A 56201-nucleotide genomic window follows, 5' to 3' on the forward strand; every position below is an offset into this window, starting at 1 on the left:
CCGATGGCCACAAAATCGATCGCACGCGGGTCTATGTCGCTCCTTCCGTGCGCTGGCAGCCCAACGCCGGGACGTCGTTCACCTTGTATGCCGAGTATCTGAAGCACAAGTCCGGCGAGGATCCCTACTACCTCAATGCGTACGGCCGCTATACCGATGTGAAAATGGGGGACTACAGTTTCAGCAGTTTCAAGCAGACGCAAAGCTCGGTGGGGTACCACTTCGAGACGGCGCTCAATGACAACTGGAAAGTCGCTCAGAATCTGCGCTATGCGCAGATCAGCCTGGACCGGCGCGTCGTGTGGGTGGATTCCGTCGACGTGGATGGGCGCACGCTCAAGCGCGTGGCCCGCACCTGGGACGACCCCTTGCATCAAACGGGGGTCGATACGCAGTTGCAGGGCAAGTTCCGCACTGGCCTGGCCGAGCACACTTTCCTGGCGGGCATGGACTGGAATGAACAGATCGCCACGGCCAACCGCTATATCGGCCTGGCGCCGGATCTGGATCTGTACAACCCGGTTTACGGCATGCACGTCGACATGCCCGCCGATCCTTTGGCGCATTACCGCCAGACGGTCCAGGTGCTAGGGCTGTATGCGCAGGACCAGATCAAACTGGATTCGCGCTGGATGCTGACCCTGGGCGGGCGGCAGGACTATGTGAAGTCCACGACGCATGATTATCTGGCCGGCGACACGACGCGGCAGAAAGACCATGCGTTCAGCAGCAGGGCTGCCCTGTCGTATCTGTTCGATGCGGGCTGGGCTCCCTATCTGAGTTATGCCGAATCCTTCTTACCCAATAGCGGCACGGATGCCGCGGGCAGCCCTTTCCTGCCCAGCCGCGGCAAGCAGGTGGAGCTGGGTTTGAAGTACCAGCCCGCCGGTCGGAAGCTGTTGGCCACGCTCGCTTTGTTTGACCTGCGCAAGACCAATGTCGTGACTTACGATCCGGTCACCTTCGATGCGCGTCAGATCGGCAAGCAAAAGTCGCAGGGCGTGGAGCTGGAGGTCAAGGGCGAGGTCGTGCCCCGTTTGAATATGACGGCGTCTTATACCTATCAGGACATCAAGGTAAAACGCAGCGCCGACCCGCAGGAGGTGGGCAAGACGCTGGTGGGTATCCCGGCGCACAGCGCGGCGGTATGGATGGATTACTTGTGGGGCGGCGGGGTGGGCAGCGGCCTGGGCGCGCGCTATATCGGCAAGCGCGCCAATGACGAGTACAACACGTCTTTCGTGGGCGGGGTGACCTTGCTCGATGGTTCCGTTTATGTTGAGCGCAACGCCTGGCGCGTGGCGCTCAATGTCTCCAATCTGCTGAACCGCAAATACTTTTCCATCTGCTATCACGATGAGTGCTACCGGGGTACGGAGCGCAACATCACGCTGACCGCCCGCTACCGCTACTGATCACGCACGAAAAAAAACCCGCCAGATCAACTGGCGGGTTTCTGGCGGGGCGCAGGCTTTACTGCACCTTGGCCTTTTCACGCAGATCTTTCTGGAAGGCGTTGAGCTTTTGCTGACGCATCATTTCTTCCAGTTGAGGACGGACCTGCTCGAGCGGCGGGAATTCCACCGGACGGGTGTCCTGAACCTGGATGATGTGCCAGCCGAACTGGGTCTGGACCGGCTTGTCGGCCAGCTCGCCCTTCTTCAGCTTGCTGACGGCCTCGGCAAACGGAGGCACGTAGTTGGTGGGCGGAGCCCAACCCAGGTCGCCGCCGCGCTCGGCGCTGCCGGGATCCTTGGAGTTCTTCTTGGCCGCATCTTCGAACTTCAGCTTGCCGCTCTTGATCTGAGCCAGCAGGTCGTTGGCCGTCTTTTCATCTTCGACCAGAATGTGGCGGACTTCGTATTCCTGCTTGCCAGCCTGCTCTTTCTTGATCTTTTCGTACTCAGCCTTGACGGTGGCTTCGGTGATCGGGTTCTTTTGCAGGTAGTCGGCCATCAGGGCGCGCACCAGGATGCCTTGGCGGGCCAGTTCGACTTCGGTCTGGATGTCAGCCTGCTTGCCGATGCCTTGCTTTTCGGCAGCCTGCACGAACACCTGGCGGTTGATCATTTCCTGCTTGACCTGCTCGCGCAGCTGCGGGGAGTCCGTGGCGCCTTGCGAGACCAGCAGCTTGACGAAATCGTCCAGGCTCTTTTGAGGGATGGCCTTGCCGTTGACCGTGGCGACGTTTTGCGCGTAGACCGGCACGGCGATGGCGCAAGCGGCAGCCAGCATGAGGATGCGTTTCATGGATGTCCTTCCTGGGGAGAGTATGAGTAAATTTGGCAGGAATGTACTACGAGGCTCGCGTATCCAGTGCAAGCGCATGTATAGGGAAAGGAATCAGATCTTGCAAATGATGATACACCAGCCGATGGCGGGCAACAGCGGTTAGTTCAGCAAAGGATTTCGAGACAATTAGGACTCGATAATGCCCGGCGCCGCCTTGCGCACCGGCGTGTCCCGCGTGCAAATGGGACTCATCCGAAATCTCGAGTTGGGAGGGGGCCAGCGGGGCCAGGCGCTCGCGGATGAGCGCGATGCGGTCTTGGTCGGAAGCTTGATTCATATTAGTCAGGACGGCTGTTTTTGTCGGCGCCGGGTTCTTGCATATGGCGGCCCAGCCACAAGGATTGCAGGATGACGAACGCGATCAGCAGGCCCATCAGGCCGAATACTTTGAAATTGACCCACTGCGATTCGCTGAAGTGGCCCGAGAACGCGACATACAGATTGACGCCCCCGGCCAGCAGAAAGAACAGCGCCCAGGTCAGATTGAGTTTGTTCCAGAGCGTTTCGGTCAGGCTGATTTGTTTCTCGAGCAGCCGGCGGATCAGGTTGCGGCCGAACAGATAGCGGCTGGCCAGCAGCGCACCGCCAAATAGCCAGTACAGCACCGTGGGCTTCCATTTGATGAAGACATCGCTGTGCAGCCAGAGCGTGGCGCCGCCGAAAATGACGATGACCGACAGATTGATCCAGTGCATGCCCTCGATGGCCTTGCCCGTGAGCTTGAGCCAGATGATCTGCGCGATCGCAGCGGTGATCGCCACCGCAGTCGCGGCATAGATGTCGGCAAAGCGATAGGCGACGAAAAAGAGGATGAGCGGGAAAAGGTCAAACAGAAACTTCTTCATGCAGCGTCCAGCGGCTCGAATTTCAATGACAGCGAGTTGATGCAATAGCGCAGGCCGGTCGGCGGCGGGCCGTCGGGAAAGACATGGCCCAGGTGCGCGTCGCAGATGTTGCACAGGACTTCCGTACGCACCATGCCGTGGCTGGTGTCGGTCTCTTCGCGCACGCGGGCGGCATCGATGGGCTCGAAATAGCTGGGCCAGCCGCAGCCGGCGTCGAACTTGGTGTCGGAGGCGAACAAGGCGGTGCCGCAACCCACGCAGCGGTAGATGCCGTAGGTGAAGGTATCCCAATAGCGGCCGGTGAATGCACGTTCAGTCCCTTTTTCGCGGGTGACGTGGAATTCCTGGGGGCTGAGCTGGGCACGCCATTCGGCGTCTGACTTGCGGACTTTTTCCATAGGTGTTTGGAGCGGCGCGGAGCGAAATGGTTCGGGCATAATCCCGCTCCATGTTAATCGAGTTTGATCAGGCGGTCGTGATCATGGAGGGCAGGCCGCTTTTGCAGGTGCCCGGCCTGACCCTGTCCGAACGCCGTATCGGTATCGTCGGCCCCAACGGGGCGGGCAAAAGCACGTTCTCGCGGTTGATCAATGGCTTGTTGCTGCCCGACCAGGGTCAAGTGAGAGTCAATGGTCTGGATACGCGCCATGAGGCGCGCAGCATCCGGCGCCAGGTCGGTTTCGTTTTTCAGAACCCGGACAACCAGATCGTTTTCCCTATCGTGCGGGAAGACCTGGACTTTGGTCTCAAGCCGCTGGGCCTGTCCGCGGCCCAGCGCGCCGAGCGTATCGCCGCCGGTCTGGCGCAACTGGGCATCGCCCATCTGGCCGAGCGCAGCAGCTTCAGTCTGTCTGGCGGCGAGCGCCAGTTGGTGGCGCTGGCCGCGGTGCTGGTGCGCGAGCCCTCGCTGGTCGTGTTCGACGAACCCACGACCCAGCTTGATCTGCGCAACCGCAACCGGGTGCGTCAGGCCATCGCCGATCTGGCGCCGGCGGCTTACGTCGTCAGCCATGATCTGGAGTTGCTGGCCGATTTCGACCGCGTGCTGGTGATCAACGCCGGCGGCATCGCCGCGGACGATCAGCCCGGGCCCGCCTTGCGTTGGTACCGGGAGCATTGCGCATGATGGAGCCGCTCTACACGCCGGGCGTCACGGTGTTGCACCGGCTGCCGGCCAGCCTGAAGCTGATCGTGCTGATGGGCGCCGGCGTGGGCCTGTTCGCGCTGGACGACGCGCGCTATCTGGGGCTGGCCTGGCTGGTGTCGGTGTTGCTGGTGGCGGTCTGCCGGCCGGGGTGGGTAAAACTATGGCGCCAGTTGCGCGGGCTGGTACTGATCGTGCTGGCCGTGGCGCTGTTTACCGCCTGGACGCAGAACTGGGCGGCGGCCCTGGCGGTGCTGGCCCGCTCGGCCGCCCTCATCGGGCTGGCCATGGTGGTGACGCTGACCACGCCGGTGCCGGCGCTATTGCATGTCATCGAGCAGGGGCTGCGGCCTTTTTCGCGCTGGATCGACCCCTGCCGCGTCAGCCTGGCCTTCGCGCTGTGTCTGCGCTTCGTGCCCGAAATAGGGCGCAATTATCAAGACATCCGCGAGGCCCAGGCCGCCCGCGGCCTGAGCCATCATCCCCTGGCCCTGTTGGTGCCCCTCATCGTGCGCACGCTCAAGCGCGCCGAGGAAGTGGCGCAGGCTATCGATGCCCGATCCTGAGTCCCGCAAGGGATTGCACGACTGACTCCTTCAAGGAAAAGACCGCATGACAAGCAAGAACCTGGTGTTGGCCGCGCTGTTTGCCGCGCTGATCGTCGTCCTGAGCCTGATGCCTCCCATCCCCTTGCCGGGCATACCGGTGCCCGTGACGCTGCAGACCTTGGGCGTGATGCTGGCCGGCGTGATGCTGGGCCCCTGGCGCGGCGCGGCCGCCTGCCTCTTGTACCTGGCGCTGGCCGCCGTTGGCTTGCCGGTACTGCCGGGCGGGCGGGGCGGGCTGGGCGTGTTCGCCGGGCCCACGGGGGGATTTCTGGTCGGCATGCTGCTGGGTGTCGTGGTGGCCGGGCTGGTGGCGCGCGCCCTGGCGCGCGGCGGGATGTGGCGCAGCCTGGGCGGCTATGTGCTGGCCTGCTTGCTGGGCGGCATCGTGGCCGTGTATGCCATTGGGGTGCCTTGGCTGGCCACGGTCACGCAGATGGGATTGTCCAAAGCCGCCATGGCGGTCGTGGTGTTTCTGCCGGGCGACCTGGCCAAGGTGGCGGTGGCATCCTGGGTCGCCTGGCGCGTCGAGCGCGTCTGGCCCTTGTTGCGGCGCTGACTTCACAGGGATTTCCCGGAAAGACGTTGACGGGTCTTCCGGAGACAATTCGCCATTATCAAATGCATTTGTCTGAATGAAAGCCGGGCAATCCTAGGGTAGATACCGGGCTGTGCAAACGCGCATCCTGATACTCTTTTAACCCTATAATATTTTTTTCTGTATAACTTTAAACAGGCCCTACGCCCGCTCCCTGGGCACAATGGGTCACCACAGGAGACAAAAATCATGCGCAAGCACTTTGGCTTGTCGGCGGTTGCCGCCGCCCTCGCTCTGGGTCTGCCGCTTCTCGCGAGCGCCCAGGTCAAGGTCGGTGTCACCGTTTCCTCGACCGGTCCGGCCGCCTCGCTGGGCATCCCCGAGCGCAATACCGTGGCCCTGCTGCCCAAGGAAGTCGCCGGCCAGAAGATCGAATGGATCGTGCTGGACGACGCCACCGACACCACGCAGGCCGTCAAGAACTCGCGCAAGCTGGCTTCCGAGGACAAGGTCGACGTGCTGGTCGGCACCTCGGTTACGCCTGGCTCCCTGGCCATGGTCGATGTGGCCGCCGAAACCAAGGTCCCGATGATCAGCGTGGCCGCCAGCGCCAAGATCGTCGAGCCGGTCGACGAGAAGCGCCGCTGGGTGTTCAAGACGCCCCAGAATGACGCCTTGATGGCCAGCGCGCTGGCCGACGCCATGGTCAAGTCCGGGGTCAAGACGCTGGGCTTCATCGGCTTTGCCGACGCCTACGGCGATGGCTGGCTGGCCGTGATGGAAGCCGCGGCCAAGGCCAAGGGCATCAAGATCACCAGCGTCGAAAAATACGGCCGCACCGACACCAGCGTCACGGGCCAGGTGCTCAAGCTGGTGGGCGCCAAGCCCGATGCCATCCTGATCGCCGGCGCTGGCACGCCCTCGGCCCTGCCGCAAAAGGAACTGAAGGCGCGCAACTATGGCGGCCTGATTTTCCAGACCCACGGCTCGGCCAACAATGACGTGCTGCGCGTCTGCGGCAAGGATTGCGAAGGCATGTTGTTGCCGGCCGGCCCGCTGCTGGTCGCCGCCCAACTGCCCGACAGCAATCCCGTCAAGAAGTCGGCGCTGGATTACGTCAACAGCTACGAAAAAGCGCATGGCGAAGGCTCGGTCAATACCTTCGGCGGCCATATGTGGGATGCCGGCCAATTGATCGTGGCGGCCATTCCCGAAGCCATCAAGAGCGGCGCCAAGCCCGGCACGCCCGAGTTCCGCGCCGCCATGCGCGATGCGCTGGAAAACGTCAAGAATCTGCCGGCCTCGCAGGGCGTGTTCAACATGAGCCCGACCGATCACGCCGGTTTTGACGAGCGCTCGCGCGTCATGGTCAAGGTCAAAGACGGCAAGTGGACCTATCAGCCGGATCTTTGATCCATCCGGGGGCGCTGTTCGCGGCAGCGCCCGCCATGCTGACGTACTATCGCGGCTGCTTCACCACGCACCGGCCTTACGGGCCGGTGTGTTGTATTCGCAGTGTCCCAGTCGGGGCCGGGGCACGCAGAACCACAAGTCGTACATAAGGTCGTAGTTCGATGGATTCCTCAATTGCGCTCATCTTGCTGCAAGACGGTATCGTCAACGGCTCCATCTATGCTCTGCTGGGCATGGCGCTGGTGCTGGTGTTCGCCGTCACGCGCGTGATCTTCATTCCTCAAGGCGAGTTTGTCGCGTTCGGCGCCTTGACCTTGGCCATGCTGGTCGACGGCCGTGTGCCCGGCACCGTCTATCTGCTGGTGCTGCTGGGCTGTCTGGCCTTTCTGCTCGAGGTGCTGCGCGCCGCGCGCACGCGCGTCTGGTCGTCGCTGCCCAAAAGCCTGGCCGGTTTCGTGGTCCTGCCCCTGGTGCTGCTGTGGATTGCGACCTCTTACGCGGCGCCCGGAAACTCGCTGTGGCTGAATATGCTGCTGACCCTGGTCCTGGTCATTCCCATGGGGCCCATGGTCTATCGCATTGTCTATCAACCGTTGGCCGAGGCCAGCGTGCTGGTGCTGCTCATCACGTCGGTGGCGGTGCATTTCGCTTTGATGGGGTTGGCACTGGTGTTTTTCGGTGCCGAAGGCTGGCGCACCCCGGCGTTCGTCAGCGGCCAGATCGACCTGGGCTTTACGACCTGGTCGGCCCAGAGCCTGTTCGTGGTCGCGACCTGCGCCGTGCTCATCGTGGCCCTGTGGCTGTTTTTCGGTAAAACCCTCTACGGGCGCGCCTTGCGGGCCACGGCGGTCAATCGCCGCGGCGCGCGGCTCATGGGTATCAGCACCACCATGTCGGGCAGCTTGACCTTCACGCTGGCCGTGGCCATAGGCGCCATGTCGGGCATGCTGATCGCCCCGATCACCACGGTCTACTACGACACCGGTTTTCTCATCGGCCTGAAGGGGTTTGTCGGCGCCATCATCGGTGGGCTGGCCAGCTATCCGGTGGCTGCCGCCGGCTCCCTGCTGGTCGGCGTGCTGGAGTCCTTCTCATCGTTCTGGGCCAGCTCCTACAAGGAAGTCATCGTCTTTACCCTGATCATTCCGGTTTTGGTCTGGCGTTCGTTCAGCAGCCGTCATGTGGACGAAGAGGAATAAGCCATGAACCGCATTCTGCTTGCTTTGTTTATCGTGGTGCTGGCCGCGCTGCCGGCGCTGTCGGCCACGCCGGAATTCTGGATCACCCAACTCAATTACATCGGGCTGGCCAGCCTGGTGGCGCTGGGCCTGGTATTGCTGACCGGCGTGGGCGGCTTGACCAGTTTCGGGCAGGCCGCTTTTGTCGGCCTGGGCGCCTACACCACCGCTTATCTGACCACCCAATACGGCACGTCGCCCTGGCTTGCCCTGGTGGCCGGGCTGCTCATCACGGCAGCGGTCGCCTTCTTTCTGGGCCTCATCACGCTGCGCCTGTCGGGGCATTACCTGCCGCTGGGCACGATTGCCTGGGGGCTGTCGCTGTTTTATCTGTTCGGCAACCTCGACTTTCTCGGCAAGCATGACGGCATCGCCGGCATCGAACCGGTGTCGATCTTCGGTGTTTCGCTGGCCAGCGGGCGGCATATCTATTACCTGATATGGGTGCTGGTGCTGCTGGCGCTGTGGGCGACGCGCAATCTGCTGGATTCGCGGCCTGGCCGTGCCATCCGTGCCCTGAAAAGCGGTGCTGGCATGGCCGAGTCCATGGGGGTCAACACGGGCAGCTACAAGATCATCATCTTCGTCTGGGCGGCCTTGCTGGCCTGCCTGTCGGGGTGGTTGTATGCGCACATGCAGCGAGCCGTCAGTCCGAGTCCGTTCGGTTTGAACTACGGCATCGAGTACCTGTTCATGGCGGTGATCGGCGGCGCCTCCCATGTCTGGGGGGCGGTGCTGGGTTCGGCCGTGATCCTCGGTCTGAAGGACCAGTTGCAGAACTGGTTGCCCAAGCTGCTGAACACCGATGCCAATTTCGAACTCATTGCCTTTGGCGTGCTGATGATCCTGGTGCTGCAATACGCCAGCCAGGGGTTGTGGCCGATTTTCGCTGGCTGGTGGGCGCGCCTGACTTCCAGCGCCGATTCGCGCCGCAATCTGGCTCCGCCTCCCGAGGCGGCCGCTTTGCCGCAGCGCCAGCGTCCCGCCGCAGGCGAACTGGTGCTCGAAGTCGACGCCATCCGCAAAGAGTTCGGCGGCCTGGTCGCGGTCAACGACATCAGCTTCAAAGTGCGCGCCGGCGAGATCATGGGCCTGATCGGGCCGAACGGCGCTGGCAAAAGCACCACCTTCAACCTTATCAGCGGTGTGTTGCCGGTCACGCGCGGCCAAGTCCGTTTCCTGGGCGAGCGCATCGACGGTTCGTCCGCGCGCGCGATTGCCCAGCGCGGGGTCGGTCGCACCTTCCAGCACGTGCAGTTGCTGCCGACGATGACGGTGCTCGAGAACGTCGCCCTGGGTGCGCATATGCGTACCGATGTCGGCGTGCTGGCGGGCGCGCTGCATGCCGAACGCGGCCGCGAGGCGCAGCTGCTGCATGAGGCCGCCGTGCAATTGCGCCGTGTGGGGCTGGGAGATTATCTCTACGAGCAGGCGGGCAATCTGGCTCTGGGGCAGCAGCGCATCCTGGAAATCGCGCGCGCCCTGGCCTGCGATCCCGTGCTGTTGTTGCTCGACGAGCCGGCAGCCGGCCTGCGCTACAAGGAAAAACAGGAGCTGGCCCAGGTGCTGGAGCAATTGCGCGCCGAAGGCTTGAGCATCCTGCTGGTTGAACACGATATGGATTTTGTGATGCGCCTGACCAATCATCTGGTCGTCATGGATTTCGGCACCAAGCTGGCCGAAGGCGTGCCGGCCGACGTACAGCAGAACCCCGCGGTGCTGGAAGCCTATCTCGGCGGGATAGACGATGATCTGCCCGAGTCCGATCGTGCGCCTACCGCTGCCGGAGGTGTGCAATGAGCGCCGTGCTCGATGTGCGTGGCCTGTCGGCGCGCTATGGCAAAGTGGGCGCGCTCAACGAGGCCGCGTTGCAGGTGCAGGCCGGCAGCATCGTGACGGTGATCGGCGCCAACGGGGCAGGTAAGTCCACCATGCTCAACGCCATCATGGGGTCCTTGCCGCAGACCGGGCATGCCGCCGGCACCGTGCAGTATGCGGGTCAGGATGTGTCGGGCTGGCAGGTCGAGCGGCGGGTGTCCGTCGGCATGTCGCTGGTGCCGGAGCGCCGCGAACTGTTCGGCAGCATGTCGGTGGAAGACAACCTGCTCTTGGGTGGCTTTCGCCGCTACCGCGCCCGCGAGGCGGGTTGGCGCGACACCCTGCTGGAGGTCTTCGATCTCTTTCCGCGGCTGCGGGAGCGGCGCGGCCAGCAGGCCGGAACGCTGTCCGGCGGCGAACGCCAGATGCTGGCCGTGGGCCGTGCCCTGATGGCCAAGCCGCAACTGCTTATGCTGGACGAACCCAGCCTGGGCCTGGCGCCGCGCATCGTGCGCGAGATTTTCCACATCATCGCGCGCTTGCGCGAAACCGGTGTGGCCATTCTGCTGGTCGAGCAGAATGCCCGCGCGGCGCTGCAGGTCGCGGACTACGGTTATGTCCTTGAAACCGGCGAGATCATCCTGCAGGGTCCGGCCCGTGAACTGGCGGGCAACCCGCGAGTGATCGAGAGCTATCTGGGGCTGGGTAAGCAGCACTGAGCGCTGCTCATACCCGCAGTCGCACCGGACCACCCATGGCGGGGTCCGATACGGAAGGCTGGCCGTTCTCCATGCGGCCGGCCAGCCGGCGACCAAAGCTCGGGTCGTCCGGGCTGTCGATTTCCACGTCATACCAACGGCTGCTGGCGGCCACGCTCCATTGCAGGGAGACTTGCTCACCGGCGGCCAGCGTCAGGGTTTGGGCAGCCAGATCCTTGTAGGTGTTGCCGGCTACGCGCAGGCGGCGGGGCTGGCTATCCTGGTTCATGAGGCTCAAGCGCAGCATCTGAGCCTCGGGCAGATACGTCAGGCGCACATGGACGGGCATACGCCCGGTGTAGCGCCAGTGATAGCCGTTAGGCCCCAGTATCCACAGATCGTGCTGCGTCTGCAGCCAGACGTCGCGCAACTGCCGGCCCGCTTCCACGGTGTATCGGCGCGGCGCATCGTCCAGGTGCTGGCGGTCATAGACATGAAAGACCGCGCCGGTTTGTCCGGTGTTGATGAAGGCCAGTTCCAGGCCGCGTCCGCTCACGTGCTCCTGTATTTGCAGCGAATAGGGCAGGGCTCGCGACGGGCGCGTGCCGGCGGGCTGGCGGGCCAGGGGGGCGTGCTCGGGCGGCAGCGCAACGGTGGTTTGCGGCAAGGCCGCCGCACGGCGGGCCAGGTCGGCCGTGGGCGGCAGGCCCGAGGGCGCCGGCCCGGGCGTGGCGCTGAAGTCGAAGATCGAGGTCAGATCGCCGCAGACGGCTCGTCGCCAAGGTGAGATATTCGTTTCGGCCACGCCGAACCGCCGTTCAATAAAGCGCAGGATGGAAGTGTGGTCAAACACTTCCGAGTTGACCCAGCCGCCTCGGGTCCAGGGCGAGATGACATACATGGGTACCCGCGGGCCCAAACCATAGGTGGCGCCGCGCAGGCGGGGCAGGTCGTCGGCCTCCTGCCCGGTGAGTATCTCGTGATACTCGCCCGTCGTGTCCGCGGTGGAGGCCCCGGCCAAGGGGGCGTTTGCCGGCCACGCGTGGCGCGAGGGTGGCGCAGGCGGTGGCATGTGGTCAAAGAAACCGTCGTTTTCGTCGAACATGAGCAAGAGCACGGTCTTGCTCCAGACTTCCGGGTTGGCTGTCAGCGCCTTGAGCACACGGGCCGTGTAGTCGGCGCCCTGGGCGGGACTGGATGGGCTGGGATGCTCCGAGCCGGCCTTGGTGGCGCAGATCCAGCTGACCTGGGGCAGGCGCGCGGCGCGCACGTCGGCTTCCAGGCTGGCCAGGTCATGGGTGCTCAAGGCCTCGCGGCGCAACGCGGCCACCGATCCCGGCAGACCGTGATACGCGTCGCGATACGCTTTAAAACCGGCGGTCGGATTCAGTGAGTAGTTGTCATGCATGTCCTGGTAAATGCGCCAACTGATGCCGGCGCGCTCCAGCCGCTCGGGGTAGGTCGTCCAGGTATAGGCGCGTGCGGGGTCGCCGCCGCTCAGCTTATTGAAGGTGTTTCCCAGGGCCGGGCCATGCCCCAGGCCGAGGCCGTCGTTGCTGCCGGTCCAGGCGAACAGGCGATTGGTATTGGTGCCACCGGTAAACGAGCAATGATAGGCATCGCACACCGTGAACGCCTGCGCCAGGGCGAACTGGAAAGGCAGATCCTCCTGGGCGAAATAAGCCATGGCGTGGTCGTGCTTGAAAACAGGCCAGCGGTGCATGCGCCCCATGTCCCAGGCGTCCTGGGCATTGGCCCAGGTATGGGGCGTGCCCTTGACGCGCATGAGCTCAAAAATGCGCTGGGTGTCCAGGCGGAAGGGCCGCAGGATGCGCGAGCCGTCTTCATCGTTGAGCTGGTTCCATACGGTCGCGTCGCGGCGGCCCTCACGGTCGGGGACCGGAATGGGGAAGCGGTCACCGAAGCCGCGCACGCCGGGCAGCGTGCCGAAATAGTGATCGAACGAGCGGTTTTCCTGCATGAAGACGACGATATGCTCGACGTCCTCGATTGTGCCGGTGCGCCGCTGGGGCTCGATGGCAAGCGCCTGGCGGATCACGCCGGGCAACATACCCATCGCCACCCCGGCTTTGGCCGTGCTGCGCAGAAAATCACGTCGGGTCTTCATGGCCGTTACCCATCTACGTCAACCTGGTTACGCACGCCGTATGCGGCTGCCGGGCCAGCATACTGCGTCCAGGCTGACAAACGGGTGAGCAGGGGCAAAGGCCGGCTGTTGCGGCCCATGCCTGCTCAGGCCTGGCTTTCGGCGTAGCGCATGTACAGGCCGTGAGCACGTTGTGCCATGGGGCCGTAGGGCAGCTCGCGCTGTTCCACGCGATTGACATGCACCACTTTGCCGTAGTTGCCGGTGGAAAACACCTCGTCGGCCTGCTCGACGTCGGCGCGGGTCAGGCTGCGCTCCTGGACGTCGACGCCATCGGCGCGCAGCAGCGCCAACACGCGTTGGCGCGTGATGCCGTTGAGGAAGGTGCCGTTGGGCACCGGCGTGGCCACGATCCCGTCCTTGGCGATCCAGATATTGCTCGAGGCAAACTCGGCCACATTGCCATCGCCGTCGCACATGATGGCATTGTCAAAGCCGCGCGCAGCCGCGGCCGCAATGGCGCGCTGCCCATTGGGATACAGGCAGGAGGCCTTGGCATCGGTGGGGGCCATATTGGGCCACGAGCGCACGAACTCCGAAAAACACGCGGAAAAGCCCTGGGTGCCCGGCATGGGCACTTTGAAGACATGCAGCACGAACTGCGTTTTCTCGGCGTCTGGCAGCAGAAAGCCGTCGGCGCAGTAGAACATCGGCTTGATGTAAAGCTCGGAGCCGGCCGGAAAACGCGCGACCGCTTCGCGGCAAAGCGTTTCGATTTCGGGGGCGCTGAGCTTGGGTTTCATCAGCATGCGCTCGGCCGAGCGGACCACGCGCTGGCAATGCAGATCCAGATCGGGTGTCAGGCCGCGAAAGGCGCGCGCCCCGTCGAACACCATGCTCGCCATCCAGAATGCATGGTCGGCCGGGCCGAGCAGCTTGGGATTGTCGGTCAGCCACTGGCCGTTGTACCAGAAAAGGGCATCCATCTTGAGTCTATCCTTGGGTCACTTGCGCCCCGGGGGCGCCAAGGTGCAGAGCATACCGGTGAACGCCGCGTGCGTCGCGCCGCGGCGCACGGCCCAAGAAGAGGGGGGGGCCTCGGCGGGCGGAGCGGCCCGCCTCGCCACGGGCCCTGGCCGGCCCGGACGAGCCGTGGCGGCCCGGCCAGGCCCGCGCCGTTCAGGCGCGCGCCGCGCGGCGGCGTTCGAGCCAGGCGCTGAACTCGCCGACCAGCCCGCGCCGAAAGGCCATGACGCAGATCACGAAGATCAGGCCGATCACGATGGTGACCGATTCGCCCAGACGCAAAAACCACTCCGCGCCGGTCAGATTGGCCATGAACTGGCCGAAATCGCCAACCTTGTTTTCCAGCAGGACGATGACGAAGGCGCCGATGATGGGGCCGGTGAGGGTGCCCAGTCCACCGATGAGGGTCATGAGAATGACCAGGCCGGACATTTGCCAGGTGGCGTCGGACAGGGTGGCCGACACGAACACCAGGGTCTTGGTGGCGCCGGCCAGTCCGGCGATGGCGGCTGACAGGACAAAAGCCAGCAATTTGAAGCGGTCGGTGTCATATCCCAAGGAGATGGCGCGCGGTTCGTTCTCGCGCAGCCCTTTGAGCACCTGGCCAAACGGCGAATGCACCGTGCGCCAGATGATGAAGTAGCCAATGGCAAAGATGCCCATCACCACGTAATACAGATTGATATCCTGCGCCAGGTCGATCACGCCCAGCAGCTTGCCGCGCGGCACCCCCTGCAATCCATCTTCGCCGCCGGTGAATTTGGCCTGGAGAAAGAAGAAGAACACCATTTGCGCCAGGGCCAGCGTGATCATGGCGAAGTAAATACCGCTGCGACGGATGGCTATCGCGCCCATGACCAGCCCGAGCAGCGCGGCCACCAGGACGCCGAACAGCAGCCCCATTTCCGTGGGCCAGCCCCAGACTTTGAGGGCATGGCCGGCCGCGTAGGCCGCGCTGCCCAGAAACGCGGCGTGCCCGAAGGACAGCAAACCGGTGTATCCCAGCAGCAGATTGAAGGCGCAGGCAAACAGCGCGTAGCACATCACCTTCATGGCAAAGATCGGGTAGACGCCCAGGAAAGGCAGGGCGGCCACGATGATCGTGACGACGAGATAGCCCAGAAGTTGACGGTTCATTTCTCTTTTCCAAACAGTCCGGCCGGGCGCAGCAACAGCACGATAGCCATGATGATGAAAACGACGGTGCTGGATGCCTCGGGCCAGAACACCTTGGTCAAGCCCTCGATGACCCCCAGACCCAGGCCGGTGAGAATCGCCCCCATGATCGAGCCCATGCCGCCGATCACCACCACTGCGAACACGACGATGATGAGGTTCGAGCCCATCAGGGGCGAGATTTGCAGCACGGGCGCGGCCAGCACGCCGGCGAAGCCGGCCAGCGCGACCCCAAAGCCATACGTCAGCGTGATCATGCGGGGCACGTTCACCCCGAAGGCCTCGACCAGACGCGGGTTCTCGGTGCCGGCCCGCAGCAAGGCGCCCAGACGAGTGCGTTCGATCACGAACCAGGTGACCAGGCACACCACCAGCGAGGCGACGACGACCCAGCCGCGGTAGATCGGCAAGATCATGAAGCCGAGATTGGTCGCCCCCCGCAGCAGCTCAGGCGTCGGATAGGGTTGGCCCGAGACACCATACACGCTGCGAAAAACACCTTCGATGAGCAGTGTCAGGCCGAAGGTCAGCAGCAGGCCGTAGAGATGGTCGAGCTTATAAAGATGGCGCAGCAGCAGGCGCTCGATGATGATGCCGAACAGGCCCACCACCAGGGGCGCGAGAATGAGCATGACCCAGTAGTTCAGGCCCAGGTAGGCCAATCCCATCCAGGCCAGGAACGCACCCAGCATGTACAACGCGCCATGCGCGAAATTGATGACATTGAGCAGGCCGAAAATGACCGCCAGCCCCAGCGAGAGCATGGCATAGAAGGAACCGTTGACCAGACCGAGCAGCAGTTGCCCTAGCAATGCCTGTATCGGGATGCCGAAAATATCAGTCATCTTGAGAAAATCCTGCGCGAGCGATGGTAATCGTTGCGGTGAGCGGCGCGGCCTCGCCGCTGGGGCAAGGCCGCGTGAAGCGTGAGAGGGTTACTTCTTGACCAGCTTGCAAGTGGACTCGGACAGCTTGGTGTAGACCTCTTCGCCCGGCAGCGTGGCCACGACCTTGTAGTAGTCCCAAGGCGCCTTGGATTCGGCCGGTGTCTTGACCTGCATGAGATACATGTCGTGGATCATGCGTCCGTCTTCGCGCACATAGCCGCCATGCGCGAAGAAGTCGTTGATCTTGTTCGACTTGATCCACTTCATGAGGGCTTCGGGATCATCGGTGCCGGTCGCTTTCACGCCATTGAGGTAGAAAGCCACGGCCGAGTAGTCGGCCGCCTGCAGCATCGAGGGCTTGCGTTTGACCTTGTCTTCGAACTTCTTGGCCCAGGCTCGCGAGGCGTCCGATTGGTCCCAATACCAGCCGTCGGTCAGGTACATGCCCTTGGTGGCTTCCAGGCCCAGCGAGTGGATGTCGTTGATGAACACCAGCAGACCCGCCATCTTCATGGTGCTGGTCACGCCGAATTCGTTGGCTGCCTTGATCGAATTGATCGTGTCGCCCCCTGCGTTGGCCAGACCGAGAATCTGCGCCTTGGAGCTTTGCGCCTGCAACAGGAAGGACGAGAAATCCGAGGCGCCCAGCGGCGCGCGCACCTGGCCCTTGACCTCGCCGCCCGAGGCCTTGACCACGTTGGCGGTGTCGCGTTCGAGCGCATGCCCGAAAGCATAGTCGGCGGTCAGGAAGAACCAGGACTTGCCCCCGTCCTTGACCACGGCCGAACCGGTGCCGCGCGCCAGCGCGATGGTGTCGTAGGCGTAGTGCACGGTATAAGGCGAACACTGCGAGTTGGTCAGATCGGAAGCGCCCGCGCCAATGGCGAAGAAGGGCCGCTTCTTTTCGGCCGCGACCTGGGCCATGGCCAGGCTGGTCGCCGAGTTGGTGCCGCCGATGAGCACGTCCACCTTCTGCTGGTCGAACCACTCGCGCACGCGCGCCGAGGCCACATCGGCCTTGTTCTGGTGATCGGCGGTCACCAGTTCGATCTTTTTGCCATTGATGTTGCCGCCGGCATCTTCGATGGCCATGCGGATGGCTTCCACGCCGCCCTTGCCGTCGATATCCGAGAACACGCCCGACATGTCGGTGATGAAGCCGATGCGTATGACGTCATCGGAGATGCCTTGAGCCTGAGCGGGTAGCCCGGCGACTCCCAGGCCCGCCAGGGCCAGTGCAGCAGTGATGGTGTGCAACTTCATGGGATGACTCCTCTTCCTGTGGTGGTACCGGCTGGACCGGTGATGACAGGTGTTCTCAGACGCCCAACAACTCGTTGAGCGTGTCCTGTTTCTCGGCTAGTTGCGCCGCGCCGAAGTGTTCGACGATCTGACCGTGCTCCATCACGTAGAAGCGATCGGCCAGCGGCGCGGCAAAACGGAAGTTCTGTTCGACCATGACGATGGTGTAGCCCCGCGCCTTCAGGGCGGTGATCATGCGTGCCAGTGCCTGCACGATGACCGGGGCCAGGCCCTCGGAGATTTCGTCGAGCAGCAGCAGATTGGCACCGGTGCGCAGGATGCGCGCCACGGCCAGCATCTGCTGTTCGCCGCCGGACAGGCGCGTGCCAGGGGAGTGGCGGCGTTCATGCAGATTCGGGAACATCTCGTAGATTTCGGCCAGCGACATGCCCCCGCCCAGCGCACCGCCCACCGCGGGCGGCAGCAGCAGGTTCTCTTCGCAAGACAGGCTGGCGAAGATGCCGCGCTCTTCCGGGCAATAGCCCACGCCCAGGTGGGCGATGCGATAGGTGGGCATATCGATGGCTTCGGTGCCATGGATGCGCACCGATCCGCTGCGCGAGCCGGTCAGGCCGAGGATGGCGCGCAAGGTCGTCGTCCGTCCGGCGCCATTGCGGCCCAGCAGCGTGACGACTTCGCCTTGGGCAATACTCAGGCTCACGCCATGCAGGATGTGCGATTCGCCGTACCAGGCCTGCAGGTCCTTGATCTCCAGCGCGGGGGTGCTCATGCGTGAGCTCCTTGCAGCGCGCCTTCCGTGGTGCCCATATAGGCTTGCATGACGGCCGGGTGGCGCGAGACTTCCGCGTAGGTGCCTTCGGCCAGCACTGCCCCCCGGGCCAGCACCGTGATGGTGTCGGCGATGGACGACACGACGTTCATATTGTGTTCCACCATGAGAATGGTGCGTCCGGCGCTCACGCGCTGGATGAGTTGCGTGACGCGATCGACGTCTTCGTGCCCCATGCCCTGCGTGGGTTCATCGAGCAGCATCAGTTCAGGCTCCATGGCCAGCGTGGTGGCGATTTCCAGGGCGCGCTTGCGCCCATAGGGCAGGTTGACCGTAATCTCTTCGGCGAAGCTGCCGAGGTCGACCTGCTCGAGCAACTCGCGAGCCGGCTCATTCAGATAATTGAGGTCGTTCTCACTGCGCCAGAAGCGATATGACAGCCCGGTCTTGCGCTGCAGGCCCAGGCGCACGTTCTCCAGCACGGTCAGGTGAGGAAACACCGCCGAGATCTGAAACGAGCGGATCACGCCGCGCCGGGCGATTTGTGCCGGTCGCTCGCGCGTGATGTCCTGCCCGTTGAAGTAAATGTGGCCCGAGGTGGGCGACAGAAACTTCGTCAACAGATTGAAGCAGGTGGTCTTGCCGGCCCCATTGGGGCCGATCAGGGCATGAATTTGCCCGCGCTTGACGCGCAGGTTGACGTCGTTGACCGCGACAAAACCGCGGAACTCCTTGGTCAACCCTTTTGTCTCCAGGATCGTCTCATCCATTCCGCTTTACCCGCGTTGGCTTTTCTAGAAGTTGCGGCGAGTATGCGGCACCTGCTCCCTCAAATTCCATGAGGGTTTTTCATAGGTTTTGCGCTGCGCAATCATCGAATGTCCGTTGAACGACATTGCGCGCTGGCGCCCGGGCAGGCGCCAGTTACATGCTGACATCGCGGCGCAGCAATTGGCGCGGCGGCTTTTCCGTCCCCCTTGCGGGTCAGGCCGGGGTTTTGCTCCGGTAGTCACACAGGTCCGCAATGCCGCATTGCGGACACTTGGGCTTGCGCGCGACGCAGATATATCGGCCATGCAAGATCAGCCAATGATGCGCATCCTGCTTGAACTCGGCCGGCACCACCTTCTCCAGCTTGAGTTCGACATCGAGCACATTCTTGCCCGGCGCCAGGCCGGTGCGATTGGATACGCGGAAGATATGCGTGTCCACCGCCATGGTGGGCATGCCGAAAGCGGTGTTGAGCACGACGTTGGCGGTTTTGCGGCCCACGCCGGGCAGCGCTTCGAGCGCTTCGCGGCTTTGCGGCACCACGCCCCGATACTGCTCCAGGATGATGCGGCTGGTGGCGACCGCGTTCTTGGCCTTGGTACGAAACAGCCCTATGGTCTTGATGAATTCGGTCAGGCCGGCCTCGCCCAATTGCACCAGGCCCTGCGGCGTGCCGTATTGCGGGAAGAACTTGCGTGTGGCGATATTGACGGATTTATCCGTGGCCTGGGCCGACAGCAGGACCGCGATCAGGAGCTGAAACGGCGTTTCATACTCCAGTTCCGTGGTGGGCTGTGGATTGGCGGCCCGCAGGCGTTCGAAGATTTCGCGTCGTTTGGCGGCGTTCATGGTGGTCGGGACGAGGCTGGCGGCCGCGATCAGGCGCGTTGGCCGCGCCGGGCGCGCGCGCGCGCCAGCGCGGCTTCGATGGCCGAGCGCTTCTGCGTGGCATCAGAAACGCCGGACTCGGGTTCGGCCGGCGCCTGCGGAGCGGCCGGTGTTTCGGCCATGAGGCGGGCATTGTCGGCGGTGTCGCGCGCCAGGCGGGCGGCACGGTCGACATGCCGTGCGCGGGCAGCCTGCGCATCCTGCTCGCTCCAGGCGCGGCCGGCGGGGACCATCTCGATGCAATCGACCGGACAGGGCGCGATACAGAGATCGCAACCGCTGCAAAGCGAGGGCAGCACGGTGTGCATGCGCTTGTTGGCGCCGATGATGGCGTCGACCGGACAGGCGCGGATGCACAGCGTACAGCCGATGCAATGATCTTCGTCGATGCGTGCGACCAGCAAGGGGCCGGGCTCGCCACGGCTGAGATCCAGCGGTGGCTCCGCCGTGGCCAGCAGATCGGCCAGCGCTTTGACACCTGCCTGGCCGCCGGGAGGGCAGCGGTTGATCGGCACCCCTTCTTCAGCGATGGCCTGGGCGTAGGGCCGGCAGCCGTCATAGCCGCATTTCGTGCATTGCGTCTGCGGCAGTATGGCGTCGATGCGGTCGGTTAGAGAGGGCTGCATAAAAAGAGAAACGGGCCCCGCGGGCCCGTTGGACAGGCACAGCGCAAGCCGTCAGGACTGACGAATGAATTCCGCAATTTTAGGGCAGACCTGTTCGCGCCAGCGCCGGCCCGAGAAAATGCCGTAGTGCCCGGCACCTTGGACGGTGTAATGCGTCTTGCGCGCAGCGGGAATCCCGCTGCAGAGTTTGATGGCGGCGCGGGTCTGACCCTGGCCGGAAATATCGTCCAGTTCGCCTTCGATGGTCAGCAAGGCCGTTTTCTTGATGGCTTGCGGGCGCACCTGTTTGCCGTCGATCTCCCAGGTGCCTTCGGGCAGGCGGAACTCCTGGAACACCATGCGTATGGTGTCGAGGTAGAACTCGGCGGGCATGTCCAGCACCGCGTTGTACTCATCGTAGAAGCGGCGATGCGCAGCGGCATCGCTGTCGTCACCGCGCAGCAGGTCGAGATAGAAATCGTAATGGGATTTCAGGTGCCGGTCCGGGTTCATGGCCATGAACCCGGCATGCTGCAGAAAACCCGGGTAGACCTTGCGGCCGGCGCCAGGGTAGTTGAGCGGCACGGCATGGATGAGCTGGCTTTCGAACCAGGAATACGGTTTGGTGGTGGCCAGATTGTTGACCTGCGTGGGCGATTCGCGCGGATCGATGGGGCCGCCCATCATGACCATGCTGCGCGGCTGCACCGCCTCGCCGTCGGCGGCCATCAGCGAGATCGCCGCCAGCACGGGCACGGTGGGCTGACAGACCGAAATCACATGCAGGTCGGGGCCCAGATGGCGGATGAAGTCCTGCACATAACGGACATAGTCATCCAGATGGAAGGGCCCGGCCGACAGCGGCACCATGCGGGCGTCGACCCAGTCCGCGACATAGACGTCATGCGCGGGCAACAAGGCGCGCACGGTGTCGCGCAGCAGCGTGGCGTGATGGCCCGACAAGGGCGCGACCACGAGCACGCGCGGGTCTTTGCGGGCCGAGGTGCGGCGCAGATCACGCTGGAAATGCACCAGGCGGCAGAAGGGTTTGTCCAACGCCACCGCTTCCATCACCTTGACGGCCCGCCCGTCTATGGTGGTGCTGTCCAGACCCCAGGCGGGTTTCTGGTACTCCTTGCCGATGCGGTGGATCAGTTCACAGCTGGCGGCCAGCTGGCGCGACAGCGGCGTGTAGGCCAGAGGACTGTAGGGACTGGAGAACAGCTGCGAGCTCGCATCCGTGAATGCGGCCAGGGGGCGCAGAAAGGCCCGCTGCATTTCGTGCAATTCGTACAGCATCTGGCGAGAATCCTAGAAAGGCAGTGACTTATTATTGCCGTGGACTATAACGGTATTTCGAGAATGTCTGATTAGAGGCCGGGCGGCAGCCTGATGTGTTGTGAAAAAGCACCGGTGCCGCAGATGGCGGGCTCGTTTACCAGTAGTTTTCGACCGCCAGATTGCCGGGAATGCCGCGCCGGCCTGGGGCAAAACCCCGTTCGGACAGCAGTTTCCGGGCGTCGGCCAGCATGGCCGGGTTGCCGCAAAGCATGATTTTCACGCTCGCCGGATCCAGTTTTTCGTCCAGCAGCGACTCCAGGCGGCCGTCGGCCAGCAGGGTGGTCAGCCGCTCCTGCGGTGTGCCCGGCAGCGCCTGGCGGGTGGCTACGGGCAGATAGCGCAACTTCCCGGGGTGTTGCGCGAAGTACGGCGCCAGATCGGGCCGCCGATACAGGTTTTCGATTTCCTCGCGATAGGCGAGCTCTTCGGCGTGGCGCACGCCATGCACCAGCGCGATGCGGTCGAAACGCTGCCAGGTGGAGGGTTCGCGCAACATCGACAGATAGGCCGACAGCCCCGTGCCGGAGGCCAGCAGCCAGAGCGAGCCGCCCGGCTCGAAACGGTCCGGCGTCAGGAAACCAAAGGGCTTTTTCTCGACATAGAGCGCGTCCCCGGGTTGGAGCGCGGCCATGCGTGGGCTGAACTCGCCTTGCGGGACCACGATGGAGTAGAACTCCAGGGCATCCTCGGCCGGCGCGCTCACCATGGAGTAGGCGCGCCAGATCGTGGGCTCGGCATCGGGCGTATCCTGCGCCGGCAGGCCCAGACGGGCGAACTGGCCGGGCAGAAATTCAAACCCCGGGTCACGCGTCAGCCGCAGGGAAAGCAGCTTGCCTGGAACCCAGGTGCGGACATCGGTGACAGTCTGGCGGGTGTATTTGCTATCGGTCATGGGCAGGGCGCAGCCGCGGCGCGGCAGCGCGCGGGCTCAGCGTTCGAGGTGTTGCAGCTTGTCCTGCTTGCCGTTCCAGTCGTCGGCATCGGGCAGCGGCTTCTTGGCACGGCTGATACTGGCGAATTCGCCCGCCAGCTCGGCATTCAGGGCGATGAATTGCATCTGATCCTGCGGCACATCCTCTTCGGCATAAATGGCATTGGCCGGGCACTCGGGGATGCACACGGCGCAGTCGATGCACTCGTCGGGGTCGATCACCAGAAAGTTCGGACCTTCCCGAAAACAGTCCACCGGACACACATCAACACAGTCCGTGTACTTGCACTTGATACAGTTTTCGGTAACAACGTGGGTCATTCTGGATAACTCCGGGATCGGCGGGCTGGTGCTTTATTGATTAGCCGATTTTACCCGAGCGTGGCCGGGGAGCACGATAACCCCCCAAGCGGGCAGGGTGTCCGGACCGTGAACAGGCCCCGATATGCTATGGTTGCCGCAAATAGCCCCTAAAGCATCATGATTATCACTTCGCTGCTCGACACCGACCTGTATAAGTTTTCCATGATGCAGGTGGTGCTGCACCATTTTCCGGCCGCCGAGGTCGAGTATCGCTACAAGTGCCGCAACCCGGGTGTGAATCTGCGTCCTTACCTGGATGAGATTCGCCAGGAAGTCCACGCGCTGTGCCAGTTGCGCTTTACCGACGAAGAGTTGGAGTATCTGCGCGGCCTGCGCTTCATAAAAAGCGATTTCGTCGATTTCCTGGGGCTGTTCCATCTGCCGGAGCGCTGCATCGTCATAGGCGAGGGCAAGGACCCGGGCGAAATATCCATTACGGTCAAAGGCCCCTGGCTGCACACGATTCTGTTCGAGATTCCGGTGCTGGCCATCGTCAACGAAGTCTATTTCCGCAACATGCAGCCCGATGCCGATTGGGAGGAGGGCCGCAAGCGCCTGCAGTCCAAGATGCATCTGGTGGTGGATGACCCCGCGCTGGCCGATTTTCGCGTGGCCGAATATGGCACGCGCCGCCGCTTTTCCAAGCGCTGGCACGAAGAAGTGGTCACCACCATGAAAGCGCAGATGGGGTCGAATTTCGCCGGCACCAGCAACGTGTTGTTCGCCATGCAGCACAACGTGCTGCCGCTGGGCACCATGGGGCATGAGTACCTGCAGGCCTGCCAGGCGTTGGGGCCGAGGCTGCGCGATTCACAGGTGTTTGCGCTGGAGGTCTGGGCCAAGGAATATCGTGGCGACCTCGGCATTGCCCTGTCCGATGTCTACGGCATGGATGCCTTCCTGCGTGACTTCGACATGTATTTCTGCAAGCTGTTCGACGGCGCGCGGCATGACTCCGGCGATCCTTTCGTTTGGGGCGAGCGTCTGTTGGAGCACTACCGCAAGAATCGTGTCGATCCGCGCACCAAGACCCTGGTATTCTCCGATTCGCTGACCTTCCCGCGCGCCATCGAGCTGGCCCGCCAGTTTTCCGGCCGTTGCAAGGTATCGTTCGGGATAGGCACCAACCTCACCAACGACCTGGGGCACCAGCCCCTGCAGATCGTGATGAAAATGGTCCGGTGCAATGGTCAGCCGGTCGCCAAGGTTTCGGATGCGCCCGAAAAGACCATGAGCGATGATCCGGCCTATCTAGCCTATCTGCGCCAGGTCTTTCAGTTGCCGCCGGCCTGATATTCTTTTTCGTCTCCATCCTCAAAAGGGGAAGTTTATGAGCAGCATCAAGCGCTTCAATGTGGCAAAGCGCCTCTCCGATATGGCCGTCTACAACGGCGTGGCTTATCTGGCCGGTCAAGTGCCCGACGACGCGTCGCTGGACATGACCGCTCAGACCGAGCAGGTCCTGGCTACCATCGACCGTCTGCTGGCTGAAGCCGGCACCGACAAGACCAAGATCCTGATGGCCCAGATCTATGTGGCCAACATGAAGGAATTCGACGGCATGAACAAGGCCTGGGACGCATGGGTGCCCGCCGGCAACGCGCCCCCTCGCGCCACCGTCGAGGCCCGTCTGGCCAATCCCGACTACAAAGTCGAAATCGTCGTGACCGCCGCCATCGCCTGATGCGCGTCTGCCGCCTGATGCCGGTCTGGCATCAGGCGCTGCCGGCCCCCAGCAGCAGGGTGGCCGCAAGCAATCCCCCCAATTCTTCGGCGCTGGTGCGCGCCTGAGGCGCCAGTTCCTTGGGCGCCAGAATGGCCTCGGGTGTCTGCGCGCCGGTGCACGCGATGAGGGCGGGGCTGATCAACTTGAGCCGCCAGCCGGTGCAGATGCGTTCGATCTGGCGTGCCGCGCCGTGGCCATCCGTGCCGGCGCTCACGGCCATGCCGTAGGGGCGCCCCGCCACCCGATCCAATACCGCGTAATAGCTGCGGTCGAAAAACGCTTTCATTTCGCCGCTCAGGCTGCCCAGGTTTTCCGGTGCGCAAAAGACCATGCCATCGGCGGCCAGCAGGTCCACGCCTTGCGTATCCTGCGCCGGCAGGCGGCGCACGCGGAAGGTATCGGCATGCTCGAGGGCCGCGGCCGTTTGCAGCGCGCCGAGTTCGGCGGCTTCGGCCAACTGCTGGGCCGCGCCGGTGCGCGAGTGCCAGACGATCAAGAGCTCTTTCATGACAACCTCGCCGCCGGATCCTGGCGATAGTAGCGGCTGAGCAGGTCATACCACTGAGGCAGGGCCTCGGCCAGCGGCCAGGGATCGGCAAAAAAATGCTCGGAACTGACCGCGAAGAACTCCGCCTCGTCGCTGGCGGCATACGGGTCAAGCGGCAGTTGGCCGTACCACTGATCGGCCTCGGGGCTTTCGGGGTCGACATCGGGAGGAATCGCGGCTTCGACCTCATCGAGCGCCGCGCAAAAGCGTGTCAGGCTGTCTTGCAGGACGTCACGCCACAGGCGCGGCCGCAGGTCGGGATGGGCGCCCAGGTCGGGCATGCCATCCGCGTCGCCGGCCTGCAGATCCAGTTTGTGGGCGAACTCATGGATCACCACATTGAAGGCGCCTTGCGACTGCGCGGCATCATCCCAGGACAGCACGACCGGGCCGCCATCCCACGCCTGCCCGGCGGCCTCTTCGAGGTATTCGTGAACCACGCCGTCATCGTCCTGCACGGATTGCGGAATGGCAAAGCCACTGGGATAGACGATGATCTCCTCCCAGCCCTCGTACAGCCTCGGGTCCAGCTTGAGGATGGGCAGCGCGGCCTGCACGCAGATCGCCAGGCGCATGAAATCCGTCAGCATCAGCCCGGCCGCGCCGTTGATCTGTTTGCTGGCCAATAGCCAGGCGGCGCGCTGGCGCAACTCGGCCAGTTCGGCCTGGTCCAGCGCCCCGAAAAAGGGGTAGGCAGCCAGCACATCCTGCCAAAGCGGCTCGGGAATGCGCGCCAACATCTCGGCGACCGCGTCGGCGCTGGCGCCGCGTCCGCCCAACCATCTCAATATATCCATATTTCCTTCTCTGCCGCCCTGCAGGCAGCCTTGGCCTCCGCTAGTGTAGAGTGTGCGAATTCTTTCTAAAATGTCGGAATCGGGCGGGTTATCCCGCCTGGTTGCACATCCGCCCCCCCGCTGCGATCACCCTCGGGCTCGCCGGGACTTTGGCCATAGGGCTGTACTCCGTTTTTCGAATCACGTCGCGCCGATCATGTCCGCCACCGAAGAGTCTCCGCTGCCCGCGCCTTTTGACCCGGCTTGGCATCAGGCGGCCAGCGCCGGCCTGGACCAGGCCGGCGCGGCGTTGCTGGCGCGCGCTGCGGCCTGGGCGCTGCCGCGCTGCGGCGATCAGGTCTTGGTCACTGGCGAGCGGCTGACGCACCATGCCGCCGGCGCCGTGCGTATCCTGGCCGAATTGCACACGGATGCGGCCACGCGCGCGGCGGCGCTGCTGGCCACCTTGCCAACCGACCTGAGCGCGGCCGCCCCCGCGCTGCGCAACGATCCGATTGCCGTGGAGTTTGGCGCGGAGGTCGCCCGCCTGGTGCAGGGGGCCCGGGCCTTGCTGCGCCTGGGGATCGTGGCCCGCCAGGCCAGCGACAGCGCTGCCGAGACGGGCTCGCAGAAAGAAATGCAGCGCAAGATGCTGCTGGCCATGGCGGCCGATCTGCGTATCGTGCTCATGCGGCTGGCCTCGCGGCTGCAAAGCCTGCGCTGGCATGCCGAGACCAAGACGCCCTGCAGCACCGAGTTCGCCCAGGAAACGCTGGATCTGTATACGCCGCTGGCCAATCGCCTGGGGATCTGGCAGCTCAAATGGGAGCTGGAAGATCTGTCTTTCCGCTTTCTGGATCCGGTGCGCTACAAGGAAATCGCCAAGCTGCTCGAGGAAAAACGCGTCGAGCGCGAGGCCTTCATTGCCGATGCCATCGAGCGCATGCAGGCGGCCCTGGCGCGCGCGGGCATCAAGGGCGAAGTCAGCGGGCGGCCCAAGCATATTTACAGTATCTGGAACAAAATGCGGCTCAAGAGGCTGGATTTTTCCCAGATGTACGACTTGCGCGCACTGCGCATCATCGTTGACGACGTGCGCGACTGCTATGCGGCGCTGGCGCTGGTGCATGAGCTCTGGGTGCCGTTGCAGGATGAGTTTGACGATTACATTTCGCGTCCCAAGCCCAATGGCTACCGTTCTTTGCACACCGTCGTGGCGGATCGGGATGGGCGGGCTTTCGAAGTGCAGATCCGCACGCACGAGATGCATCAGTTCGCCGAATATGGGATGGCCGCGCACTGGCGCTATAAAGAGGCGGGCTCGCGCGGTGGGCAGGTAGCGGCGTCCAGCGACTATGACCGCCAACTGGCCTGGATGCGCCAGTTGCTGGCCTGGAACAGCGATGTCGAGCAGGCCAAGGCGTCGGATGCGCCGGCGAGCAAGGACACCGCGCGTCCGGCCGTGCGCGATGGCGCCGAGGAACGCATCTATGTGCTCACGCCCCAGGCGCGTGTCATCGAATTGCCGCGAGGCGCCACACCGGTCGATTTTGCCTACCATCTGCATACCGACTTGGGGCACCGCTGCCGCGGCGCGCGGGTCGATGGGCAGATGGTGCCCTTGCAGACGCGGTTGTCTACCGGCCAGACGATAGAAATCATCGCCGCCAAGTCCGGCGGGCCGTCGCGTGACTGGCTCAATCCCCAGTTGGGATATCTGGCCAGCCCCAGAGCGCGCGCCAAAGTGCGACTCTGGTTCAACGCCATCGAACTGCAGCAGCGCATTACGCAAGGCCAGTCGATGGTCGAAAAAGAGCTGCAGCGGCTGGGCAAGACGGCGGTCAATCAGGAGCAGTTGGCGCAAAGCCTGGGTTTCGCCAAGGCCGACGATCTCTATGTGGCCGCGGCCAAGGAAGAGTTCAGCCTGCGTCAGATCGATAGCGCCTTCCAGCAGTCGGCACCGGCGCCCGCGCCGCCTCCCGTGCTGACGCATGCGCGTAGTGTGGACAGCGCCGAGAAAACCGGCAAGAGCGGGGTGCTGGTGGTCGGCGTCGGATCGCTGCTGACGCAGTTGGCGCGTTGCTGCCGACCGGCGCCACCCGATCCGATCCGCGGTTTTGTGACCCGCGGACGGGGCGTGTCCATTCACCGCGCGGACTGCCACAGTTTTCAGGCGCTGGCCGAACGCGAGCCCGAGCGCATCATCGATGTGGAGTGGGGCAATACCTCGGACAGCTTTTATCCGGTGGATGTCAGCGTGCACGCGCACGATCGGCCCGGTTTGTTGCGCGACCTGTCCGAAGTGTTCGCCCGGTTGAGGCTGAATGTGGTGGGCGTGAACACCCAGAGCAAGCAATCGCTTGCGCATATGGTGTTCACGGTGGAAGTGCGCGGAGGAGACAGCCTGCAGAAAGCGCTGGATGCGCTGCGCGAGGTCACAGGCGTGTCGTCGGCCGCCCGTCGCTAGGCGGCCGGTTGCCTGATCAGTGGTCGTCCAGGCGCTGGCGCGTCTTGTCCTGGATGAAGAAAGCGGCGATCAGGCCCAGCGTCACGCCGAACATGACGTAGTAGGCGGGAGCCATCGGCGAACCCGTGGTCTTGATGAGCCAGGTCACGATGAATTGCGCAAAACCGCCGAAAATCATCACCGCCACGTTGTAGGCCAGCGACAGGCCGACCGAGCGCACACGGGCCGGGAACAGCTCGGCCATCACCGTGCTGAACACCCCGAAGAACGCCGACACGAACAGGCAGACCACCAGTTGCACCGTCAGCAGCCGCTCGATCGAGGGGGCGGCGGTCAGCCAGGCGTACAGCGGATAGAGCACGATCAGATAGCCGATCAGCGAGCCGATCACCAGGGGACGGCGGCCGACGCGGTCCGACCACGCACCCATGAAGGGCGTCAGGACCACCATCAGCGCCGCGCCCGCCATCTGCACCAGAAAGGTTTCGCTCATGGGCAGATTGAGAATTTTGGTCGAGAAGGTGACCAGATAGGTGAAGGTGATGTAGATGGACACCGTCGCGGTCACGACCAGGCCCACGCCGATCAGCGTCTCGCGCGTGTGACGAGCCAGCATCTGGCCCAGCGTCAGGCGCTGCACGGCGCCCTGGCTGGTATTGCCTTCTTCGGCCTGGATACGCTTGAAGGTGGCGGTTTCGTCGACATTGCGGCGGATATAGATGGCGATGGGGACGATGACCAGGCCGAAGGCGAAGGGCAGGCGCCAGGCCCAGGCTTCGATCTGCGCGGGGGTGAACAGCTCGGTGATCAGGGTGCCGAAGGCCGCGCCGATGAGCAGGGCCAGCATCTGCCCGGCCATTTGCCACGAGCCGTAAAAGCCGCGGCGCTCGTCAGGCGCCATTTCGATCAGCAGCGCCGTGGACGTGCCGAATTCACCGCCGGCCGAAAAGCCCTGCAGCAGGCGCGCCACCAGAATGAAGATGGGCGCCAGAATGCCCGCGGCGTGATAGGTCGGCGCCACGGTGATCAGCGCGATGGACACGGCCATCAGTGACGTCACCATCACCATGGCGGCCTTGCGCCCCTTGCGATCGCCATACAGGCCGAGCAGGATGCCGCCCACGGGACGCATGAAAAAGCCCACGCCGAAAATCGCCGTGGTCATCAGAATGGAGTTCAGTTCGCTGCCAGGAACATTGGGGTCGACCGGGAAAAACAGCTTCGCGATGATGGGCGTCATGAAGGCGAAGACGAGAAAGTCGTACCACTCCAGAGCGTTGCCGATGACGGCCGCCACGATATTGCGGGTGGGAACTGCACGCTGCTGCACGGGGAATCCTTAGGGTGGGGCCAAAAAAAGCGGATTTTAGGGGAAAAAACCGACACCGCGGGTAAAAGCCTCCCGCGCTTCGCGAAAACGGGCCCGCCGCGAAAGGGCCGCGCACATCTCGGACGGGTGGCCTAAACTTGAGGTTTTTCTCAAGGTTAGGCGATATGAACGCGCGCACTTGGTTGCAGACTCTGGTCGGCTTCGACACCACCAGCCGGAATTCCAATCTGGCGCTCATCGAGACGACTCGCGACTGGCTCAAGCAACAGGGTGTAGAGGCCTGGCTCGTCCACAATCCCGAGCGGACCAAGGCCAATCTCTTTGCTACCTTGCCGGCCAGCGACGGCAATACGCAAGGCGGTATCGTGTTGTCCGGCCATACCGATGTGGTGCCCGTCGATGGCCAGGATTGGTCCACGGATCCCTTCAAGCTGGTGGAGGCGGACGGACGGCTGTATGGCCGCGGCAGTTGCGATATGAAAGGCTTTATTGCGGCTTCGCTGGCCTTGGTGCCCGAGTATCTGTCCATGCAGCGCGCCAAACCCATCCATCTGGCGTTTTCCTATGATGAGGAAGTCGGCTGCGCCGGTGCGCCCTACATGATCGCCGACTTGCATGACCGCGGCATTCGCCCGGAAGGCTGCGTTGTGGGCGAGCCCACGGGCATGCAGGTCGTGGTGGCGCACAAGGGGATCAATCTGTTCCGCTGCCGGGTGCATGGCAAGGCGGCGCATTCGTCGCTCACGCCGCGCGGCTGCAACGCCATCGAGTATGCGGCCCGCTTGATCTGCCATATCCGCGACGTCGCCGACAGTTTCAAGGCCCAGGGGCCTTACGACCAGTTCTATGACGTGCCGTTCTCGACCATGACCACCAACCAGATCCAGGGCGGTATCGCGGTCAACACCATCCCGGAATTCTGCGAGTTTTCGTATGAATTCCGCAATCTGCCCGGCATGCCGGCCGATGCGATCCAGGCCCAGGTCGAGCGTTACGTCGCTGAAACGCTGTTGCCGCGCATGCGCGCCGAATTCGGCGACGCGGCCATCGAGATCGAGCGCGGGGCCGCGGCGCCCGGGCTGGAAGCCTCCGAGGAAGCGGCCATCACCCAGTTGGTGCGCGCGCTGACCGACGACCGCAGCACGCGCAAGGTCGCTTACGGGACCGAAGCGGGTCTGTTTCAAGGGATAGGCATTCCTACCGTGGTCTGCGGCCCGGGCCATATCGAGCAGGCGCACAAGCCGGACGAATACGTGGCGCTGGACCAGCTGGCAGGCTGCGAAACCTTCCTGCGCAAGCTGGGTCAGGCCCTCTGAGCGCGGGAGCCTGGCAGGGGCGGACCCCTGGTCCGCCATGCTCGGGTAAAATGTCAGGTTGCTAAACCGGTGCCGGTTGACGGCAGGCATAGGGCCTGTCGCCGTGCCAGGCGCCGGCTAGATATCAGGTAGACCCCAGGTGAAACCTTACGACCTTCCGGATGCGAAGGGCCATTTCGGTCCTTATGGCGGCGTTTTCGTTGCCGAGACGCTGATGCATGCCTTGGACGAGCTGCGCGCTGCCTATGACAAGTATCGCGTCGACCCCGAGTTCATCGAAGAGTTCAACTACGAACTCAAGCACTTCGTTGGCCGGCCCAGCCCCGTCTACCATGCTGCGCGATGGTCGCAAAAGCTGGGCGGCGCCCAGATCTGGTTCAAGCGGGAAGACCTCAATCACACCGGTGCGCACAAGGTCAACAACTGCATTGGGCAGGCGTTGCTCGCCAAGCGCATGGGCAAGCCGCGCGTCATCGCCGAAACCGGCGCTGGCCAGCACGGCGTGGCATCGGCCACGGTGGCGGCCCGTTACGGCATGGAGTGCGTGGTCTACATGGGCAGCGAAGACGTGCGCCGCCAGGCCTCCAATGTCTATCGCATGAAGCTGCTGGGCGCGCGCGTCGTGCCCGTGGAGTCCGGCTCGCGCACGCTCAAGGACGCCTTGAACGAAGCCATGCGTGATTGGGTCACCAATATCGAGAACACGTTCTACATCATCGGCACGGTCGCCGGCCCGGATCCTTATCCGCGCATGGTGCGGGATTTCCAGACCGTGATTGGCAAGGAGTGCATCGAGCAGATGCCCGAGGCCAGCGGCCGCCAGCCGGATTACGTGGTGGCTGCCGTGGGCGGCGGCTCCAACGCCCTGGGGATTTTCCACCCCTACATTCCTTACGAAGACGTCCAGCTCATCGGCGTGGAAGCCGCCGGCGAAGGCATGGAAACGGGCCGTCATGCCGCGTCGCTGGCCGCCGGCCAGGTGGGCGTGCTGCACGGCAACCGCACCTATGTCATGCAGGATGCCGATGGCCAGGTCCAGGAGACCCATTCGGTGTCGGCCGGCCTGGATTATCCCGGCGTCGGGCCCGAACATGCCTGGCTCAAAGACAGCGGCCGTGCCCGCTATGTCGGCATTACCGATGACGAGGCGCTGGCGGCCTTTCACGATTGCTGCCGCATCGAGGGCATCATGCCTGCGCTGGAGTCCTCGCACGCGATTGCGCAGGCGGTCAAAATGGCCCCCACGCTCTCGCGCGACAAGATCATCCTGGTCAACCTGTCGGGCCGTGGCGACAAGGATATGCACACCGTTGCCGAGCGCGGCGGCATCGAGCTGTAAACACCATGAGCCAACGCATCGCCGCCGCTTTTGAACGCGTGGCCGAATCCGGTCGCGCCTCGGCACTCATCCCCTACATCGCGGCAGGGGATCCCTCGCCCGCGGCCACCGTGCCGCTGATGCATGCCCTGGTGGCTGCCGGCGCCGACATCCTCGAGCTGGGTGTGCCGTTCTCGGACCCCATGGCCGACGGTCCGGTCATCCAGCGCGCCGCCGAGCGCGCCATCGCGCAAGGCATGGGCCTGTCGCGCGTGCTGCAAGCCGTGGCGGAGTTCCGCCGCCAGGACAGCACGACGCCGGTCGTGCTCATGGGCTACGGCAACCCGATTGAACGCATGGGCCAGCAGGTGTTTGTGCAGGCCGCGCGTGAGGCCGGCGTGGACGGCGTGCTGGTGGTCGATTACCCGCCCGAAGAAATGGACGACTTCGGCGCGGCCCTGGCCGCCGCCGACATCGCGCCTATCTTCCTGCTGGCGCCGACCACGACCGAAGCGCGCATGGAGGTCATCGGGCGCGTGGCGCGGGGCTATGCCTATTACGTGTCGCTCAAGGGCGTGACGGGGTCGGGCAGTCTCAATACTGACGACGTCGCCCAACGCCTGGCCATCATTCGTCGCCATGTCGGCGCGTTGCCGATAGGCGTGGGGTTTGGCATCCGCGATGCGGACAGCGCCAGCCGGATCGCTCGCCATGCCGACGCCGTGGTCATCGGCAGCAAACTCATCGAAACCATGGAGCAGGCCGTGGCCAACGTGCCGCCTGCCCAGCAGACCGACGCCGCCGTGCGTGCCGCCAGCCTCTGGCTGGGCAGCATCCGTGCGGCGCTGGACCAAGTCAAACGAGAGCGCGCGCCGGCCTGAGCCTGCGCAAGCCGTCTACAGGAATACACATGAGCTGGATCGAAAAACTCCTGCCGCCTCGCATCAACAAAACCAGCGACAGCGGTGTGCGCCGGGTCCCCGAAGGGCTATGGGTCAAGTGCCCGTCCTGCGAGTCCGTGCTCTACAGCGAAGACCTGGCGGCGAATCTGCACGTCTGCCCCAAGTGCAGCCATCACATGCGCATCGGCGCGCGTACCCGCATCGACTCTCTGTTGGATGTCGAAGGGCGCGTCGAGATCGGCCAGAGCACCCGCTCGGTCGATTCGCTGAAGTTCAAGGACACGCGCAAGTATCCCGAGCGTATCCAGGAAGCCATGAAGCAAACCGGCGAGACCGATGCGCTGGTGGTCATGAGCGGTTCCATCCGGGGCGTACCTGCCACGTTGGCCTGCTTTGAATTCGAGTTCATGGGCGGCTCGATGGGCTCGGTGGTTGGCGAGCGCTTCGTGCGCGGCGTCAAGGCTGCCATCGAACACAAGACGCCTTTCATCTGCGTGGCCGCATCGGGCGGCGCGCGCATGCAGGAAAGCCTGCTGTCGCTGATGCAGATGGCCAAAACCAACGCCATGCTGACGCAGTTGGCGCGGGCGGGGCTGCCGTTCATCAGTGTGCTCACGGATCCCACCATGGGCGGCGTGTCGGCCAGCTTCGCCTTCATGGGCGATGTCGTCATCGCCGAACCCAAGGCGCTGATCGGCTTTGCCGGTCCCCGCGTGATCGAGCAGACCGTGCGCGAAAAACTCCCCGAAGGCTTCCAGCGCTCGGAATTTTTGCTGCAAAAGGGCGCCATCGACATGGTGGTTGACCGTCGCCAACTGCGCGAAGAACTGGCCCGTTTGCTGGCCTTGTTGACCAATCAGCCTGCCGATATCGTCACCGCAGCCTGAATTACTGGTGAAATGGGCGGCAATCCTTGCGGTTGCCGCCCATTTACTATTCCATCAGGCGAAGTAATGCTTCGTCATTGCGCTACGCCATGTCGGGTTTTCTGCCTGCCGTGTTGCCTGCGTGACACATGAATGTCCGGTTCGTCCCTGCTTTCTGCTAAGGTTGTACGGTATCTGTCCGCACAGATTGAATGCACTTTGGAGTCCTTATGCACGGCCTGAAAAAGAAAATCGCTTTGACCGGTATCGCTTCTCTGGTGTTGGCTTTGGCTGCCGGCACTGCCCGGGCACAACAAGGCAGCGACGGCGGCGTCAGTGTCCATTACGGTATTGGTGACCACTATCAGCGCGTCACGCTCAACTACGAAACGCCCACCTGGTGGAGCTATCAGTTCGGCAGCAATTGGGGTCGCCTGGATCTCAATGGTGAGTTCGGCGCGTCGTACTGGTGGGCGGATGGCTCGCGTGATCCCGGTCACGTCTGGCAAGGCAATGCCATCCCGATGTTCCGCTGGTGGGCCACCGATCGCTTCTATCTTGAAGGCGGCGTGGGCGCCACGGTCTTCTCGAGCACCCGTTTCGCCGACAAGCGCATTGGTTCGGCATTTCAATTCGGCGACCACGTTGGGCTGGGTTTTCTGTTGACGCAGAATAGCCGTATCGGCGTGCGTTACTCGCATTTCTCCAACGCCAACATCAAGAAGCCCAACCCGGGCCTGGATGTCGTGCAGTTGCTGTATACCTACCAGTTCTGAACGGGCTGCAGCCCCAGCAAGTCGCTATTTGACCTGACCCCCGGAAGTTGGACATTGCGCCAATTTCCGGGGGTTTTTGCATGGCAACGTGCAATGAACCGGGCCGCCCATCCTTAGGCGTTCTTTACGCCTTTCAACCGTGCGGGAAGGATGCCGGAGGGCAGCCGCCGCGCGCATCGGGCGGGCAGGGCGTGCAAAAAAAATCGCCAGGCTGGCAGGCCTGGCGATTTTTCATGAGCGGGCAGCTCAGTGATGCGTTTCGACCTGCACCAGCGGCGAGGACGAGACTTGTGCCACGGGCTTGCGCTCGCGGCCCAGGCGCACCGGGGCTTGATCTGCCGCGCTGTGCGCTTGCGATTCCGCGTGGCGAGCCGGATCGGTTTGCACCCAGGTCAGGCCAGCCGCTTGCACCACTGCGTTCAGAGCGGCTTCGCCGGCCACGATGGGGGCAGCCGCTTTGGGCGCTGCTGTGGTCGGGGCGGGGGCCGGTTCGGCGGCAGGGGCTGCCGGCGAGGCGGCCACGGCGGGAGCCGGCGCAGCCGGTTCGACCGTTGCGCTCGCTTGCGGCGCAGCCGCGACAGGCTCAGCCGCCGCCGGAGCGGGCGTCTGCACCGCTGCGGGTGTGGTCGCAGCCGCAGTCTGCGGCTCGGCGGGCGTGACCGCTTCGGCAGCCACGGCAGCCGGAGCAGCCGGGATCACCTGGGCAGCCGGAGCAGCCGGAGCAGCCGGGATCACCTGGGTAGCCGGAACCGCGGGAGCCACGGGAGCCGCAGGGGCCGCCGGAGTCACGGGAGTCTGAACCACCGGAGCCTGCGCCTCGGCGACGACGGCTGCCGGGGCGGGCGCCACCGGAGCCGGCTGCGCCTGAGGCGTTTCAACCTTGACGGGCTCCGAAGCGGCCGTGACGCCATAAGCCGGTGCGGGAATCAGGGCCGAGCCGCTGCTTTCGGTTTCTTCAGCGTCATCGCCTGCTTCGATGGGTTGGCCATCGGCATCCAGCGTTACGCCATCTTCCTGGCTGCGACGGCCACGGCGACTGCGGCGACGGCGGCGCTTGCGCTCCGGATCAGCCTGGCCTTCGCCGTCGGCGCTCTGCGGCGCTTCGTTATCGGCGTCGGTGGCAACGTCTTCCGTGACATGGGCTTCCGGGGTGGCCGGCAGTGCGGAAGCCACGGTTTCGGCCAATGCGGCCACCATGGTTTCCTGTTCGCTCATCTTGCCATCTTGCTCGTTGGCCTGAGCGTCGCTCGCACCGTCTTCGCGACGGCCGCGGCCGCGGCCGCGGCGATTGCGGCCATTGCGCGGCGTCGCTTCGTCGGCCGCCTCGGCGGCAACGGGACGCACGGCGGGGGCAGCCTGAGCGTCGGTGTTACGCGCCTGGCGGGCCTCGCTGCGCTGCTCGTTGCGGGACTCATTGCGTTCGCCACGCGGTTCCGGGCGCTGTTGCGCCTCGCCGCGCGCGGACTCGTTGCCACGCTGTTCTTCCGGACGGCGGCCGCCACGGACGTGACGTTGCTCCAGGCCTTCGCCGTCGGCGTTGCGGCGGTTGCGGTTACGGTCCGAGCCATGGCGTTCGCCGCGGCGTTCCTGACCGTCGTTCGCGCGCTTGCCGCGGTTGCCGCCTGTGCTGCGCTTGGCTTGCTCGGCCGGTTTCTCGGCCGGCTTTGCCGGTTCGCTGCCGCCGGACAGCCAATTGATCAGGCGCTTGAACAAGCCACCGAGGCTGGCGCCTTCGGCAGGCTTCTGGGCCGCAGGGGCCGGGGCGGGTGCGGAGACCGGCGCGGGCTGGGCCGGGGTGATGCCCTTGACCAGGGCTTCCGGGCGCGCCTTGATTTCCTGTTCGCGCGGGCTCCAGGTGAGATCGGTTGCCGGGGCTTCGGCCAGTTCGAAACTGGTCTTGGCTTCTTCCAGGCGCGGATCGTCGTGGCGCAGGCGCTCGATATGGTGGTGCGGGGTTTCCAGGTGCTTGTTCGGGATGAGCACCAGGTTGACCTTCAGGCGGGCTTCCATCTTGGCGATGTCGGCACGCTTTTCGTTGAGCAGGAAGGTGGCCACGTCGACCGGCACTTGCGCGTGCACGGCGGCGGTGTTTTCCTTCATGGCTTCTTCTTGCAGCAGACGCAGCACATGCAGGGCGCTGGATTCGGCATCGCGGATCACGCCGGTGCCGGTGCAACGCGGGCACGTAATGTGCGAGCCTTCGTTCAGAGCCGGACGCAGGCGCTGACGCGACAGTTCCATCAGCCCGAAGCGCGAGATCTTGCCCATCTGCACGCGGGCGCGGTCAAAATGCAGCGCATCCCGCAGACGTTGTTCGACAGCACGTTGATTCTTGCTGTCTTCCATGTCGATGAAATCGATGACGATCAGGCCGCCAAGGTCGCGCAGGCGCAGTTGGCGGGCCACTTCATCGGCGGCCTCCACGTTGGTGCGCAGCGCGGTTTCTTCGATGTCTGCGCCGCGGGTGGAGCGCGCCGAGTTCACGTCGACGGCCACCAGCGCTTCCGTGTGGTCGATGACCACGGCACCGCCCGAGGGCAGTTGCACGGTGCGCGAGTACGCCGTTTCGATCTGGTGTTCGATCTGGAAACGCGAAAAGAGCGGGATATCGTCGCGATAGCGCTTCACGCGCTGGACGTTGTCCGGCATGACCACGCTCATGAAGGCCGTGGCCTGATCGGCGATCTCGTCGGTATCGATCAGGATCTCGCCGATTTCCGGCGAGAAATAGTCGCGAATGGCCCGGATGACCAGGCTGGATTCGAGATAGATCAGGATAGGCGCGGCATTGTCACGGGCGGCACCGTCGATGGCCGTCCACAATTGCATGAGGTAGGCCAGATCCCACTGCAGCTCTTCCACGCTGCGGCCGATGCCAGCGGTGCGGGCGATGATGCTCATGCCTTGCGGCACGTCGAGCTGCTCCATCGTGTCGCGCAGTTCCTGGCGGTCTTCGCCCTCGACGCGGCGCGAGACACCGCCGCCACGCGGGTTGTTCGGCATCAGCACGAGGTAGCGGCCGGCCAGGGAAATGAACGTGGTCAGGGCAGCGCCCTTGTTGCCGCGTTCTTCCTTTTCGACCTGAACGATCAGTTCCTGGCCTTCGCGCAGAGCGTCCTGGATGCGGGCGCTGCGCACGTCCACGCCTTCTTTGAAGAAGCTGCGGGCGACTTCTTTGAAGGGCAGGAACCCGTGGCGGTCTTCGCCGTAATTGACGAAGCAGGCCTCGAGGCCTGGTTCGATACGGGTGATGACGCCTTTGTAGATATTGCCTTTGCGCTGTTCGCGGCCGGCAGTTTCGATATCAAGGTCGATGAGCTTTTGCCCATCGACAATCGCGACGCGCAGTTCTTCCTGGTGCGTCGCATTAAACAACATGCGCTTCATGAGTGCGGTTCTCCGTAGTCAGGACACGCCGATATCGGCGCGTGACCTCGGGTCACTCGGGCTGCGACTGAAGCAAGCAAGAAGAATGCGGACCGTACCTGAGCGACGCTCAGGCGTATCCGCCGCGCGTCACGCGGGCACGTCGTGCCATGGGGCACGGGGTTCTGGCAGCAGGAGGGTCAGCTTCACTGATAGTGGTTTGACGGAACGGTTGCTGTGAACGTCAGATGCCTGTGGGCATCTGGTGCGTAATAAATATTCGACGATTCTTGCTGTGCTTCAGATCGCTTGCGGCTGGCAACGGATCTCTGCCAGGAAGGCGGGCACTGCATGCCACACCACCGTCCGGCAGATCGCGGTTGCGCCGGCGACCAAGTAAACCCAGGAGCTGAACGGAGACAGTACAATGGTGGCCCGCGCATCCGACGGAGACGCGCGAATCTCTCCGCATCTCAACGCCAGGCAAAACGGTTTCACACCCGCAAGAGCCTCTGTAGTTCAGCCCCTTAAGGCTGTCCCGATTATATGCCGCTTTCCGCAATGCGCAAACAGACTTCCCCAGTGCCCCCCTCTGTACGTTTGGTCGAGGTCGAGGCCGACCAGGAAGGCCAGCGCCTGGACAATTTTCTGCTCCGTTTGTGCAAGGGCGTCCCCAAAAGCCATATCTACAAGGCCATCCGTGGCGGCGAGGTGCGGGTAAACAAGGGACGCAGCAGTGCGGACTACCGCGTGGCGGTGGGCGACGTGGTGCGCGTGCCGCCCTTGCGTCTGCCGGATCCCGGCGCACCCAAGCCTGTTCCTGCTTCAGAGTTTCCAGTCGTCTTCGAAGACGAGGCCATGCTGGTCATCGACAAGCCCGCCGGCGTCGCCGTACATGGGGGCAGTGGCGTGTCCTTTGGGGTCATCGAGCAATTGCGCGCCGCCCGTCCGCAGGCTCGCTTCCTCGAACTGGTGCATCGCCTGGACCGCGATACGTCCGGGCTGTTGATGGTGGCCAAAAAGCGCAGCGCGCTGCTGGCCCTGCACACCATGCTGCGCGAAGGCAAGGGCGGCAAGCGCTATCTGGCGCTGGTCGAAGGCGATTGGGTCAATGACCGGCAGCATATCCGCCTGGCCCTGAGCAAATGGACGACCCAGAGCGGCGAGCGCCGGGTCAAGGTCGACCCCGATGGGCAGGCGGCGCACACCATCGTGTCGCTCAAACAGCGGTTTGGCGGCTACAGCCTGGTCGAGGCGGAGTTGCGCACCGGGCGCACGCATCAGATCCGTGTGCATCTGGCGGCCAGCGGTTTTCCCATCGTCGGTGACGATAAATACGGGACAGATGAAGTGCGGGCCGATTTCGCCCGCCGGGGTTTCAATCGCATGTTTCTGCATGCCTATCAATTGACGCTGGATCACCCGCTGACGGGTGAGCGCTTGGAGTTGGTGGCGGAGTTGCCCGCTGCCTGTCGCAAGCTGTTGCAGCAACTGGAGACAGCCTGATATGTCGTATGCAATGGTGGTGTTCGATTGGGACGGCACCCTGATGGATTCCACTCACAGTATCGTGGCGGCCATTCAGGCCGCCGCCCGTGATCTCGACTTGCCGGTTCCCACGGCGTCCGAGGCCAGCTGGGTGATCGGCTTGTCGCTCGAGAGCGCTTTGAAGCGCGCCGTGCCGCAGCTCACGCCCGCTCTCATGCCGCGCTTTCTGGAGCGCTATCGCATTCATTACCTCTTGCGCGATCCGGAGCTGCGCTTGTTTGACGGGGTGCGCGAGTTGCTCGACAGCCTGGCCAGCCAGAATGTTCGTCTGGCGGTGGCCACCGGCAAAAGCCGCGTGGGGCTGAATCGCGTCCTAGCCGCCACGGGCCTGGGCCCGGTTTTCGATGCTACCCGTACCGCCGACGAGACCTTCAGCAAGCCGCATCCGGAGATGCTGCACCAGCTCATGAGTGACCTCGATGTGGATCCGGCGAGAGTGGTCATGGTGGGGGACACCACCCATGATCTGCAGATGGCGCTCAATGCCGGCGTGCACGGCCTGGGCGTTTCGTACGGCGCGCACAGTCTGGACGAGCTGCGCGCCTGCAGCGCCGAGGCCATCGTCGGCAGCGTGCCCGAGATGGCGCAGTGGTTGACGCCGCGTATCGCCGTCTGATCGGCCTGCCTGGACAATATCGGACACAAAGTCTGATCATTCCGGGGAATTTCCTCAGCCCGGGGCGCGTCTACAGTAGATAGCGTGCCTCGGCCCTGGCCCGCCTATTGGAGATTCCCATGCTGATTCGCAAGCCTTCGCCCCTTCTTGCCTCTGAGATCACTCCCGAGGAAGTGTGGCGTACCCGCCGAGACTGGATGATGCGTAGCGCGGCGGCTGCGGCCGCTCTGGGGCTGTCGGGCTGGACGTCACGCCGGGCCTGGGCCGACGACGCAGCGTTGCCCGGCAAGCCTGTCCCTCAATTCACGGTGCCGGACAAGCAGACCGCCTTCAAGGATGTCTCGTCGTACAACAATTACTACGAGTTCGGTCTGGACAAGGGCGATCCGGCGCGGGCGGCGGGCGCGCTCAAAACCCGCCCCTGGACGGTCAGCGTCGAAGGCGAGGTGGGCAAGCCACGTGTTTTCGATATCGACGCGTTGCTCAAACTCGCGCCCATGGAAGAGCGGGTGTACCGCTTGCGCTGTGTCGAAGGCTGGTCCATGGTCATTCCCTGGGTGGGCTACTCGCTGTCGACCCTGCTCAAGCAGGTCGACCCGACGGGCAATGCAAAGTACGTCGAATTCGTGACGGCAGCCCAGCGCGAAACCATGCCCGGCCTGCGCTATCCCGTGCTGGACTGGCCCTACACGGAAGTGCTGCGCATGGACGAGGCCATGCATCCTCTCACCATGCTCGTGTTCGGGCTGTACGGTAAGGTGCTTCCCAACCAGAACGGCGCGCCGCTGCGCCTGGCCGTGCCCTGGAAGTACGGCTTCAAATCCGCCAAGTCCCTGGTGCGTATCCGCCTGCTGGAGCAGGCTCCCCGCAGCAGCTGGATGAAGGCCGCGCCGCAAGAGTATGGGTTCTACGCCAACGTCAATCCGCAAGTGCCCCATCCGCGCTGGAGCCAGGCCACCGAGCGTCGCATCGGCGAGGACGGGATTTTTACGCCCAAGCGTCCCACGCTCATGTTCAATGGTTACGCGGATCAGGTCGCCGCGCTTTATCAGGGCCTGGATCTCAGGGCCAACTACTGAGGCTTACGGAAGATGGCGCAGCAATCGGTGCGGGTGATCGGGCAGGCCAAGCCGCTGGTCTTTCTCCTCGGCCTGGCGCCCGCCTTGCGCTGGGTCTGGCTGGGGCTGCATGATGGCCTGAGCGCCAATCCCATCGAGTTCCTCACTCGTTCCTCCGGAACCTGGGCCCTGGTCTGTCTGCTGGTGACGTTGGCCATCACGCCGGTGCGGCGTTTGATCCAGGTGCCGGCTTTGCTGCGCCTGCGCCGCATGTGCGGCTTATTTGCCTTTTTCTATGCCTTCTTGCATTTCACGGCCTGGGCTTGGTGGGACCGGGGGCTGGAGCTGGCTTCCATGCTGCGCGACCTGGCTGAGCGCCCCTTCATCCTGGTGGGATTCACGGCCTTTGTGCTCATGGCCGCGCTGGCGCTGACCTCCACGCAGGCGGCCATGCGCAGGCTGGGCCGTCACTGGCAGCGGCTGCACCGGGCGGTCTATCTGATCGGGCTGTTGGTCATCCTGCACTACTGGTGGCACAAAGCTGGCAAGAACGACCTGCGCGAGCCGCTGATTTATGGCGCGGTCTTGCTGCTGTTGCTGGGGTGGCGCGTCGCGGCCTGGTGGCACCGGCGCCGGGCGCTCAGGGCTGAGCCTGCATCGCTTGCATGATGGCCGCGGTCTCGGCGTCGGGCTCGCCGTCGTAGCGCGCTGGCCGATAGTGCATCTGAAAGGCGGCCAGCACGTTGCGGGTGGCGCGGTCCAGCCGGCCATGGCGCGGGTTGTCGTAACCCAGGCGAGCCAGCTCTGCTTGAAACCACGCCACGTCGGGCAGGCCGTCAGCCTGCAGCCGCGGCAACATCGCCGCAGCGGCGGCCTCGTCGTACCAGCGGCCTATTCCGGCCTGGGCCAGTGCCCGCCATGGGAAATTCGGGCCAGGGTCCAGCTTGCGTTGCGGCGCAATGTCGCTGTGGCCGACGATGTTCTCCGGGCGGATGCCATGACGCTCGGCGATGGCGCGCAATAACTGCGTGAGCGCGGCTATTTGCGTGGGTGCGTAGGGCGCATAACGCAGGCTGCCATCGGGCTGTTTTTGCCAGCCTGCGTTGACGATCTCGATGCCGATCGACGTGAAGTTCAGCGAGTTTTGCTCAAACCAGCGGCTTGCGCCGGCATGCCAGGCGCTGCGGTTCTCATCCACCAGTTGGTAGATGCGCGCGTCGGGCCTTGCGCTGACCACATAATGGGCGCTTACTTGCGTCTGCGAAAGCAGCCGCAGCGATTCGGCGTCGTCGGCGGTGGTGTAGTGCAGCACGATATAACGCACCCGGCTGCTTTGTCCCGTGGCCGTAAGCGAGCGGTCAATGGGGCTGGCGCAGCCGGCCAGCATCAGGCAGGCGAGCAGCAGCGCAGCCAGGCGTTGCATGTTGTCAGTGCGCCAGGAAGAGAAACAGGGTGGGCTGCTTGTCAAGGTCGGGCGGCGGTTCCTGCTTCCACTGCGCCACCGTGCGGGTGCGTACCCACTCCTGGTCCGTGGAGAGCGAGCGGGCCACGCACAGCCGGGTGTCGCCGCGCAGGGCGGCCAGCAAGGTGCCAAACATCGCCATGTTGCGATAGGGGGTCTCGATCAGCATCTGGGTCTGGTCATGGCGGGCCGAATGCTGTTCCCAGGCGCGCAATTGCTTGGCGCGTTCGGCCGGGTCGACCGGAGCGTAGCCATGGAATGCGAAGCGCTGGCCGTCCAGGCCGCTGGCCATCAAGCCCAGCAGGATGGAGGAGGGGCCGACCCATGGTTTGACGGCATAGCCCAGGCGGTGGGCGGCCGCCGCCACTTTGGCGCCGGGGTCAGCCACCGCGGGGCAGCCGGCTTCCGAGACCAGCCCAATCTCTTTGCCTGTCTTGATGGGGGCGAGCCAGGCTTCGATCTGGCGCGCGTCGGCCTGATCGTTGAGGGTATGGATGGTGATTTCCTGCAACGGTCGCTCGGTGCCGATCAGTTTGAGAAAGGCGCGCGCGGTCTTGGCGTTTTCGGCGATATAAGTGTCCAGCCTGCCGGCCAGGGCGCGGACGTCGGCCGGCAGCCAGCGCTCGGGTGGGGCATCGCCCAGGCTGACGGGGATGAGATGCAAGGCGCCGCTCATGCGGGGCTCCCCAGGGGAGGGAGGCCGAAGCGCATCAGCATCCCGGTCAGGGCGATCAGGGGCAGGCCAATGATGGCCGTCGGATCGTCGCTTTGCATGCTTTCCATCAGCGCGATGCCCAGGCTTTCTGCCTTGGCGCTGCCTGCGGTATCGTAGGGTTGCTCGGCCTGCAGGTAGGTGTCGATGGCCGCCTCGCTCAGAGTGCGGAATTTGCAGTAGGTGACGACATCGGCCTGCTCGGTGTGCTGTCCGTCCGTCACGGCCAGCGCGCTGTGAAACTCGACCGTTTTCCCCGAGAGTTGCCGCAATTGAGCTTGCGCACGGGCGAAATCGCCCGGCTTGCCGATGGGTTGGCCGTCTATCGTGGCCACCTGGTCGGAGCCGATGACGATGCTGCCCGGGTGCCGGCTAGCCACGGCCATGGCTTTGGCGACCGACAAACGCAGCGCGATGGCAGCAGGGGCTTCACCAGGGTGTGGCGTTTCGTCCACATCGGGAGACACGCTCTCGAAGGGCAGGCGTAGGCGCTCGAGCATGCTGCGCCGATAACGGGAGCTGGATGCAAGGATGAGACGAGGAGTTTGGGGCATGCGATATTTGACGTTGATCTCTAAGTCACGGTATTATCTAACGTTTTGCGGCGATTATGCTGCGTACTGATACTTCTTTGTTGCACACCTTTTTGCCAAGCTTACTTTGCGCGGCATTTTGGCTGCCGGGGTTTTTAGGCTCGTGCGAGCCAGGCCTAGCGCCTTGAAGGCTGCGTCTAGCTTGCAAGATGGGCTAAAGGGCGGACTAAAAGGGATGCGCTAAAAGGCGGGCAGGGGTGGGCTAAAAGGCGGACGAAAGACGCGCCTTAAAGCGGCGCTCTTGAGATGGCAGGCTTAAAAGTTTGCCGGCAACCCGCGCAGAAGAGGCAGGGGCACGGACGCGCAGAGCACAGAAGCAACGGGGATCAAACGGCCCCGGAGCAGCTTGGGCCAAGCGGCTTGCCGCGCCAGGGCGGCTCCCTGAGGTTGCCACGCGTTTAGGCGGGTGTGTGGTCTGTTGGTAAAGTGTCACCGCAGTGTAAATGGCTGGAAGATTATGGTTGATCCTGTAGATAAAGCGGTAGTCAAGGCGTCTGCTGGCAATGCCGTGGTCGTGGATGCTTATGCCATGGCGCGTCAGGGGCAGCAGGTGTCGGGTGACATTGCGCTGGTGCGCCTGTCGCGATTCATGGAAGGCTTGCCCGAGCAGGCAGCCGGCGAAGCCGGCGTAGCCCATTGGAAAGCCTTCGGCGAGATCGGCAAGGGAACGGGCAAGACGGGTGGTGTCATCGCCGGTCAGCCGTTGCTGCGCTTGCACATCCAGGCCAATCCGGTCTTGATCTGCCAGCGTTGCAATGCGCCCTTTGTGCATCCGGTGGATTCCGACGTGGTGCTGCAGCTGGTCGCGTCTGAAGATGATCTCGACGACGAACTGGCCGATTTGCAGGATGCCCAGGAAGAAGGTTTGGATTTTGCGACCGACGTGCCTGAAAAGGTCGTGGGTTCGCATCGTTTCGATCTGTTGGCCCAGATCGAGGATGAGCTCATCTTGAGCATTCCGTATGTGCCCCGCCATGAAGTCTGCCCGGAGGTTTCCGGACAGGCAGCGGGGCAGAAGGCCGCTTCGGATGATGCATCGCATGCATCCGAAGTCAAGCGTCCCTCGCCGTTTGCGGTGTTGGAACAACTGAAGCGCAAGAATTGAAATCAACTCGGGCTGCATTCGCGTACAATGCGGCCCGTTTCTAGGAGTCATCATGGCTGTTCAACAAAACAAGAAGTCCCCGTCCAAGCGCGGCATGCACCGCTCGCACGATTTTCTGGTGAACCCGCCGACGGCCATCGAGCCCAACACGGGCGAATCGCACCTGCGTCACCACATCAGCCCCAACGGTTTTTACCGTGGTCGCAAGATCCTGAAGACCAAGGCTGACGAATAAGGCCTGTCGGCCGAACTCGTAACCCGGACCGTTTCGGCTGACTGCTGACCTGGCACCCGTGATACGCATCGCTATAGACTGCATGGGCGGGGACCACGGTCTGCCCGTCACCATACCGGCCGCGCTCGAGTTCGCCCGGCAATATCCGGACACCCGGCTATTGCTGGTTGGGCTACCCGATGCCATCGAAGCCGCGCTGGCCGAACATCGTTCGGCCCCGCGCGATCGTCTCGAGGTTGTCGCTGCCTCCGAGGTCGTCACCATGGACGACCCGGTCGAAGTCGCTTTGCGCCGCAAAAAAGACTCGTCCATGCGACTGGCCGCTCAAGCCGTCAAGGACGGTCGGGCTGACGCCTGCGTGTCAGCCGGCAATACCGGCGCATGGATGGCGATTTCCCGCTACGTGCTCAAGACGCTGGACGGCATCGACCGCCCGGCGATCGCGACCTCCATCCCCAACCAGACCGGCGGCGCTACCACGGTGCTCGATCTGGGGGCCAATGTCGACTGTAGCGCGGAGCATCTGCTGCAGTTCGCCATCATGGGCGCCGCGCTTGCGCAGGCCGTCGATCATCTCGACCGGCCTACCGTGGGCTTGCTGAACATAGGCGAGGAAGTCATCAAGGGCAATGAGGTGGTGAAGGAAGCCGCCGAATTGCTGCGAGCCAGTCCATTGAATTTCCGCGGCAACGTGGAAGGCGACGATATTTTCAAGGGTACGGTCGACGTTGTCGTTTGTGACGGCTTCGTAGGTAACGTCGTACTGAAATCCGTCGAAGGGTTGGCGAAGATGCTCTCCAGCGTCATTCGCGAAGAATTCAAGCGCAACTTCATCACGCTGCTGGCCGGCGCCGTTGCCACGCCGGTGCTCAACCGGCTGCGCCGACGCGTCGATAACCGCCGCTATAACGGCGCGGCCTTGCTTGGCCTGCGGGGTGTCGTGATCAAAAGCCATGGTTCGGCCGACGCCTATGCCTATGGTTTTGCGCTCCAGCGCGCGCGTGAGGCGGTCGCCAGCCGGTTGCTCGAACGCACGGCCCAGACGGTGGCCGAGATCAATGAGCGCGTCCAACTGAACGAGGCTGCCGCGAACAATGCCGCGGCTGCGGGGGACACCGTTTGATGAGCAAGGCAATGAAATATTCGGTGATCGCGGGTTCGGGCGGCTATCTGCCCGAGCGTGTGGTGTCCAACGACGATCTGGCCGCGGAACTGGCTCAGCGCGATATCGAGACATCCGATGCGTGGATCGTCGAGCGCACCGGTATCCGGCAGCGGCATCTGGCCGAGCGCGGCGTAACCACCAGCGTGCTGGCCACCGAGGCGGCGCGCCGTGCGATGGCCGACGCCGGCGTCGGCCCGGATGATCTGGATCTGATCATCGTGGCCACGTCGACGCCCGACTTCGTGTTTCCGAGCACGGCCTGCCTGGTGCAGGCCAATCTGGGAGCCAAGGGCGGGGCGGCCTTCGATGTGCAGGCGGTGTGCAGCGGATTCGTCTATGCCCTGACGACGGCCGACAGCTTCGTGCGTGCCGGCCGTGCCCGGTGTGCGCTGGTGATCGGCGCCGAGGTGTTTTCCCGCATCCTTGACTGGAATGACCGCGGCACCTGCGTGTTGTTTGGCGACGGCGCGGGCGCGGTCGTCCTCAAGGCATCCGATGAGCCGGGCATTCTCGCCGCGCATCTGCATGCCGATGGCAGCCAGACCAAAATTCTCTGCGCCGCGGGCAATGTGGCCTACGGCGAAGTGACGGGCGACCCCTTCCTGCGCATGGATGGCCAGGCCGTGTTCAAGCAGGCCGTCACGGTGCTGGACCGCTCGGCGCGGGAAGTCTGCGCCGAGGTGGGCATGACCATCGATCAGGTCGATTGGCTGGTGCCGCACCAGGCCAACGTCCGCATTCTCAATTTTCTTGCACGCAAGCTCAATGTGTCGGCCGACCATGTCGTCGTCACCGTTGACCAGCATGCCAATACCTCGGCGGCCAGCGTGCCGCTCGCCCTGGACGTGGCGCGGCGCGATGGCCGCATCAAGGCCGGCCAGCATGTGCTGATGCAGGGCGTGGGCGGTGGCTTTACCTGGGGCTCGGTACTGGCCCGCATGTAGTGCGGCGGGCGCCATGCCCGTCGTGCGGTACGCTAACGTATAGAGATCACGGACCACCATGAAACTCGCATTTGTGTTCCCCGGCCAAGGCTCGCAATCCGTCGGCATGATGGATGCATGGGCTGGCAATGCCGTCGTCGCCGATGTGCTTGCTCGCGCCAGTCAGGCGCTGGGCCAGGATCTGGCCGCCCTGATTGCCCAGGGCCCGGCGGATCAGCTCAATCTCACCACCAACACGCAGCCCGCGATGCTTACCGCCGGCGTGGCCTGTTTTGCTGCCTGGCGCGATGCCGGCGGGCCGCTGCCTGCCGTCATGGCTGGCCACAGCCTGGGCGAGTACGCGGCCCTGACGGCCGCCGGCTCGCTGGCGCTCGAAGACGCCGTGCGCCTGGTGCGCATCCGCGCCGATGCCATGCAGGCCGCCGTGCCGGTGGGCACGGGCGCCATGGCCGCCATTCTGGGGCTGGACGATGACGCGGTTCGGGCCGCTTGCTCGCAAGCCGCACAGGGCGAAGTCGTCGAGGCCGTCAACTTCAACGCGCCGGCGCAGGTCGTGATTGCCGGCCACAAGGCCGCCGTCGAACGCGCCTGCGAAGCGGCCAAGGCCGCCGGCGCCAAGCGTGCGCTGCTGTTGCCCGTTTCGGCGCCGTTTCACTCCAGCCTGCTCAAGCCGGCCGCCGACGTACTGGCGCGCGCGCTGGCCGACGCCGCCGTGCAATCGCCGGCCGTGCCGGTGATCAACAACGTGGACGTGGCCGAACAATCCGATCCCGCCGCCATTCGCGATGCGCTGGTGCGCCAGGCCTGGCACGCCGTGCGTTGGGTCGAGACCGTGCAGGCCATGAAGGCCCAGGGCGTGACACACGTCATCGAGTTCGGTCCGGGTAAAGTCCTGACCGGCCTGACCAAACGCATCGATGGTGATCTGACCGGCCTGGCCGTGACCGATCCCGCCTCGTTGGATGCCGCGCTGGCGCTCGTCAAGGGAAATTGAGTATGGAACACATCTCCAAAGATCTGGAAGGCAAGATCGCGCTGGTGACCGGCGCTACGCGCGGCATTGGCCGCGCCATTGCCCAGGAACTGGCCGCCCGTGGCGCCACGGTGGTCGGTACGGCCACCTCGGAAGCCGGCGCGGCAGCGATTACCGAAGCCCTGGCTGCCCATGGCGGTCGCGGCGTCGTGCTGAACGTGACCGATGCCGCCGCGGTCGATGCGCTCATCGATACGCTGGGCAAAGAGGGCGGCGGGCCCCATATTCTGGTCAACAATGCGGGCATCACGCGCGACACGCTGGCCATGCGCATGAAAGACGACGACTGGGGCTCGGTGATCGACACCAACCTGAGCGCGGTCTTCCGCCTGTCGCGCGCCGTGCTGCGCAATATGATGAAGGCTCGTTGGGGCCGCATCATCAACATTACGTCGGTGGTCGGTTCGGCCGGCAACCCGGGTCAGGCCAACTACGCCGCCGCAAAAGCGGGCGTGGCCGGCATGACGCGCGCGTTGGCGCGCGAGCTGGGCAGCCGCAACGTCACGGTAAACTGCGTGGCGCCGGGCTTTATCGACACGGACATGACGCGCGTGCTGGGCGAAGACCAGACCGCAGCCCTTTTGCAACAGATTCCGCTGGGCCGCCTTGGCGCTCCGGCCGATATCGCCAATGCGGTTGGCTTCCTGGCCAGTCCTTTGGCGGGTTACATTACAGGTACGACCCTGCACGTCAACGGCGGGATGTACATGCAATAAATGCGGCATCCTGGCGCGGCGCGAGGCCAGCCAGTCTGTCGTACTGACACTCGTGGCCCATGTGATCGGACATTTCCGTAACATGCGGCCCGCCCCTCCAGCCGGCAGGCCGGGTGGGGGCGAAAAAAACGCGGTGTTATTTTTCTCACGGCCCGGCGTTTGCATTCCTCAACGCTTGGCTATAATTCGCGGGATTTTTCCCAATTGGAGATCTGCATGGAAAGCATCGAACAGCGCGTCAAGAAGATCGTCGCTGAACAACTTGGCGTGAACGAAGCCGAGATCAAGAACGAGTCCTCCTTCCTTGACGACCTCGGTGCCGATTCGCTCGACATGGTCGAGCTGGTCATGGCCCTCGAAGATGAATTCGAGACCGAGATCCCCGACGAAGAGGCTGAAAAGATCACGACCGTGCAACAAGCGATTGATTACATCAATTCGCACGGCAAGCAGTAATCAGCGCAAGCCTATCTATCCCGCGTCTTCGGACGCAGGAGTCAGGGCGGTTTTGGGTATAGCCATGCGACCCGCGCGGGGAAGCATCCGGCCGGGCAGGCCCGGTGATTCCGCGTGGTTTGTCGGGCCAGCCAAAAACCGCCTTTATTTTGTCTGTTTGAGGAGTCATCCGTGAAGCGACGTGTCGTCATCACCGGCTTGGGCATCGTTTCCCCCGTGGGCAACGATCTGGCCACCGCTTGGGACAATATCGTCAACGGACGTTCTGGCATTGGCCGTATCACGCGATTCGATCCGTCGGCCCTGACCACCCACATCGCGGGCGAGGTCAAAGGCTTTGACGTCACGCAGTATGTCCAGCCCAAAGAAGCGCGCCAGATGGATACCTTTATCCATTACGGCCTGGCCGCCGGTGTGCAGGCCTGGCGCGACTCGGGCCTTGAGGCTACCGAAGAAAACGCCGATCGCATCGGCGTGATTGTGGGCTCGGGCATCGGCGGTCTGCCGCGTATCGAAGAAACGCAGACGGATCTGCTGGCCAAAGGCCCGCGCCGTATCTCGCCGTTCTTTGTGCCGGGTTCGTTGATCAACCTGATTTCCGGCCATCTGTCGATCATGTTCGGCCTCAAGGGGCCGAGCTACGCGGTGGTTTCCGCGTGCACGACCGGTCTGCACAGCATCGGCGACGCCGCTCGCCTGATCGAGTATGGCGATGCCGACGTGATGATTGCCGGCGGCGCCGAGTCGACCGTGTCTCCGTTGGGGATCGGCGGTTTTGCCGCCATGCGCGCGCTGTCCACGCGCAACGACGATCCGACCACGGCCTCGCGTCCTTGGGATCGCGATCGTGACGGCTTCGTGCTGGGCGAAGGCGCCGGCGTGCTGGTGCTCGAAGAGTACGAACATGCCAAAAAGCGCGGCGCGCGCATTTATGGCGAGTTCGTGGGCTACGGCATGAGTTCGGACGCGCATCACATCACCGCGCCCGACAAGGACGGTCCGCGCCGCGGCATCGTCAATGCTTTGCGCAACGGCGCCATCAATGCCGAAGAGGTCGATTACGTCAACGCGCACGGCACCTCCACGCCGCTGGGCGACAAGAACGAAACCGACGCCCTCAAGCTGGCTTTTGGCGACCATGCCCGCAAACTGGTGGTGAACTCGACCAAGTCCATGACCGGTCACCTGCTGGGTGCGGCAGGCGGCATCGAGGCCGTCTTCACGACGCTGGCGCTCTACAACCAGGTGTCGCCGCCCACCATCAATATCTTCAATCAGGATCCCGAGTGCGATCTGGACTATTGCGCCAATGAAGCTCGCCCGATGAAGATCAATGTCGCGTTGTCCAATTCCTTTGGCTTCGGCGGCACCAACGGTTCAATGGCCATTCGCCGGATTTGACGTTGGACCTGGGCCAAGCGTGGCATTTCGAGGTGCCTGCCGGCTTGCCGGCAGGCACTCGTTGGCTGATCGCAGGGCCGGCCTTGCTGGCTGCCCTGGCCGGGGTGGCGCAGCCTTGGCTGCTGCCCGCCTTGCCCTTGACGCTGCGCAGGCCTGCCCGGACGGTACGGGCGCTGCGCGTGCACCCAGACCCCACATGCTGGCAGGCGCTCAGTGCGCAGGATGGCTGGCGGTCCGTTCATTTGCGTAGCGCCGTGCGTCATCGGAGCCATATGGCCCTGATACTGGCCTTGCGCGACGGCGAGTGTGTTACAAACAGCAAGATCAGCTGCACCGTCTGGCCCGAGGCCATGGCGCCGCGGCAATGGCGTCGATTGAACGTCATGACCGGGGCTGGCGGTTGCAAAGTGGCATATCGAAAAGGGGCGTCATGAGCGAACGCGACGTCGACGCCGAACTTGTTGCGCGCGTGCAACGCGGCGACAAGAAAGCATTCGACCTGCTGGTCCTGAAGTACCAGCGCAAGATCCTGCGCCTGCTGGCGCGGATGATCCGCGACCCGGCCGAGATAGAGGACGTGGCGCAAGAGGCATTCATCAAGGCGTATCGGGCGCTGCCGCAGTTTCGGGGCGAGAGTGCCTTCTACACTTGGCTTTATCGTATCGCCATCAATACCGCCCGCAATTGGCTGGCTTCGTCGGGGCGCCGCCCCAGCGCGCCCAACGCAATTGAGACGGAAGATGGTGAAACTTTTAACGAAACCGACAACCTAACCGATATAAGCACGCCGGAAGCAATGTTCGCCAGCCGCGAAATTGCCGCGACGGTCAACGCCGCCATCGAGGAATTGCCCGAGGAGCTGCGCACGGCTATCGTCCTGCGTGAGATTGAAGGTATGAGTTACGAAGACATCGCCCAAAGCATGGACTGCCCCATCGGAACGGTTCGCTCCCGCATATTTCGTGCGCGGGAAGCCATCGCCACCCGGTTGCGCCCCCTGCTTGACACCGATGCCGAGCGTCGCTGGTAAGGAGTGGCAGTCATGCAAACAGCAGCCAAGTCCGTGATCGCCGAAGCCTCATTCGAGGAGTCGGTTTCCGCCTGGATGGACGGAGAGGGATCAGAGGACTTTTTACATCAACTGATGTCCCCGCAAGGTCGCAAGACCTGGGACAGCTACCACCTGATCGGCGATGCGCTGCGCAGCCCCGATCTGGTGACCAACCCGAGCAAGGACTTCCAGTCCCGCCTGTCGCGCGCACTGGATGCGGAGCTGCCCATCGTGGCCGCCCCGCGCCGCCGTTCGCCCCTGCGTTTTGGCTTGTCCGGTCTGGCCGTGGCCGCGGCCGTGGCGACTGTGATCTGGGTGGTTCAACCCTCGGTGTCTTCCGGGCCCGGCGTGTCGGCGCCCGTGCTGGCCGATGCCAGCCGTGATGATCCGGGTCTGCGCGATTATCTCGAGGCCCACCGGCAGATGGCCGGCCCCAGTGCCGTGCGACAGGTCTCCTTCGAGACCGGAGCACGCTGATGGTACGGTGGCAGGACGTGCGCGCCGACAAGCGCGTGGCGCGACGCCAGCGGCAATGGGCCGCCATGGCCGCCGTGGCGCTGTGCAGCATGATGGCCTGGTCCGGCGCGGCGCTTGCGCAGGCGCAGGCGCCCGAGACGGATCCGGTCAAGCTGCTGGCCGACATCCAGCAGGCGGCGCGTTCGCAGGATTACGCCGGCGTCTTCATGTACCAGCAGGGCGACATCATGCAGTCGTCGCGTCTGGTGCATGTCATCGATGGCACGGGCGAGCGCGAACGGCTGGAGATCCTCGATGGGCAGCCGCGTGAGTATCTGCGGCACAACGAAGATGTGCAGTGCCTGATTCCCGAGCATAAAACGGTCTTGCTTGAGCGCCGCCGCGGCGATCGTTTCCCCGGCCTGCTGCTGGGCGATCCCAAGGATCTGGCCGATCACTACGTCGTGCGCGCCGAGTCCAAATTGCATCGGGTTGCCGATCGCCAGTGCCGGCTGATCACGATAGAGCCGCGTGACGCGCTGCGCTATGGCTATCAGCTGTGCGCGGATGTCGATACCAATCTGCTCCTCAAGGCGCAGACCATAGACGGTCGGCGCGGCGTGGTCGAGCAGGTTTCTTTTTCGTCTTTGCGCGTTGGCGGCGACGTCGATGCGCGGCAGTTGAATTCGCGTTGGGATACCCGTGATTGGCGGGTGATGGAAGCCGACATGAAGCCGGTCGATCTGGCCGCTCAGGGGTGGCGTATCCCCGCGCCGGAAGGTTTTGTTGCGGTTATGCAGGTTGCCCGGCACATCGGCAAGGGAACGGTTAGCCAGGTTGTGCTGTCAGATGGTTTGGCGGCAATTTCCGTTTTCATTGAACCTTTTGACGGATCTCGCCACCAACATACGCCAGCTGGGCTTATCCAGCGTGGCGCCATCAACATCTATGGAACCCGCATTGCGGACTATTGGATGACGGTGTTGGGCGAAGTCCCCGCGGCAACGTTGGAGAGTCTGGCTCAAGCTACGGAATACGTGCCCGTATCGTCGTCTAAATAAGAAACCTGATAAAGGTCAGGAGTCTTTCCGGAGCTCTCACATGAAGAAAAACGATTCGTCCACCCTGTATGTCCGCCGCCTCTTTGCCGCCCTGATGATGGGTTCGGCGCTGACGCTGGCGCAGGCCCCGCTGGTTGCTCACGCACAAACGCCGGTTGCCGGAGGGGTATTGCCGGACTTCACGTCCATCGTTGAGAAGGCCGAGCCGGCCGTGGTCAATATCCGCACCACGGCGACCGTGCCGGTGCGTGGCGGCCCTGGTGGCGCCGGCGGCGGCGGTGATCCGTACGAGCTGTTCCGCTGGTTCTTTGGCCCGGACTTCCAGCCTCCCGGCGCTGCGCCCGGCCAACGCCGCCAGCAGCCGCAGCCCCAGGGTGAAGAGCGCACCGTGCCGCGTGGCGTGGGCTCGGGCTTCTTCATCTCCGATGACGGCTACATCATGACGAACAACCACGTCATCAGCGATGCCGCCGACATCATCGTCACGCTGACCGATGGGCGCGAGTTCAAGGCCAAGGTCATCGGCTCCGACGAGCGTACCGACGTGGCCCTCATCAAGATCGACGCCAAGGGCATGACGGCCCTGCCGGTGGGCGACACCAAGAAGCTCAAGAAAGGGCAGTGGGTGCTGGCCATCGGTTCGCCCTTCGGCCTGGATTCCACGGTGACTTCCGGCATCGTCAGCGCCATAGGCCGCGATACCGGCGAGTACCTGCCTTTCATCCAGACCGATGTGGCCGTCAACCCCGGCAACTCGGGCGGCCCGCTGTTGAACATGCAAGGGGAAGTGGTCGGCATCAACTCGCAGATCATTTCGCGTAGCGGTGGCTTCATGGGTATCTCGCTGGCCATCCCCATCGACGAAGCCATGCGCGTGGTCGATCAACTGCGTACGACGGGCAAGGTCACCCGCGGCCGTATCGGTGTGCAGATCGGTGAAGTGGGCAAGGACGTCGCCGAGGCCATTGGCCTGCCGCGTGCCGAAGGCGCCCTGGTCAGCAGCGTCGAGCCTGACGGTCCTGCCGACAAGGCCGGCGTGCAACCCGGTGATGTCATTCTCAAGTTCAACGATCAGGCCATCAAGCGCTGGTCGGATCTGCCGCGTGTCGTGGGCGATACCAAGCCGGAAGCGACGGGCAAGCTGGAAGTCTGGCGCAAGGGCAAGACGGTGACCCTGGATGTCAAGGTTGCCGAACTCAAGGCCGAGCAGACCGCTGCCTCGGGCAAGGGTGGCAAGGACGCCGCGCCTGCGGTCGACAACCATCTGGGCCTGAGCGTGACGGACGTGCCTGCCGATACCCAGAAGAAGCTGCGTATCAAGGGTGGCGTGCTGGTGCGGGCCGCTGAGGGTGCTGCCGCATCGGCAGGCCTGCAAGAGGGCGACATCGTGTTGGCCATCAACGACGTCGATGTGGTCAACGCCGCGCAGTTCGCCAAGGCAGTGGGCAAGCTGGACAAGGGCAAGACCGTCGGCCTGCTGGTTCGCCGTGGCGACCAGAGCCAATGGGTAGCGGTGCAGCCTTCCAGCAAATAAAGGCCAAGACCGGCTAAAATGGCTGGTTGCCGCAAGAGGGGGCGCATGGCGCCCCCTCTCATTTTGGCCGCCCCGCCATGCGGGCCTGCGCCGCCGCATGATGCGGCCCTCGGTCTGTGCTACGTCCCCTTTTATAATCTCATCTATGCAGCATATCCGTAACTTTTCCATCATTGCCCACATCGACCATGGCAAATCGACCTTGGCCGACCGCCTGATTCAGCGTTGCGGCGGCCTGGCAGATCGTGAAATGTCAGCTCAGGTGTTGGACTCGATGGACATCGAGCGTGAGCGCGGCATTACGATCAAGGCTCAGACCGCAGCGCTGCATTACAAGGCGCAGGACGGCAAGACCTACAACCTCAACCTGATCGACACCCCGGGGCATGTGGACTTCTCGTATGAGGTGAGCCGCTCGCTGTCCGCGTGTGAGGGGGCTTTGCTGGTGGTCGACGCTTCGCAGGGTGTCGAGGCGCAGACGGTGGCCAACTGTTATACGGCCATCGAATTGGGCGTCGAGGTGTTGCCGGTCCTGAACAAAATGGACCTGCCGCAAGCCGATCCGGACGGCGCGCGCCAGGAAGTCGAGGATGTGATCGGTATCGATGCGACCGACGCCGTGCTGGCCAGTGCCAAAACCGGCATGGGCATCGATGAAATCCTGGAGATGGTCGTCGCGCGCGTGCCGCCGCCCAAGGGGGATCCGCAGGCGCCGCTGCAGGCGCTCATCATCGACTCCTGGTTCGACAACTATGTCGGCGTCGTGATGCTGGTGCGCATCGTCAACGGTACCTTGCGTCCCAAGGACAAGATCCTGCTGATGGCGTCGGGCGCCACCCATCTGTGCGAGCAAACGGGTGTGTTCACGCCCAAGTCGCAGCCCCGTCCCCACCTCAGCGCAGGAGAGGTCGGTTTCATCATTGCCGGCATCAAGGAACTGGCTCACG

The 56201-nt window shown here is 63.8% G+C and carries 56 protein-coding genes (2 of these 56 only partly in view); 33 read left to right on the forward strand and 23 right to left on the reverse strand.

What is annotated here, in order from left to right; translation table 11 throughout:
• Positions 1-1415, forward strand: the 3' portion of a protein-coding gene (locus tag CAL22_RS06180; protein ID WP_094811427.1) for a TonB-dependent siderophore receptor. 910 nt of this gene lie to the left of the window's left edge; only the last 1415 of its 2325 coding nucleotides appear in the window; the start codon falls outside the window, past its left edge; the stop codon is at positions 1413-1415.
• 58 nt (positions 1416-1473) lie between these two features.
• Here CAL22_RS06180 and CAL22_RS06185 read toward each other — a convergent pair whose 3' ends face one another.
• Genes CAL22_RS06185 through msrB form a run of 4 tightly spaced genes read right to left on the reverse strand, consistent with a single transcriptional unit; the run spans position 1474 to position 3535 of the window.
• Positions 1474-2250 (reverse strand): peptidylprolyl isomerase, encoded by a 777-nt coding sequence (locus tag CAL22_RS06185; protein WP_094811429.1) that lies wholly within the window; start codon positions 2248-2250, stop codon positions 1474-1476.
• Between the two features lie 46 nt (positions 2251-2296).
• The gene (locus CAL22_RS06190) at positions 2297-2569 is read right to left on the reverse strand and encodes a BolA family protein (protein ID WP_094811431.1); all 273 of its coding nucleotides are present in this window, start codon (positions 2567-2569) and stop codon (positions 2297-2299) included.
• 1 nt (position 2570) lies between these two features.
• On the reverse strand, positions 2571-3137 hold the full coding sequence (locus CAL22_RS06195; protein ID WP_094811433.1) for a septation protein A: 567 nt from the start codon (positions 3135-3137) through the stop codon (positions 2571-2573).
• Positions 3134-3535 carry a peptide-methionine (R)-S-oxide reductase MsrB gene (gene msrB / locus CAL22_RS06200; protein WP_094811434.1) on the reverse strand — a complete coding sequence of 134 codons (402 nt, stop codon included), beginning with the start codon at positions 3533-3535 and terminating at the stop codon, positions 3134-3136. The genes CAL22_RS06195 and msrB overlap by 4 nt, the downstream gene beginning before the upstream one ends.
• 50 nt (positions 3536-3585) lie before the next feature.
• Here msrB and CAL22_RS06205 point away from each other — a divergent pair, with 50 nt between their 5' ends.
• The 7 genes from CAL22_RS06205 to CAL22_RS06235 all read left to right on the forward strand — a co-directional run bounded on the left by CAL22_RS06205 (position 3586) and on the right by CAL22_RS06235 (position 10612).
• A complete protein-coding gene (locus CAL22_RS06205) occupies positions 3586-4263 on the forward strand; it encodes an energy-coupling factor ABC transporter ATP-binding protein (RefSeq protein ID WP_094811436.1) in 678 nt (225 codons plus the stop codon).
• Complete coding sequence (locus CAL22_RS06210) at positions 4260-4847, forward strand: energy-coupling factor transporter transmembrane component T family protein (protein ID WP_094811438.1); 588 nt, start codon at positions 4260-4262, stop codon at positions 4845-4847. The genes CAL22_RS06205 and CAL22_RS06210 overlap by 4 nt, the downstream gene beginning before the upstream one ends.
• Positions 4848-4893: 46 nt before the next feature.
• Entirely contained in the window at positions 4894-5445 is a 552-nt protein-coding gene (locus CAL22_RS06215) for a biotin transporter BioY (protein WP_094811440.1), read from the forward strand.
• A gap of 228 nt (positions 5446-5673) precedes the next feature.
• The gene (locus CAL22_RS06220; RefSeq protein ID WP_094811442.1) at positions 5674-6837 is read left to right on the forward strand and encodes an ABC transporter substrate-binding protein; all 1164 of its coding nucleotides are present in this window, start codon (positions 5674-5676) and stop codon (positions 6835-6837) included.
• 161 nt (positions 6838-6998) lie between these two features.
• Positions 6999-8036, forward strand: a complete 1038-nt coding sequence (locus tag CAL22_RS06225) for a branched-chain amino acid ABC transporter permease (RefSeq protein WP_094811444.1) — start codon at positions 6999-7001, stop codon at positions 8034-8036.
• Positions 8037-8039: 3 nt separating this feature from the next.
• On the forward strand, positions 8040-9875 hold the full coding sequence (locus CAL22_RS06230; protein WP_094811446.1) for a branched-chain amino acid ABC transporter ATP-binding protein/permease: 1836 nt from the start codon (positions 8040-8042) through the stop codon (positions 9873-9875).
• Positions 9872-10612, forward strand: coding sequence for an ABC transporter ATP-binding protein (locus CAL22_RS06235; protein ID WP_094811448.1), 741 nt, complete (start codon positions 9872-9874; stop codon positions 10610-10612). The genes CAL22_RS06230 and CAL22_RS06235 overlap by 4 nt, the downstream gene beginning before the upstream one ends.
• Positions 10613-10619: 7 nt before the next feature.
• Here the strand turns inward: CAL22_RS06235 and CAL22_RS06240 are convergent, their stop codons facing one another.
• From CAL22_RS06240 to fdxA, 12 genes are all read right to left on the reverse strand, one after another.
• Positions 10620-12719, reverse strand: a complete 2100-nt coding sequence (locus tag CAL22_RS06240) for a phosphocholine-specific phospholipase C (RefSeq protein WP_094811450.1) — start codon at positions 12717-12719, stop codon at positions 10620-10622.
• A gap of 125 nt (positions 12720-12844) precedes the next feature.
• Positions 12845-13684 carry a branched-chain amino acid aminotransferase gene (locus tag CAL22_RS06245; protein ID WP_094811452.1) on the reverse strand — a complete coding sequence of 280 codons (840 nt, stop codon included), beginning with the start codon at positions 13682-13684 and terminating at the stop codon, positions 12845-12847.
• 193 nt (positions 13685-13877) lie between these two features.
• Positions 13878-14861 (reverse strand): branched-chain amino acid ABC transporter permease, encoded by a 984-nt coding sequence (locus CAL22_RS06250; protein ID WP_094811454.1) that lies wholly within the window; start codon positions 14859-14861, stop codon positions 13878-13880.
• On the reverse strand, positions 14858-15745 hold the full coding sequence (locus tag CAL22_RS06255) for a branched-chain amino acid ABC transporter permease (RefSeq protein ID WP_094811456.1): 888 nt from the start codon (positions 15743-15745) through the stop codon (positions 14858-14860). Before CAL22_RS06255 ends, CAL22_RS06250 begins: the two co-directional genes overlap by 4 nt.
• Before the next feature lie 90 nt (positions 15746-15835).
• Entirely contained in the window at positions 15836-17050 is a 1215-nt protein-coding gene (locus CAL22_RS06260) for an ABC transporter substrate-binding protein (RefSeq protein ID WP_094811458.1), read from the reverse strand.
• A 55-nt stretch (positions 17051-17105) separates the two neighbouring features.
• Positions 17106-17819, reverse strand: a complete 714-nt coding sequence (locus CAL22_RS06265; protein WP_094811460.1) for an ABC transporter ATP-binding protein — start codon at positions 17817-17819, stop codon at positions 17106-17108.
• A complete protein-coding gene (locus tag CAL22_RS06270; protein WP_094811462.1) occupies positions 17816-18589 on the reverse strand; it encodes an ABC transporter ATP-binding protein in 774 nt (257 codons plus the stop codon). The genes CAL22_RS06265 and CAL22_RS06270 overlap by 4 nt, the downstream gene beginning before the upstream one ends.
• Positions 18590-18803: 214 nt before the next feature.
• Positions 18804-19439, reverse strand: a complete 636-nt coding sequence (gene nth, locus CAL22_RS06275; RefSeq protein ID WP_094811464.1) for an endonuclease III — start codon at positions 19437-19439, stop codon at positions 18804-18806.
• 29 nt (positions 19440-19468) lie between these two features.
• Entirely contained in the window at positions 19469-20104 is a 636-nt protein-coding gene (gene rsxB, locus CAL22_RS06280; protein WP_094811466.1) for an electron transport complex subunit RsxB, read from the reverse strand.
• Positions 20105-20155: 51 nt separating this feature from the next.
• Complete coding sequence (locus CAL22_RS06285; protein WP_094811468.1) at positions 20156-21382, reverse strand: polyhydroxyalkanoate depolymerase; 1227 nt, start codon at positions 21380-21382, stop codon at positions 20156-20158.
• A gap of 136 nt (positions 21383-21518) precedes the next feature.
• Entirely contained in the window at positions 21519-22316 is a 798-nt protein-coding gene (locus CAL22_RS06290) for a ferredoxin--NADP reductase (protein WP_094811470.1), read from the reverse strand.
• Between the two features lie 36 nt (positions 22317-22352).
• Positions 22353-22676, reverse strand: coding sequence for a ferredoxin FdxA (fdxA, locus tag CAL22_RS06295; RefSeq protein WP_094811472.1), 324 nt, complete (start codon positions 22674-22676; stop codon positions 22353-22355).
• 159 nt (positions 22677-22835) lie between these two features.
• Here fdxA and pncB point away from each other — a divergent pair, with 159 nt between their 5' ends.
• Together pncB and CAL22_RS06305 are read left to right on the forward strand one after the other, a co-directional pair.
• Positions 22836-24011, forward strand: a complete 1176-nt coding sequence (gene pncB, locus CAL22_RS06300; protein WP_094811474.1) for a nicotinate phosphoribosyltransferase — start codon at positions 22836-22838, stop codon at positions 24009-24011.
• A 37-nt stretch (positions 24012-24048) separates the two neighbouring features.
• Positions 24049-24402: a RidA family protein gene (locus tag CAL22_RS06305; RefSeq protein WP_094811476.1), complete on the forward strand. Its 354-nt coding sequence runs from the start codon at positions 24049-24051 to the stop codon at positions 24400-24402.
• 31 nt (positions 24403-24433) lie between these two features.
• Here CAL22_RS06305 and CAL22_RS06310 read toward each other — a convergent pair whose 3' ends face one another.
• Both CAL22_RS06310 and CAL22_RS06315 read right to left on the reverse strand, forming a co-directional pair.
• Positions 24434-24952 (reverse strand): flavodoxin family protein, encoded by a 519-nt coding sequence (locus CAL22_RS06310; protein ID WP_094811478.1) that lies wholly within the window; start codon positions 24950-24952, stop codon positions 24434-24436.
• Complete coding sequence (locus tag CAL22_RS06315) at positions 24949-25782, reverse strand: zinc-dependent peptidase (protein ID WP_208621967.1); 834 nt, start codon at positions 25780-25782, stop codon at positions 24949-24951. Before CAL22_RS06315 ends, CAL22_RS06310 begins: the two co-directional genes overlap by 4 nt.
• A 202-nt stretch (positions 25783-25984) precedes the next feature.
• On the opposite strand from CAL22_RS06315, the gene CAL22_RS06320 reads away from it, so the two are divergent.
• Positions 25985-28234 (forward strand): RelA/SpoT family protein, encoded by a 2250-nt coding sequence (locus CAL22_RS06320; protein WP_094811482.1) that lies wholly within the window; start codon positions 25985-25987, stop codon positions 28232-28234.
• A 16-nt stretch (positions 28235-28250) separates the two neighbouring features.
• Here the strand turns inward: CAL22_RS06320 and CAL22_RS06325 are convergent, their stop codons facing one another.
• Positions 28251-29564: an MFS transporter gene (locus tag CAL22_RS06325; RefSeq protein WP_094811484.1), complete on the reverse strand. Its 1314-nt coding sequence runs from the start codon at positions 29562-29564 to the stop codon at positions 28251-28253.
• Between the two features lie 164 nt (positions 29565-29728).
• Between CAL22_RS06325 and argE the strand changes: the two genes are divergently transcribed.
• The 5 genes from argE (at position 29729) to CAL22_RS06350 (ending at position 34742) form a co-directional block, all read left to right on the forward strand.
• Positions 29729-30880 (forward strand): acetylornithine deacetylase, encoded by a 1152-nt coding sequence (gene argE, locus CAL22_RS06330; protein ID WP_094811485.1) that lies wholly within the window; start codon positions 29729-29731, stop codon positions 30878-30880.
• A gap of 139 nt (positions 30881-31019) precedes the next feature.
• Positions 31020-32219, forward strand: a complete 1200-nt coding sequence (gene trpB, locus CAL22_RS06335) for a tryptophan synthase subunit beta (RefSeq protein ID WP_094811487.1) — start codon at positions 31020-31022, stop codon at positions 32217-32219.
• Positions 32220-32224: 5 nt separating this feature from the next.
• Positions 32225-33079, forward strand: coding sequence for a tryptophan synthase subunit alpha (gene trpA / locus CAL22_RS06340; RefSeq protein ID WP_094811489.1), 855 nt, complete (start codon positions 32225-32227; stop codon positions 33077-33079).
• 29 nt (positions 33080-33108) lie between these two features.
• Entirely contained in the window at positions 33109-33987 is an 879-nt protein-coding gene (gene accD / locus CAL22_RS06345) for an acetyl-CoA carboxylase, carboxyltransferase subunit beta (protein WP_094811491.1), read from the forward strand.
• Positions 33988-34196: 209 nt separating this feature from the next.
• Positions 34197-34742, forward strand: a complete 546-nt coding sequence (locus CAL22_RS06350) for an acyloxyacyl hydrolase (protein WP_094811493.1) — start codon at positions 34197-34199, stop codon at positions 34740-34742.
• Positions 34743-34988: 246 nt separating this feature from the next.
• On the opposite strand, the gene CAL22_RS06355 is transcribed toward CAL22_RS06350, so the two are convergent.
• The gene (locus CAL22_RS06355) at positions 34989-38129 is read right to left on the reverse strand and encodes an Rne/Rng family ribonuclease (protein ID WP_094811495.1); all 3141 of its coding nucleotides are present in this window, start codon (positions 38127-38129) and stop codon (positions 34989-34991) included.
• A 525-nt stretch (positions 38130-38654) separates the two neighbouring features.
• Here CAL22_RS06355 and CAL22_RS06360 point away from each other — a divergent pair.
• The 4 genes from CAL22_RS06360 (at position 38655) to msrQ (ending at position 41999) form a co-directional block, all read left to right on the forward strand.
• A complete protein-coding gene (locus CAL22_RS06360) occupies positions 38655-39614 on the forward strand; it encodes an RluA family pseudouridine synthase (protein ID WP_094811497.1) in 960 nt (319 codons plus the stop codon).
• Between the two features lies 1 nt (position 39615).
• A complete protein-coding gene (locus CAL22_RS06365; RefSeq protein ID WP_094811499.1) occupies positions 39616-40272 on the forward strand; it encodes an HAD family hydrolase in 657 nt (218 codons plus the stop codon).
• Between the two features lie 119 nt (positions 40273-40391).
• Positions 40392-41351 (forward strand): protein-methionine-sulfoxide reductase catalytic subunit MsrP, encoded by a 960-nt coding sequence (msrP, locus tag CAL22_RS06370; RefSeq protein ID WP_094811501.1) that lies wholly within the window; start codon positions 40392-40394, stop codon positions 41349-41351.
• Between the two features lie 12 nt (positions 41352-41363).
• Positions 41364-41999: a protein-methionine-sulfoxide reductase heme-binding subunit MsrQ gene (gene msrQ / locus CAL22_RS06375; RefSeq protein ID WP_094811503.1), complete on the forward strand. Its 636-nt coding sequence runs from the start codon at positions 41364-41366 to the stop codon at positions 41997-41999.
• Here msrQ and CAL22_RS06380 read toward each other — a convergent pair.
• The 3 genes from CAL22_RS06380 to CAL22_RS06390 are packed head-to-tail and all read right to left on the reverse strand — an operon-like array spanning position 41971 to position 44058.
• Positions 41971-42753 carry an N-acetylmuramoyl-L-alanine amidase gene (locus CAL22_RS06380; protein ID WP_094811505.1) on the reverse strand — a complete coding sequence of 261 codons (783 nt, stop codon included), beginning with the start codon at positions 42751-42753 and terminating at the stop codon, positions 41971-41973. The two genes, msrQ and CAL22_RS06380, sit on opposite strands and share 29 nt — an antisense overlap.
• Positions 42754-42757: 4 nt before the next feature.
• Positions 42758-43468 (reverse strand): SAM-dependent methyltransferase, encoded by a 711-nt coding sequence (locus CAL22_RS06385; RefSeq protein ID WP_094811507.1) that lies wholly within the window; start codon positions 43466-43468, stop codon positions 42758-42760.
• Entirely contained in the window at positions 43465-44058 is a 594-nt protein-coding gene (locus tag CAL22_RS06390) for a Maf-like protein (protein ID WP_094811508.1), read from the reverse strand. The genes CAL22_RS06385 and CAL22_RS06390 overlap by 4 nt, the downstream gene beginning before the upstream one ends.
• 496 nt (positions 44059-44554) lie before the next feature.
• On the opposite strand from CAL22_RS06390, the gene CAL22_RS06395 reads away from it, so the two are divergent.
• From CAL22_RS06395 to lepA, 13 genes are all read left to right on the forward strand, one after another.
• On the forward strand, positions 44555-45202 hold the full coding sequence (locus tag CAL22_RS06395; RefSeq protein WP_094811510.1) for a YceD family protein: 648 nt from the start codon (positions 44555-44557) through the stop codon (positions 45200-45202).
• Positions 45203-45254: 52 nt separating this feature from the next.
• Positions 45255-45437 carry a 50S ribosomal protein L32 gene (gene rpmF, locus CAL22_RS06400; protein ID WP_094811512.1) on the forward strand — a complete coding sequence of 61 codons (183 nt, stop codon included), beginning with the start codon at positions 45255-45257 and terminating at the stop codon, positions 45435-45437.
• A 58-nt stretch (positions 45438-45495) separates the two neighbouring features.
• On the forward strand, positions 45496-46560 hold the full coding sequence (plsX, locus tag CAL22_RS06405; protein WP_094811514.1) for a phosphate acyltransferase PlsX: 1065 nt from the start codon (positions 45496-45498) through the stop codon (positions 46558-46560).
• On the forward strand, positions 46560-47546 hold the full coding sequence (locus CAL22_RS06410; RefSeq protein WP_094811515.1) for a beta-ketoacyl-ACP synthase III: 987 nt from the start codon (positions 46560-46562) through the stop codon (positions 47544-47546). The genes plsX and CAL22_RS06410 overlap by 1 nt, the downstream gene beginning before the upstream one ends.
• Before the next feature lie 58 nt (positions 47547-47604).
• Entirely contained in the window at positions 47605-48540 is a 936-nt protein-coding gene (gene fabD / locus CAL22_RS06415; RefSeq protein ID WP_094811517.1) for an ACP S-malonyltransferase, read from the forward strand.
• A gap of 2 nt (positions 48541-48542) precedes the next feature.
• Positions 48543-49295, forward strand: a complete 753-nt coding sequence (gene fabG, locus CAL22_RS06420) for a 3-oxoacyl-ACP reductase FabG (RefSeq protein ID WP_094811519.1) — start codon at positions 48543-48545, stop codon at positions 49293-49295.
• Between the two features lie 216 nt (positions 49296-49511).
• Positions 49512-49751, forward strand: a complete 240-nt coding sequence (acpP, locus tag CAL22_RS06425) for an acyl carrier protein (RefSeq protein ID WP_003813816.1) — start codon at positions 49512-49514, stop codon at positions 49749-49751.
• 171 nt (positions 49752-49922) lie between these two features.
• The gene (fabF, locus tag CAL22_RS06430; protein ID WP_094811521.1) at positions 49923-51152 is read left to right on the forward strand and encodes a beta-ketoacyl-ACP synthase II; all 1230 of its coding nucleotides are present in this window, start codon (positions 49923-49925) and stop codon (positions 51150-51152) included.
• Between the two features lie 430 nt (positions 51153-51582).
• A complete protein-coding gene (rpoE, locus tag CAL22_RS06440; protein ID WP_094811525.1) occupies positions 51583-52182 on the forward strand; it encodes an RNA polymerase sigma factor RpoE in 600 nt (199 codons plus the stop codon).
• Between the two features lie 12 nt (positions 52183-52194).
• Positions 52195-52680 (forward strand): sigma-E factor negative regulatory protein, encoded by a 486-nt coding sequence (locus CAL22_RS06445; RefSeq protein WP_094811527.1) that lies wholly within the window; start codon positions 52195-52197, stop codon positions 52678-52680.
• On the forward strand, positions 52680-53720 hold the full coding sequence (locus CAL22_RS06450) for a MucB/RseB C-terminal domain-containing protein (RefSeq protein WP_094811529.1): 1041 nt from the start codon (positions 52680-52682) through the stop codon (positions 53718-53720). Before CAL22_RS06445 ends, CAL22_RS06450 begins: the two co-directional genes overlap by 1 nt.
• A gap of 40 nt (positions 53721-53760) precedes the next feature.
• The gene (locus CAL22_RS06455) at positions 53761-55254 is read left to right on the forward strand and encodes a DegQ family serine endoprotease (RefSeq protein ID WP_094811531.1); all 1494 of its coding nucleotides are present in this window, start codon (positions 53761-53763) and stop codon (positions 55252-55254) included.
• Positions 55255-55399: 145 nt separating this feature from the next.
• Positions 55400-56201: the 5' end (the start) of a translation elongation factor 4 gene (gene lepA, locus CAL22_RS06460; RefSeq protein ID WP_094811533.1), read on the forward strand. 992 nt of this gene lie beyond the right edge of the window; the window shows 802 of its 1794 coding nt (coding positions 1-802); the start codon lies at positions 55400-55402; its stop codon lies beyond the right edge, outside the window.

The organism is Bordetella genomosp. 12 (assembly GCF_002261355.1).
Lineage (GTDB): Bacteria > Pseudomonadota > Gammaproteobacteria > Burkholderiales > Burkholderiaceae_B > Bordetella.

Coding starts and splice junctions, on each gene's coding strand:
- CAL22_RS06185 (WP_094811429.1), bottom strand. CDS start 2,250: ATGAAACGCATCCTCATGCTGGCTGCCGCTTGCGCCATCGCCGTGCCG.
- CAL22_RS06190 (WP_094811431.1), bottom strand. CDS start 2,569: ATGAATCAAGCTTCCGACCAAGACCGCATCGCGCTCATCCGCGAGCGC.
- CAL22_RS06195 (WP_094811433.1), bottom strand. CDS start 3,137: ATGAAGAAGTTTCTGTTTGACCTTTTCCCGCTCATCCTCTTTTTCGTC.
- msrB (WP_094811434.1), bottom strand. CDS start 3,535: ATGGAAAAAGTCCGCAAGTCAGACGCCGAATGGCGTGCCCAGCTCAGC.
- CAL22_RS06205 (WP_094811436.1), top strand. CDS start 3,586: ATGTTAATCGAGTTTGATCAGGCGGTCGTGATCATGGAGGGCAGGCCG.
- CAL22_RS06210 (WP_094811438.1), top strand. CDS start 4,260: ATGATGGAGCCGCTCTACACGCCGGGCGTCACGGTGTTGCACCGGCTG.
- CAL22_RS06215 (WP_094811440.1), top strand. CDS start 4,894: ATGACAAGCAAGAACCTGGTGTTGGCCGCGCTGTTTGCCGCGCTGATC.
- CAL22_RS06220 (WP_094811442.1), top strand. CDS start 5,674: ATGCGCAAGCACTTTGGCTTGTCGGCGGTTGCCGCCGCCCTCGCTCTG.
- CAL22_RS06225 (WP_094811444.1), top strand. CDS start 6,999: ATGGATTCCTCAATTGCGCTCATCTTGCTGCAAGACGGTATCGTCAAC.
- CAL22_RS06230 (WP_094811446.1), top strand. CDS start 8,040: ATGAACCGCATTCTGCTTGCTTTGTTTATCGTGGTGCTGGCCGCGCTG.
- CAL22_RS06235 (WP_094811448.1), top strand. CDS start 9,872: ATGAGCGCCGTGCTCGATGTGCGTGGCCTGTCGGCGCGCTATGGCAAA.
- CAL22_RS06240 (WP_094811450.1), bottom strand. CDS start 12,719: ATGAAGACCCGACGTGATTTTCTGCGCAGCACGGCCAAAGCCGGGGTG.
- CAL22_RS06245 (WP_094811452.1), bottom strand. CDS start 13,684: ATGGATGCCCTTTTCTGGTACAACGGCCAGTGGCTGACCGACAATCCC.
- CAL22_RS06250 (WP_094811454.1), bottom strand. CDS start 14,861: ATGAACCGTCAACTTCTGGGCTATCTCGTCGTCACGATCATCGTGGCC.
- CAL22_RS06255 (WP_094811456.1), bottom strand. CDS start 15,745: ATGACTGATATTTTCGGCATCCCGATACAGGCATTGCTAGGGCAACTG.
- CAL22_RS06260 (WP_094811458.1), bottom strand. CDS start 17,050: ATGAAGTTGCACACCATCACTGCTGCACTGGCCCTGGCGGGCCTGGGA.
- CAL22_RS06265 (WP_094811460.1), bottom strand. CDS start 17,819: ATGAGCACCCCCGCGCTGGAGATCAAGGACCTGCAGGCCTGGTACGGC.
- CAL22_RS06270 (WP_094811462.1), bottom strand. CDS start 18,589: ATGGATGAGACGATCCTGGAGACAAAAGGGTTGACCAAGGAGTTCCGC.
- nth (WP_094811464.1), bottom strand. CDS start 19,439: ATGAACGCCGCCAAACGACGCGAAATCTTCGAACGCCTGCGGGCCGCC.
- rsxB (WP_094811466.1), bottom strand. CDS start 20,104: ATGCAGCCCTCTCTAACCGACCGCATCGACGCCATACTGCCGCAGACG.
- CAL22_RS06285 (WP_094811468.1), bottom strand. CDS start 21,382: ATGCTGTACGAATTGCACGAAATGCAGCGGGCCTTTCTGCGCCCCCTG.
- CAL22_RS06290 (WP_094811470.1), bottom strand. CDS start 22,316: ATGACCGATAGCAAATACACCCGCCAGACTGTCACCGATGTCCGCACC.
- fdxA (WP_094811472.1), bottom strand. CDS start 22,676: ATGACCCACGTTGTTACCGAAAACTGTATCAAGTGCAAGTACACGGAC.
- pncB (WP_094811474.1), top strand. CDS start 22,836: ATGATTATCACTTCGCTGCTCGACACCGACCTGTATAAGTTTTCCATG.
- CAL22_RS06305 (WP_094811476.1), top strand. CDS start 24,049: ATGAGCAGCATCAAGCGCTTCAATGTGGCAAAGCGCCTCTCCGATATG.
- CAL22_RS06310 (WP_094811478.1), bottom strand. CDS start 24,952: ATGAAAGAGCTCTTGATCGTCTGGCACTCGCGCACCGGCGCGGCCCAG.
- CAL22_RS06320 (WP_094811482.1), top strand. CDS start 25,985: ATGTCCGCCACCGAAGAGTCTCCGCTGCCCGCGCCTTTTGACCCGGCT.
- argE (WP_094811485.1), top strand. CDS start 29,729: ATGAACGCGCGCACTTGGTTGCAGACTCTGGTCGGCTTCGACACCACC.
- trpA (WP_094811489.1), top strand. CDS start 32,225: ATGAGCCAACGCATCGCCGCCGCTTTTGAACGCGTGGCCGAATCCGGT.
- accD (WP_094811491.1), top strand. CDS start 33,109: ATGAGCTGGATCGAAAAACTCCTGCCGCCTCGCATCAACAAAACCAGC.
- CAL22_RS06350 (WP_094811493.1), top strand. CDS start 34,197: ATGCACGGCCTGAAAAAGAAAATCGCTTTGACCGGTATCGCTTCTCTG.
- CAL22_RS06355 (WP_094811495.1), bottom strand. CDS start 38,129: ATGAAGCGCATGTTGTTTAATGCGACGCACCAGGAAGAACTGCGCGTC.
- CAL22_RS06360 (WP_094811497.1), top strand. CDS start 38,655: ATGCCGCTTTCCGCAATGCGCAAACAGACTTCCCCAGTGCCCCCCTCT.
- CAL22_RS06365 (WP_094811499.1), top strand. CDS start 39,616: ATGTCGTATGCAATGGTGGTGTTCGATTGGGACGGCACCCTGATGGAT.
- msrP (WP_094811501.1), top strand. CDS start 40,392: ATGCTGATTCGCAAGCCTTCGCCCCTTCTTGCCTCTGAGATCACTCCC.
- msrQ (WP_094811503.1), top strand. CDS start 41,364: ATGGCGCAGCAATCGGTGCGGGTGATCGGGCAGGCCAAGCCGCTGGTC.
- CAL22_RS06380 (WP_094811505.1), bottom strand. CDS start 42,753: ATGCAACGCCTGGCTGCGCTGCTGCTCGCCTGCCTGATGCTGGCCGGC.
- CAL22_RS06385 (WP_094811507.1), bottom strand. CDS start 43,468: ATGAGCGGCGCCTTGCATCTCATCCCCGTCAGCCTGGGCGATGCCCCA.
- CAL22_RS06390 (WP_094811508.1), bottom strand. CDS start 44,058: ATGCCCCAAACTCCTCGTCTCATCCTTGCATCCAGCTCCCGTTATCGG.
- CAL22_RS06395 (WP_094811510.1), top strand. CDS start 44,555: ATGGTTGATCCTGTAGATAAAGCGGTAGTCAAGGCGTCTGCTGGCAAT.
- rpmF (WP_094811512.1), top strand. CDS start 45,255: ATGGCTGTTCAACAAAACAAGAAGTCCCCGTCCAAGCGCGGCATGCAC.
- CAL22_RS06410 (WP_094811515.1), top strand. CDS start 46,560: ATGAGCAAGGCAATGAAATATTCGGTGATCGCGGGTTCGGGCGGCTAT.
- fabD (WP_094811517.1), top strand. CDS start 47,605: ATGAAACTCGCATTTGTGTTCCCCGGCCAAGGCTCGCAATCCGTCGGC.
- fabG (WP_094811519.1), top strand. CDS start 48,543: ATGGAACACATCTCCAAAGATCTGGAAGGCAAGATCGCGCTGGTGACC.
- acpP (WP_003813816.1), top strand. CDS start 49,512: ATGGAAAGCATCGAACAGCGCGTCAAGAAGATCGTCGCTGAACAACTT.
- rpoE (WP_094811525.1), top strand. CDS start 51,583: ATGAGCGAACGCGACGTCGACGCCGAACTTGTTGCGCGCGTGCAACGC.
- CAL22_RS06445 (WP_094811527.1), top strand. CDS start 52,195: ATGCAAACAGCAGCCAAGTCCGTGATCGCCGAAGCCTCATTCGAGGAG.
- CAL22_RS06450 (WP_094811529.1), top strand. CDS start 52,680: ATGGTACGGTGGCAGGACGTGCGCGCCGACAAGCGCGTGGCGCGACGC.
- CAL22_RS06455 (WP_094811531.1), top strand. CDS start 53,761: ATGAAGAAAAACGATTCGTCCACCCTGTATGTCCGCCGCCTCTTTGCC.